Source organism: Vreelandella hamiltonii, from assembly GCF_014651775.1.
Lineage (GTDB): Bacteria > Pseudomonadota > Gammaproteobacteria > Pseudomonadales > Halomonadaceae > Vreelandella > Vreelandella hamiltonii.
The window spans coordinates 115,344-171,607 of the sequence record NZ_BMXN01000003.1; the positions used below are offsets into that span (position 1 = coordinate 115,344).

Consider the following 56,264-nt stretch of genomic DNA (forward strand, 5'->3'; position numbering starts at 1 on the left):
GGGACATAGTATAGAAACAATAGCCACAATACGACTAGCCCAAACCAACGATAATTGGCTTGGAAAGCATTTTAAACCCCATAAAAGGGTTTTTTAGCGGGCCGACCTGCCCATTTACCCGATTTTTTGCACATTGCGCCTTATAGTGACTCGCCCTCCTCCTCCGGAACCTCGGTTTCACCGTGCCACGCCACCGCCACACCATTGGGATAGCGCAAGTCGATATAGCGAATATGCTCGCCCAGGCTACCCAGCTCACGCTGCCAGGAGGCCGACAGCCGGGCAAGTCGTTCGCCATGGTGACGACGCCCCAACATTACCCAGGTGCCTTGATCAAGTTGAAGTCGCCAGGCACCACGAGGCTCCAGGCGGAGCTGAGCCAGCGTCAACGACAGTCCGGCAAAGTGCGGCGTCAAGCGCTGATAATAGGCCAGCACTTCCGCACTGCTTTCCTGAGGGCCCGCCAGATCGGGCAACCCAGGGGGCACGGCAAGAGGCGCATAGGAGAAGGGTTCGCCTCGCGGGTTAAGCAGGAAGTCGTCATTCCAGCGGGCTACCGGCGTCTGTTCTATCAATTCGAAGACCAGCGCATTGGGCCACTCTCTGGAGATTCGCACTTCATCCAGCCAACCAATCTCCAGCGCATTGCGGCGCAGCTCGCCCAAGTCCGCCGATAACCAGGTAATGTCCTGAACCAGCGGGGCCAGCTGTGAACGCAAATAGTCGGCGCTCACGTATTCCCACTCGCCTCGAATGGAGACGCGCTCGATAGGGCGATCCAACCAAAGCCATAGCGCTCGGCTCCCCGCCCCCAGCAGCAATGCCAGTAGAACGATACCGAGCCACGCATTGCGCTTCTTCATAAGGAACTCATGCCATGCCCCGTCACGAATCGCGCGCCAGTGCAGTGGTCAAAATACGCATCACCAGCTGGTCGAAATCGATACCGGCGTGGGCCGCCGCCTGAGGCACGAGGCTATGGTCGGTCATGCCGGGCACGGTATTCACTTCGATCAGCCAGAAATCGCCCGCGGCATCACGCATCACATCGATACGCCCCCAGCCCTCTCCGCCGACGGCCAGGAAGGCCTCTTTGCACAGCGCGGCCAACGCCTGCTCGTCTTGCGGCGATAAGCCACAGGGCAAATGGTACTGGGTGGTGTTGGTCAGATACTTGGCTTCATAATCATAAAACCCACCCGGCACCTCGACACGAATGGCAGGCAACACGTCATCGCCCAGCAGGCCGACGGTGTACTCGTCCCCCGTGATGAAGCGCTCTGCCATGACCCTGGCATCGAAAGTGGCAGCCTGGGCATAGGCCGCTTTCAGCTCATCGAGGCTGCGGACGATACTGATACCCAGAGTCGAGCCTTCGTGTACCGGCTTGACCATCATGGGTAGCCCTAGCTGAGCTACCACTGCCTCCCAGTCCGAAGCGGCATTCAGCATGATGCACTCCGGCGTGGGCAGGCCGACGGCTTGCCACACCTGTTTGGTACGCTGCTTGTCCATTCCCAGCGCCGAAGCCAGTACGCCACTGCCGGTGTAAGGCAAACCGAGCAGCTCCAATGCGCCCTGCAGCGCACCATCTTCACCGCCACGCCCATGCAGTGCGATGAACACCGCGGTGGGATCGAGGCGCTCGAGGCCCGCCAGCCCACCCTCTTTGAGATCGTAACCCTGCGCATTCACGCCTTGACGCTGCAAGGCGCTCAACACGGCGGCACCACTCTTGAGCGACACCTCCCGCTCGGCCGACATGCCGCCGTAGACCACGACGACACGCTCCAGGCCAGCCTGCTGCGTTTGCCCTGATGTCATAGCACCACCTCTTTCATGACCAGCTTGGCTTGGGCAAGGCGCAGTGAAATGCCGCCCACATCGCCCGCGCCCTGGGTAATCAGAATATCGCCTGGACGCAGCACGTTGTTGAGCAGGGCAGGCAGCTCGTGCTTGTGCTCCACGAACAGCGGATCGACATCGCCACGTTGACGGATGGAGCCTGCCAGGGTCTTGCCTTCAGCACCCGGCACCACCGCCTCGCCAGCGCTGTACACGTCGAGCAGCACCAGCGTATCCACCTGAGACAGTACGCGTACGAAGTCTTCGTAGAGATCGCGGGTACGGCTGTAACGGTGGGGCTGGTAGAGCATCACCAGGCGGCGCTCGGGCCAGCCGGCACGCACCGCCTGAATGACCATGTCCACTTCACGCGGATGGTGACCGTAATCGTCGACCAGCATGATCTCGCCTTCGCCGACCGGTGCCGGATAGTGGCCATGGACCTGAAAGCGCCGCCCTACGCCCGCAAACCCCATGAGACCGCGCTGAATGGCGTCATCACTGACCCCGGCGTCGGTCGCCACCACGATGGCCGCCATGGCGTTCAAGGCATTATGACGGCCAGGCATGGCCAGTCGAATGGCCAACGGAGGCGCGCCACCGGGCCGCAGTGCCGTAAAGGAGACTTCCCCGGCCTGCTGACTAAAATCCACGATGCGGTAATCGGCATCTTCATCGAAGCCGTAGGTCACGAACTGGCGCTTGATACGCTCGCACAGCCCGCGCACGTGGGGATCATCGATACACAGCACCGCCAGGCCGTAGAAAGGCAGATTGTGCAAGAACTCGATGAAGGTGTTTTTCAAACGCTCGAAGTCACCCCCATAAGTGGCCATGTGGTCAGCATCGATATTGGTGACGATGGACACCATGGGCTGAAGGTGAAGAAACGACGCATCGGATTCGTCGGCCTCGGCCACCAGATAATCGCCCTCCCCCAGGCGAGCATTGGCGCCTGCGCTGGTGAGTTTGCCACCGATCACGAAAGTTGGGTCCAGGCCGCCCTCTGCCAACAGGGTAGCCGTCAGGCTGGTCGTGGTGGTCTTGCCGTGAGTACCGGCCACGGCAATTCCGTGACGAAAGCGCATCAGCTCGGCGAGCATTTCCGCACGCCGCACCACCGGCACGCGGTGGTCATGTGCCCAGCGAATTTCAGGGTTGGCTTCATCGATGGCACTGGAGACAACGACCACATCCGCGCCTTCCACGTTTTCCTTGGCATGCCCAATGAATACATCGACGCCGCACTGACGCAAGCGCTCCACGACAGTGGAGGCTTTCATGTCACTACCGCTGACCTGGTACCCCTGATTGGCGAGCACCTCGGCAATGCCGCACATTCCGGCACCGCCAATACCGACGAAATGAAGCCGCTGGATACGGCGCATACCCGGGCCGCTCGGGCCACTCAGCTGCGGCGACGTATGATTGACTGACTCGGTCACGCAGTTTCTCCTTGCTTCACCAGCGAGAGACAGCCTTCGGCCAGGCGCTCGGTCGCGTTCAAAGACGCGGCTTGACGTGCCTTGACGGCCATCTCTGCCAGGGTCTCTGGGTAGAGTAATTGTTCCAAAAGGTTACTTAAATAATCAGGCGTCAGCTCGGCCTGAACGATACATAGGGCCGCGCCCGCCTGGACCAGCAAGTCGGCATTTACCCGTTGATGATCGTCCACGGCAAAAGGAAACGGCACCAGCAACGCGGGCTTGGCCGCCGCCGCCAGTTCGGCAATCGTCAGCGCACCGGCTCGGCAAACGACCAGATCCGCCCAGGCATAGGCAGCGGCCATATCATCGATGAACGGCGAAACCTCGGCGACTACCGCCTGTTGAGCATAGGCCTCTGCCGTGGCGAGATCGCGCTCCTTGCCAGCCTGGTGACGCACCTCGGGACGTCGCTCCGGCGGCAGCGCAGCCAAGGCCACAGGCAGGCGCTCGTTCAACGCTACCGCGCCCAGGGAGCCGCCTACCACCAACAGGCGCAGCGGCCTGCCCTGCATGTCGGCCACCTGGCGGGGCTGCTCGCCCAGCGCGGCGATATCATCACGTACCGGGTTGCCGATCACCTCGGCACGCGTGCCAAACGCATTTTCGAACGCGGCATACGTCCGCGTCGCCAGTCGCGACAACACCTTGTTGGTCAGCCCTGCCACGGCATTCTGTTCATGAATGACCAGCGGAATACCTGATAACCGGGCCGCCAGACCGCCAGGGCCGCTGGCGAATCCGCCCAGCCCCACCACGACATCCGGCTTGAAACGCTTGATGACACCACGTGCCTGGAGCACCGCGCGCGACAGGTTGAGCGGTGCCTTGAGCCAGCCAGCGGCGCCATTGCCGCGCAACCCACTGATCGCAATGGTATGCAGCAGAATGCCCGCCTCGGGCACCAGGCGGTTTTCAATTCCCCGTGGGCTACCCAACCACTCCACGGTCACCCCTTGGGCCTGGAGGGCACGCGCCAGCGAGAGCGCCGGAATGACGTGCCCTCCCGTTCCTCCCGCCATGACCAATACCCGTCGACCCGCATGTATCGCCACAAACAGCTCCTTGAATAATTACGTCAACCGCGGCTCTCGGCGAGCACGGTAAGGCGTCGACAATCGGCGCGGGCGATGCCGAGTTTCTGCATCCACCCGGAGCAACAGCCCCACCATCATCCCAGTGACCAGCAGACTGGACCCCCCGTAGCTGATCAGCGGCAGGGTCAGCCCTTTGGTCGGCAGCAAGCCAGCACTCACCGCCATATTGATAAACGCCTGAGCCGCCACGATAAAGCCGATTCCGTAACTCACGTAGGCACCGAACAGATGCCCGGCCAACTCTGCTCGCCGGCCCACCCACATGGCCCGCACGATGAACAGGGTGAACAGCAGCACCACGGCAATCGCTCCGATCATGCCCAGCTCTTCGGCCACCACCGCAAAAATGAAGTCCGTATGGGCTTCAGGGAGATAGTGCAGCTTCTGCACGCTGTTGCCCAATCCGGTGCCGGTCACATGACCACGCCCAAACGCGATCAATGCCTGCGTCAGCTGATACCCGGTGGCGAACTGGTCGGCCCACGGGTCCAGGAAGCTGGTCCAGCGCGCCAGTCGATACGGCTCCATGACGACCATCATCACGGCACCAAACCCCAGTACCCCCCCACTGCCCAGCAACAGCGTCAGCGAAGCGCCACTCATCATCAGCATGCCGATTACACAGACGGCATATACCACCATGCCGCCGAAATCCGGGGCAAGAAACAGCAGGAAGGCAGGAATAGCCAGTACTGCCAAGGGGCGCCACATGGTAAAAGCACGCTGGCGCAATTCGTAAGTGAAGCGCGACATGAACGCTGCCATGTAAAAGATCAGCCCCAGCTTGCCGAATTCCGAGACTTGCAGGCTGGGAAGCGGCCCCGGCAGGGCAATCCAGCGCTTGCTGCCGTTGACTTCTTGACCCACGGCCAGTACCACGACCAGCATGAAGATGCTGAACAGCAGCAGCAATGCCGCGTTCTGACGCCACAGCTCCAGCGGCACACACACCATGAACAGGCATGCCATGATGGCCAGCACCAGAAAAATGCCGTGCTGGCGGGCATAGTGATAGCTATTTTCCAGTAGCCCTATCGACGCGGAGCTGACCATGACCCAGCCCAGCCCCGCCAGCGCGACCGCCGCGACAATCAGCCAGACATCGCAAGGCAGGTGGCGGGTTGCCAGCGCTTCACGCAGTCGTTGCACCCTACTCATTGATTCGTCGCTCATGGGGCACTCTCACGCTGTTTCTGCTCGATCCAGTCGCGAAACAGGTCGCCCCGCGCCTGGTAGTTGGCGAATTGGTCCAGGCTGGCACACGCTGGCGAGAGCAACACACAATCCCCTGGCTCGGCCAGGTGCCATGCTGCTTCCATCGCCTGTGTCAGCGTTTCGACACGCTGAGTGTGAAGGCAAGGGCCAAGCACGCTGTCGAGACGCTCGGCGTCTGCGCCATAGAGTAGCGCGGCCTTTGCATAGCTCGCCAGCGGCGCGGCCAGCGGCGTAAAGTCGGCACCTTTGCCCACGCCACCGGCCAGCAGGATGATCTTGCCTGTGAGCGCGACGCCAATACCATTGATGGCTGCCAGGGTCGCGCCGACGTTGGTCCCTTTGGAATCGTTGACCCAGCGAACCCCGTTCACCTCAGCAACGGCTTCACTACGGTGCGGCAGCCCCTTGAACGTGGTCAACACCTCGCACATGGCCTGACGATCGAAGCCCAGCGCCTGGCCCATGGCCAGCGCTGCCAGCGCGTTCAACTGATTGTGCTGTCCGGTGATGGCCAGCTCATCCACCGCCAGCCACGGCGTCTCGCCGTGCATCAAATAGCGGCGTCCATCGATATCGGCCAACCCCCAGTCACTGCCGGACGGGACACCTACCCCGAAACGCTCGACACGCTCCAGGGCATCCAGAGGCCAGGTCATGGGGTCATCGGCGTTGACCACCGCGTGCTCCGCCCCGATGAAAATGCGCTGCTTCGCCTCACGGTAACCCGCAAGATCGCCATGACGGTCCAGATGATCATCGCATAGATTGAGAAACGCAGCCGACGCCGCCCCCAGGCGAGGCGTCGTTTCCAGTTGAAAGCTGGAGAGTTCGAGGATGAAAAGCTCGGCATCGGGGTGGTCGGCCAACAGATCCAGAGCCGCCGTGCCCAGGTTACCCCCCACGGCAGCGTACACTCCCGAGGCCTTGGCCATTTCGCCTAATAGCGTAGTCACCGTGGACTTGGCATTGGAACCCGTAATCGCCGCCACCGGGGCACGCACCAGACGCCTGAACAGCGCCGTTTCGCCCACCAGTATCGGCTCGCCGGTGGCAGGATTGACGCGCTCCAACAGCCCGTCGAGGCCTGCCGAATGCGGGTCGACGCCCGGACTGACCACCACCTCGTACGCATCGCTGAAATCCAGCTCGCTCAGCGGCCCACAGTGGCAATCAATCGCTGGATAACGCTGCTGGAACGCGGCGAGGCCAGGCGGCATCTCGCGGGTATCGGCCACCATGAAAGGCACTCCATGGCGGTCCAGGTGGCGACAGATCGCCTGACCGGAAATGCCCAGCCCGACAACAACGGTAACACCCTGAGGTACCTTCACCATGAACGACTCCTTGTGCCTGAATCAGAGCGGCCTTGTCCAACCTGACACGGCCACCCTGACACGACTACCCAATGACTAACGCACTTTCAGGGTGGCCAGTCCCAGCAGAACGAGGACAACGGTGATGATCCAGAAACGCACGATCACGCGCGGCTCAGGCCATCCCTTGAGTTCGTAATGGTGATGCAGCGGAGCCATGCGGAAGATACGTCGCCCCGTCAGCTTGTAGGAGCCGACCTGCAGAATGACCGACACGGTTTCCAGCACGAAAATACCGCCCATGATGAACAGCACGATCTCCTGGCGCACGATGACCGCCACCACGCCCAGGGCGGCCCCTAGCGCCAGCGCACCCACATCGCCCATGAACACCTGGGCGGGATAGGTGTTGAACCACAGAAAGCCGAGGCCAGCACCGGCAATCGTGGCACAGAAAATGGCCAGCTCGCCGGTTCCCTGAATGAAGGGAATATGCAGGTAGTTGGCAAATACGGCATTGCCGCTGGCATAGGCAAACACCGCCAGCCCCATGGCCACCAGCACGGTGGGCATGATGGCCAGACCGTCCAGGCCATCGGTCAGGTTGACGGCATTGGAGCTACCGACGATGACGAAGTAGCTCAATACGATGTAGAACAAGCCCAACGGCAGCGCAACATCCTTGAACAGCGGAATGAGCAGGCTGGTTTCGGCGGGCGTGGTGGCCGTGGCGTACAGAATGATGGCGGCTCCCAGGCCGACCACCGACTGCCAGAAATACTTCCAACGTGCAGGCAGGCCTCGCGGGTTCTTTTCGACCACTTTACGATAATCGTCGACCCACCCGATGGCGCCAAAGCCCAGCGTCACCAGCAGCACGATCCAGACGTAATAGTTGGTCAGGTCACCCCACAGCAAGGTGCTGATCGCAATCGCCAGCAGGATCATGGCGCCGCCCATGGTCGGCGTACCTGCCTTGGAAAGATGCGACTGTGGGCCGTCGTCTCGGACGGCCTGGCCAATCTGCCCTTCGACCAGGCGACGTATCACCCAAGGCCCCAGCCAAAGGCACAGCATCAGCGCGGTGAGCGCAGCGAGAATGACGCGCAGCGTCAAATAATTGAACACCTGAAACGCAGTTTGGAATTGAGCTAGAAAATTCGCCAAATGAAGTAACATGAACGGCGCTTACCTTGTGTCATCCGCACGCAGCGCAGCAATGACTCTTTCCATGCCGGCACTGCGCGATCCTTTCGCCAGCAGCGTGGCGTCAGGTGGCAGAGAATTAATAACATGACGCACTAGCGTCTCGTGGTCGTCGAAGTGCAGCCCGCGACCAAAGGCATCCGAGGCAGCCTTGGCTGCCTCGCCAACCGTCAACAGCATGTCCAGCCCCAGCGACGCAGCATACGCTCCTACGTCGGCATGCAGCCGTTCAGATTCATCTCCCAGCTCTCCCATCGCGCCCAGGGCGCACCAGCGAGGGGCAGGAAAGCTCGCCAAGGCATCCAGAGCCGCCTTGACCGCGCCAGGGTTGGCATTGTAGGTGTCGTCCAGCAGCGTCGTGCCGCGAATGCCGGGCACCACGCTCAAGCGGCCCTGCAATGCCGACAACCGATTCAGCCCAGCCACGACCTGCGAGGCAGGGACACTCAGCGCCAGGGCGGCGGCAGCGGCGGCCAAGGCGTTACTGACGTTATGCTTACCGATCAGGGGTAGCGTTACGCGCCCCAACGGCTCACCTCCGACAACGAGCGTGAAAGCATAACGCCCCTGTGAGTCGCAGGAAAGAGCCGAAGCGTTTACGTCCGCATTGCCCTGCACCCCGTAGCTGACCACTCGGCGGGGGGCCGCACAGGCCGCCCAGAAAGGGAAGTAGCGATCATCGGCATTGATGATGGCCACGCCATCCTGATCGAGCCCTGACAGAATTTCGCTCTTGGCCTGGGCAATCTGACCCATGCCACCAAACTCACCTACATGAGCGCCCGTCACGTTGGTGATGATGGCCACCCTGGGGGCCGCCAAACCAACGGTCCAGGCGATTTCACCCAAATGATTGGCCCCCAGTTCGATGACACCCGCCTGGTGCTGTGACCCAAGACGTAACAGTGTCAGCGGCGCCCCGATATCGTTATTGAGGTTGCCGATGGTCGCCAGCACCTCACCGAGTGGCGCCAACAGGGCTGCCACCATCTCCTTGACCGTGGTTTTTCCGCTATTCCCCGTGACCGCCACCAGCGGCAGCGTAAAGCGTCGCCGCCATGCGCCCGCCAACAGCCCCAGCCCCAAGCGCGTATCCGGGTAGCGCAATTGCGGCAGCGGACTCTCCACGGGATGCTCCACCAGTGCCGCCACGGCGCCCAGCTCTCGAGCCTGTTCGACGAAATCGTGACCATCGAAACGCGGGCCTTTCAGGGCAATGAACAGGCAACCCGGCACGATCTGGCGGGTATCCGTCACTACCTGGCTGATCGCAACGTCAGTCGCTTCGCTTGCCAACGGAATACTCAGCGCCGCAGCCACTCCGCCAAGGGTCCACATCAGCGGCCACCTCGCGCCCGAATGGCTTGCTGCACCTGCTCGTCATCCTGGTAGGCGTGTCGAACACCCTCGACTTCCTGATAAGCTTCATGACCCTTGCCAGCCACCAGCACCACATCCTGAGAACCTGCCTGAGCCACGGCATGCAGGATGGCCTGACGCCGATCGCCAATTTCTTCCACCCGCTGCGGCTCGTGAAAACCCGCCAAAATTTGCTGACGAATCTCGGCGGCAGATTCACGGCGAGGATTGTCGTCGGTCACCACCACACGGTCGGCCAGCCGCTCGGCTACCTTGGCCATTTCCGCGCGCTTTCCGGTATCGCGCTCACCACCACAGCCAAACAGGCACCAGAGCTTTCCTTGGCTGCCCAAGTGATCACGCAGTGCTTCCAGCGCATTTTGCAGCGCGTCAGGCGTGTGGGCATAATCCACCACGACACAAGGGGCTTCGCCCCCGCCAAAGCGCGTCATGCGACCCGGCACCGGGCTCAACTTGGTCGCCGCCTCGAATAGCGCGTCCAGCGACTCGCCCAGCCCGTACAACACGCTGATGGCCAGCAGCACGTTATCCAGGTTGAAGCGCCCCAGCAGCGGCAATTCGAGCGCTTTCTCGCCCTCGGGCGTGGCAATCAGAGCCTGCTGACCGGTTTCCAACGGATGCCAATCGAGGATACGCAGCGTTACCGCCTCATCACTGCCCGTCGCCAGCACACGCACATGGGATTCGCACCCTGCCAGCATCAGCCGAGCCAGGGAGTCGTCACCGTTGACCACCGCCAGGGTCAGCTCAGGACGACGGAACAGCTTGGCCTTGGCCGCAGCATAGGCCGCCATGCTGCCGTGATAGTCCAGATGATCCCGGGTCAGATTGGTGAACACGCCGACCGTCACGTTCACTGCTTCCAGACGGTGCTGGTCCAGCGCATGGGAAGAGGCCTCCAGCGCTACACGCTGGACCCCTTGGCGCCCTAGCTGACCCAGGGTGGCCTGCAACGCCAGCGGCCCGGGCGTCGTCAGCCCGGTATCCATTAGCTGCCCCGGGCGCCCAACGCCCAGGGTGCCTATCACTCCAGCCCGAGTGCCCAAGCGCTCACTCAATGCCGCGATATAATGCGTGACCGAGCTTTTGCCGTTGGTTCCCGTGACTGCGATCACCTCCAGGCCATCAGGCACTTGATAAAGCGAGCGCCCCAGCTCACCCAGCCGCAGTGCCAGATGAGGCAACGAAAGCACCTTGCCCTGCAGCATCAACTCGGCCTGCCGCGTATGCGTCAGCACCAGCGAGGCGCCTCTCTCCAGGGCTTGCTCGATATACTCGCGGCCATCCCCTTGACTACCGGGCACCGCCACGAAGACATCTCCTTGTGCCACCTTGCGCGAATCGGTCACCAGATCGAGCGACACGGGCAGCGGCGGCAGCTCCGGCAAGCCAGCGCCTGGCCACACCGCCTTGAGGGCGGCCCGAAACTGGTCGAGGCTCACAGTCATGCCTACTCCTTGAAAGCTATTCAACGTCATGATCAGGCGGCACATCCAGCAGCCGCAGCGCGTTGCCGGTGACGCTGGAAAATACGGGGGCCGCCACCGCCCCGCCATAAAACTGTCCCGCCCGAGGATTATCGATCATCACCACCGTGACGATGCGCGGATCAGAGATAGGTGCTATGCCAGCAAAGACGCTGCGATAGGCATCCGTGGCGTAACCCTGCTGGCTGGTCTTGCGCACCGTACCGGTCTTGCCGCCCACTCGGTAGCCCTCTACCCGAGCACGCCGCCCACCAGAGTAGGCCCCCACGGACGTTTCCAGCACGTCCAGAAGGTCATCGGCCACGCTAGGCGAGATGGCAGGAATGCCCTGTGGAGGCTCGGACAACCTCAACAGCGAGGGCGGCAGGCGCTCACCGCCGTTGGCCAATGCCGTGTAGGCACTGGCAATCTGCAGCGCAGAGGTCGACAGACCATAGCCATAGGAGAGCGCCGCACGCTCACTGCGCGACCACCGCACCGGTGCCGGGAGGCTACCCGTGGACTCGCCAGGAAAACCGGTACCCGGCCCCTGCCCGAAGCCCAACTGATTGTACTTTTCCCAGATCGCCGTATCGCTGAGCTGAAGCGCCAACCGCGACATACCGATGTTGGAAGATTTTTCCAGAATACCCGCCAGATCCAACTGCCCGTAATTACGGATATCACGAATGGTGAACTGGTCGATGCGCATCCAGCCCGGCGACGTATCGACGACCACATCGCGGTCAAATACGCCGCTTTCGAGAATCGCCGCCATGGCCAGCGGCTTCATGACCGACCCGGGTTCGAAGACATCCACCAGGGCCTGATTGCGCAGCCCTCGAGGATCGAGCCCTGCACGGTTGTTGGGGTTGTAGGAGGGCAGGTTGGCCATGGCCAGCACCTCGCCAGTGCGTGCATCCATCATGACCAGCACGCCGCCGTCCGCCTCGTGCTCGGCAACGGCGGCGCGCAGTTCACGATAGGCCATGTACTGAATGCGCTGATCGATGGAAAGCGTCAGCTCGCCCCCCGGCTGGGCATCACGGATCACTCCCAGTTCACGCACCAGACGCCCCCGCCGATCCTTGATGACGCGCCGCTGGCCGGGGTGACCAGCCAGATAAGGTTGATAAGCAAGCTCCAACCCCTCCTGCCCCACGTCATCGACGTTGGTGACGCCCAGCAGTTGGGCCACCACTTCCCCTGCCGGGTAATAGCGCTTGTACTCCCGCTGCGGATACACCCCGGGGGTGCGCAGATCCAGCACTCGCTGCGCAGCTTCCGGGGTCATATGGCGACGCAGATACATGAATTCTCGACTGGCAAAGCGCGCGACCCGGGCATCGAAATCATCCAGCGACATCCCCAGGGCCTGGGCCAGCATGACTCGCTGAATGGCGTCGCCAGGCAACTCTTGCGGGTTGGCCCACAGGGTAACCACAGGCGTCGAGATGGCCAATGGCTCACCATTGCGGTCGGTGATCATGCCGCGATGTGCCGGAATGGCCTCATGACGCAGGGTGCGCGCGTCCCCTTGGCTTTGCAAAAAGGGGCGGTCGATGACCTGGAGCAGCGTGATACGACCGATCAGAATGGCAGAGGCCAGCCCTACCACCAGCAAGATGAAAAAGAAACGACCGCCAGCCAAGGGCGGTGCAATGGGATATTGACGGGACTTCCCTCCCCGACCTTCGCGTCTCATGGACGAATAACCTCAACATCGTTGACGTCTGGAATACGCATTTCTAGCCGTTCCGTGGCGATTTGCTCGATGCGTGCCGGTGTCGACCAGGCACCCTCTTCCAATAACAGCTGCCCCCATTCGGTTTGCAGCTGATTCTTCTCCTGCTCCAGACGCTGCAGCTCGGCAAACTGGACCCGAGTCATGTGGGTGGTCATCACCACCGACAACGCCGTCAGCAGACATAAGGCAAACAGGGCGACCAACAGCAGCGGCCAGAGGCGCAGACGCACTTGAAATGGCCACTCGGCCTGCAACGTAGACAGCCATCGTTCGAAGCGATCAAGGCTCATGGTCACGCTCGCTTACGGGCGGCACGCATGACGGCACTGCGGGCCCGGGGATTGGCATCCACCTCTTCGTCGCTGGGACGGTTCCCCTTGCCCAAGGCCTCGAGGCGGCGATTCAACTGATCATCACGGATGGGAACGCCACGCGGCAGATGGGTATCTCCGCGTACATGGTGGCGAATGAAGCGCTTGACGCGGCGGTCTTCCAGCGAATGAAAGCTGATGACCACCAGATGCCCACCCGGCGCCAAGGCTTCCAGGGCCGCTTCCAAAGCGCCATCCAGCTGTTCCAGCTCGCCGTTGAGGTAAATACGCAGTCCCTGAAACGCCTTGGTCGCCGGGTGCTTGCCCTTTTCCCAGGCGGGATGGGCTGCCTTGAGGACGTCGGCCAGATCCACGGTGTGCGTGAAAGGTTGCTCGACGCGCCGCTTGACCACGGCATTGGCCAACCGCTTGGCGTAGCGCTCTTCGCCATAGGTCTTGAAGACGCTGGCTATCTCGGATTCGCTGGCACGGGCCAGAAAGCTTGCTGCACTCTCGCCTTGCGTGGGATCCATGCGCATGTCCAACGGGCCATTGCGCATGAAGCTGAAACCACGCTCGGGATCGTCCAACTGCGGCGACGACACGCCGATATCCAGCAGGATGCCCGACAACCGACCATGTACGCCCTGCTCTTGGGCGAATTCCGCCAGCCGCGCAAATTCACGACGAGTGATCTCAAAACGCGAGTCGGTGATTTCCGCAGCGGCGGCAATGGCCTGTGGGTCGCGGTCCATGGCCAACAAGCGGCCCTGTTCACTCAACCGCGACAGGATGAGACGCGAGTGCCCCCCACGGCCGAACGTGCCGTCCAGATAGACACCGTCGGGATCATGGATCAACGCATCGACGGCCCCGTCCAATAACACGCTGGTGTGACGAAAACGGGAAGCGACCTGATCGGCGTCGGCAGAAGGCATGTTACTCTCACACAAAATTTGGGAAGGCGTGCCCTGCACGCCTTTCATGGAAATGGGGAGTCGGCCGATAAGCCGGGTTCTGTCGTGGACAGTCATTCCTCTAGGCGCTGCGTCACCACAGCGCTCAAGCAACCTACCCGGACCCAGCGCGGGCCACGCCATTGGGTCCCTATTTGGTCTTGCTCCGAGTGGGGTTTACCATGCCACGCACTGTTGCCAGGCGCGCGGTGCGCTCTTACCGCACCCTTTCACCCTTACCGGTTCCTGAGGTTGATGTCAGAAACTTAGGCGGTCTACTCTCTGCTGCACTTTCCGTCGGCTCTCGCCGCCCAGGCGTTACCTGGCACTCTGCCCTGTGGAGCCCGGACTTTCCTCCCCTAACGGCTCTTGCGAGCATATTAGCGGCGACTGTCTGGCCAACTCCGGCGGCAAGCATACCAGCGCCCCGCCCTGGCCTCAATGCTCGCCTTTGATTGCCTGCAATCTGGCATACCACTGCTGCTTGCGCCCCCCCATCAATCGCGCCGCCACCGCCGCTCCCTGCTTGACCCCGACACCTTCGGCCAATAGCGCCGCCAGCAGCGCATCTGCCTCCACGGACTGCTCATCACCCTGCTCGACGGGCGCCGCTCCGGCAATGACGATCACGAACTCACCACGCGCCTGATTGGCATCTTGCTCCATCTGTTCCAGCAGCTGCGCAGGCGTTCCCTGCAAAAACGTCTCGAAAGTCTTGGTCAGTTCCCTGGCCAGCACCACGCTGCGCTCGGGCATCTGCTCTGCCAGCGCCTCCAGCGTCGCCAGGATACGATGAGGCGACTCGTAAAACACCAGCGTCTCCTCCCGGGCCACCCACCGTTCCAGCGCCTGCCGCCTGCCACTGGACTTGGCAGGCAAAAAACCGCCAAAAGTGAAGCGATCCGTGGGCAGGCCAGCTGCCGACAGCGCCGTGATCAAGGCACAAGGACCAGGCAAGGGCACCACATGACGCCCACGCGCACGCAGCTCGCGCACCAGCACGAATCCCGGATCACAGATCAGCGGCGTGCCGGCATCACTGATCAGAGCGATGTCTTCCCCTGCCACAAGATAACGATCCAGGCTATCCACGCGCTGCGCTTCGTTATGCTCATGCAGTGATATCATGGGGGTATTGACCCCCAGATGGGCCAACAAACGTCCGCTATGGCGCGTATCCTCGGCGGCGATGCGCGCCACACTGGCAAGTATCCGAGCGGCGCGAGGCGACAGATCGTCCAAATTCCCAATTGGCGTAGCAACCACGTACAATGTGCCCGGAGGTTGGTGTGTCATCGTGACTCCCGATTTATTAATAGCTTGCCCTGACGGTGCGCTATGCTTACTCAACGTGAGATCAACCTGCTCATAGGCCGCGACAGCGCAAATGGAAACTAAGGAAGGATACATGAAACAGTCACTTCGTGGCCTGTTGGCCACTGCCTTCATGGCACTTCTCATCACCGGCTGTGCCATGCAGCCGCCCAGCGTCGTTGACCGAGCCCCCGATCAGGACGCAGGACGACTGCTCAGCCAGGCAGAGCAGCAGGCTCCCGAACAGGCTGCCCAAACGCGCCTGGAAGCGGCCAACATCCTGGCCCGCCAGGGTCAGCGAGAGAGCGCTTTCGAGGCCGCCAGCAGCATCGATGAAGCCCAACTGGGCGATACCGATCGCTTGCGCTGGGCCATGCTGTTCTCGGAACTGGCCCGCGGCATGAACGACCCGCAAGCGGTCCTGCGCGCCACGCAAGTACTGGATGACGAACTGCCCATGCAGGCCAATCAGCAGCAAACGCTGGCAGAGCGTCGCCAATGGGCCCAGGAAGCGCTGGACCAACGCCCTGACGACGTGCAAGTCGCGCTGCCGGAGCTGGAAGGCACCGACGTGCGACGCATCGCCGTAGCCCTGCCGGAATCCGGCCCTCTGAGCAGCGTGGCCGGTACGCTGACCACGGCCATGCGCCGCCACAATGAGATCAGCAATGATGGCGTACAGCTGACCTTCATCGACGCCTCCCAGTACTCTCTGGATGAAATCTACAGCCGTGCCGAACAAATGAACGCACAGCTGTTGATCGGCCCGCTCGACAAGGATCAGGTGACCCAGCTGGAACAGCGCGACAGCGTTCCGCTGCCCACACTGGCGCTCAACTACGGCAACAATGCCAGCAATCAGGCCCAGCGCCTGCTGCAGTATGGCCTGTCAGCCGAAGACGAAGCACGCCAGGCAGCCCGCCGTGCTTATCAGGACGGGCACCGCCAGGTAGCCGTCATGGTGCCGGATAACGACTGGGGGCGCCGAGTGGGCGAAGCCTTCTGGAACGAGTACCAGCGCCTGGGCGGCGAAGTCACCAATGCCGTGCGCTACAACCCGAGCAGCCCGGTGTCCAATGCCGTCCAAACTGCACTGAACGTCAGCGGCGAACGGGCTCGCCTGGGCAACATCGACGCCCTGTTCCTGCTCGCCTTGCCCGACTACGCGCGCCAGGTGCCGCCCACCATGGATTACTATTACGCACCTGACCTGCCGATCTACGCCACCTCGCACCTGCATGAAGGCCGCCGACAGACTCGTCTGGACCAGGACCTCAACGACGTCATGTTCATGGACATCCCCTGGCAGATTCCTGACGCAGCCGTCGGTGGAGAGGAAGTTTTGCCCTTCTACGCTACCTACCAACAGCTGCGCGAAGAGTCCGACGCCTCCATGTTCCGCCTCATGGCCATGGGCGTCGATGCCTACGAGCTGGCCAAACGCATGTCGGACCTCTCGGACATCAATGGCCTGAACGGCAGCACCGGTCGCATGTCATTGGCCAGCGACGGCCGCATTCATCGCGAACTCCCGTGGGCAAAGTTCCAGAACGGTACGCCCGCGCCCATCCTGATCCCTGGCCTCTTGGGCAATGAGCCGTAGCCCGCAAAGCGCACGCTACCGAGGAGCAGCCATTGAGCGAATCGCCGCTCAATGGCTGCAGGAGAAAGGCCTTCGGCTAGTGGCCAGCAACCACCACGTGAAGGGAGGCGAACTGGACCTGATCATGTATGATCGGGATATTCTGGTGTTCATCGAGGTCAAACACCGCGCCACCACGGAGCACGGGCATCCACTGGAGACCGTGACGGCACAGAAACGTCGCCGTCTGGTAAAGGCTGCCACGCTTTATATTGCAAGGCATGGCCTCGACTGCCCCTGCCGCTTTGATATTCTAGCGATCACAGGTATGCCACCCGAGCTGACGTTCGAATGGGAACAAGCGGCTTTTGACGCTTATTAATACTCTATAACCGGGAAGCCCTGATGGACTTTCAATCTCGCATTCTCAATCACTTCAATGCCAGCATTGATACCAAGACCTATGCCAGCGAGGTGCTGCCACCGTTTATCGAAGTGGCCAGCCAAATGATGGTTCAGTGCCTGGTCAACGAAGGCAAGATCCTGGCCTGCGGCAATGGCGGCAGCGCAGGCGACAGCCAGCACTTCTCTTCGGAACTGCTCAACCGCTTCGAGCGCGAGCGCCCCAGCCTGCCTGCGCTGGCATTGACCACCGACACGTCGACGCTCACCTCCATCGCCAACGACTACAGCTACAACGAAGTATTTTCCAAACAGATTCGTGCGCTGGGTCAACCGGGCGATGTCCTGCTGGCCATCTCGACCAGCGGCAACTCCGCCAATATCGTTCAAGCCATCCAGGCAGCCCATGATCGCGACATGACGGTGGTGGCTCTCACAGGGCGTGACGGTGGCAACATGGCGTCGCTGCTTGGCCAGGATGACTGTGAAATACGCGTGCCCGCCACCTCGACGGCGCGCATACAGGAAGTCCATCTGCTGGTCATTCACTGTCTGTGTGATTTAATTGACGAACAGCTGTTTGGCGGCGCTGCCTGACAGCGCGCTCAGGTCAACGAATTATATCGATAAAGGAGTCATCTCAATGGCCCTACGTTTTTCTTCTCGCTCCCTCTTGGTCGCTACGCTGTGCGGCGCGGTTCTGCTCAGTGGCTGTGCCAACAACAGCGGTTCCAACCCCTCCAACTACGGCCAGCGCAGCAGCGATGTCCAAGCCGTCGATGCCACCATCGAACGCGAAGTGGAGCGCTCTCTGTCACGTTCCGATGCTCGGCTGGGCGACGCGCGGATTCGCGCCCATAGCTACAACGGCACCTTGCTGCTGGTCGGCCAAGTCCCTAGCGATGAACTGAAAACCATGGCAGGCAACGTGGCTTCCAACCTGCGCGGCGTCAATCAGCTGCACAACGAACTGACCATTGCAGCCAACCTGCCCGCCAGCCAACGTCTGGCCGACACCTGGTTGACCACCAATGTCATCAGCCACCTTGCCACCAATGATCAGATCGACTCTTCCAAGCTGAAAGTCACCACCGAGAATGCCACCGTGTACCTGATGGGCATGGTCACTCGTGAGGAAGCCGACCGAATCGTCAATGCGGCGTCCGGCGTGGCCGGCATTCAGCGCATCGTCAAGGTCTTCGATTACCTGAACTGAGCTTCGTCCTGGCAACAAAAAGCCTCGCCAGCGTGACTGGCGAGGCTTTTTTTAGTCATGACCATTTAGCCATGACCAGGCTAAAAGCCCGGCTACTTGACCACTCTGAGAGCCGGTTTCTTCTTGGGCTTTTCAGACGCAGTCGATGCATCCGACGCCTCTTTGGAAGGTGCTTCCGTCAAGGTCAGCTCGGGTCGTGCAGCTTCATCAGCTGAGGACTCCTCACCCCCCTCTAGCTCGTCGGCATCCAGTTCCGGCTCATGGCCAAAGACCATGCCTGCCCCGTTTTCACGAGCGTAGATAGCGATCAACGCAGGGATGGGGATCATCACCTGCATGGGCTGACCCCCAAAGCGAGCGCTGAAACCAATTGCCTGGTTCTCCATGAACAGGTCACGCACTGCCGTTGGCGCGGCATTGAGTACGATCTGACCGTTCTGAACGAACTGGCGCGGCACTTCTACGCCCGGCTGCGTAGCATCCACCACCAGGTAAGGCGTTAGGTCGTTATCCAGAAGCCATTCGTACAAGGCTCGGGCGAGATAGGGACGGCTCGACTTCATAAGTCTCCCTCCTCCTGACAAGTGAAGCCCCTGCCCATCAGGCTAGGGGCCATATGAATTCAGGCGCGCATCTCTTTTTCACGCTCGTTCAAGGAGGCCTTGAACGCTTCACGCTCGAATACGCGCGACATGTAGTTCAGCAGCGGCTTCACCTGCTTCTCCGGCAGCTCGATATTGAGCTCGGGCAGACGCCAAAGGATGGGCGCCAGACAGCAATCCACCAGCGTAAACTCTTCGCTCATGAAATACGGCATATCTTCGAAGATGGGCGAAATGCCGATCAAGCTTTCGCGCAGCTCTTTACGCGCCTTGTCTGCCTCTTTCTTGCCACCCGTGCGGATCAGCTCGAGCATCGGGCACCATTCGCGTTCGATACGGTGCATCCACAGCCGACTTTGAGCACGTGCCACTGGGTAGACGGGCAACAGCGGCGGATGAGGAAAGCGCTCATCCAGATACTCCATCATGACCTTGGACTCATAGAGCACCAGATCACGATCCAGCAGCGTGGGAACACTGTTGTACGGGTTGAGGTCCGCTAACTCTTCAGGTGGCTGTTCCTCAGCAACATCGACGATATCGACCGCCACTCCCTTTTCAGCCAGAACAATGCGTACACGATGACTGAAATGATCATCATTACCTGAGTAAAAGATCATTGACGACCGCTTGGCCACAACACCCATGAAAGCATCCTCGCATCAAAACAATAGACGATAGTAACACGCCCGCCGCCTTTTATGGTAAAGCGACGCAAAGCCCCTGGGGGCACATAAACAAACAAAGGGCGCACGGCTTTCGCCGTGCGCCCCGCCCACCAAGCATAGGCTAATGCTTAGTGAACATCCCGCCAGTACTCACGCTTGAGCAGGTAGGCGATCACACCAAAGATAAAGATGAAGATCAGCACCTTGGGCGCCAGTGCCTGAGCCTGCAGCTTGGAAGGCTCACCGACGTAGGCCAGGAAGTTGGTCAGGTCATAGACGGCTTCCTCGAACTCGGCAGGCTCCATGGAACCTGGCTGAGTGACTTGCAGCACTTCACAAGACTGGTACTTGCCAGACAGCGGGTCGGGCGACTGCCCTGCTACCGGCTGGTCGGTTTCCGAGCAGACCATCTCCTGAACACCCTGCAGCGGCTCCAGCACGTTGGGCATGGCCACCAGATCAAATACCGCGTTATTGACGCCCAGTGGACGGCTCGGGTCACGGTAGAAGCTCAGCAGGTAGGAGTAGATCCAGTCGGGACCGCGCAGACGACCATGCAGCGTCAGATCGGGCGGCGCAGCGCCGAACCAGCTTTCACCATCTTCCGGCAGCATGGCGATGTGCATCAGGTCGTTGTAACCCAGCGATGAAGAGAAAATCAGGTTCTCTTCGACCAGGTCCTGCGGCATGCCCAGATCATTTGCTGCACGGGAGAAGCGCTGATGCTCCAGCGAGTGACATCCCATGCAGTAGTTGACGTAGAGCTGCATACCACGCTGCAGAGACTCCTGATCACGCAGATCCGGCGTCATGGAGTAAGGCACATCGGGCCCTGGCGCTGCGACCGCCATAAAAGGCAGCAGCGCGAACAGCAGTGCGAACAGTTGCTTTTTCATTAGCCAGTCACCCTTTCAGGAACGGGTTTAGTCTTCTCGATACTGGTGTACACCGGCATCAGAATGAAGAAGGCGAAGTAGAGCACCGTACAGATCTGGGCAACCAGCGTACGCAGCGGAGTCGCCGGAATGGCACCCAGAACACCCAGGATCACAAAGCTGATCGCAAAGATGATGAGCGCAATACGCGACAACCAGCCTTTGTAACGCATGGACTTGACCGGACTACGATCCAACCAGGGCAGCACGAACAGAATGGCGATAGCGCCACCCATGGCCAGCACGCCCAGGAACTCGGCACGCAATCCCAGGAAGTCGAAGGTAATGGCCCGCAAGATGGCATAGAACGGCGTGAAGTACCACACCGGCGCAATGTGATCAGGCGTTACCATCGGGTTGGCAGGCTCGAAGTTGGGACGCTCGATGAAGTAACCACCCCCTTCCGGGAAGTAGAACAGCACCACCGCAAAAACGAACAGGAAGACCGCCACACCCACCAGATCCTTCACGGTGTAGTACGGATGGAAAGGAATGCCGTCCAGCGGTTTGCCGGTTTCGTCTTTCTTTTCCTTGATCTCGATGCCATCTGGGTTATTGGAGCCGACTTCGTGCAGTGCAATGATATGCAGCACCACCAGTGCCAGGATCACGATAGGCAGCGCCACCACGTGCAGGGCAAAGAAGCGGTTCAGCGTGATTCCGGAAATCAGGAAGTCACCACGAATCCACTGCGCCAGATCCGGGCCGATACCAGGGATGGTCGCGAACAGCGAGATGATGACCTGAGCACCCCAGTAGGACATCTGACCCCAGGGCAACAGATAGCCCATGAAAGCCTCTGCCATCAGCAGCAGATAGATGGCCATGCCGAAGATCCAGACCAGCTCGCGCGGGGCCTTGTATGATCCGTACATCAATGCACGGAACATATGCATGTAAATGACGACAAAGAAGGCAGAGGCGCCGGTCGAGTGCATATAGCGGATGATCCAGCCGTACTCGACGTCACGCATGATGTATTCCACAGAGCGGAAAGCGCCTTCCGACGTGGGGTTGTAGCTCATGGTCAGCCAGACACCGGTCAGAATCTGGTTGACCAGCACCAGCAACGCCAATACACCAAAGATGTAGAGGAAGTTGAAGTTCTTCGGTGCGTAGTACTTGGTGAGGTGGTCTTGCATCATTTGTGTTGCGGGGAAGCGGTCGTCCACCCAGCGCATGATGCCGCGTTCAGCCTTGACTCGATTAGGATTACCCATTACGCGGCCTCCTCGTCTTCACCAACGATGATGTCCTCACCCTCGAAACGATAGGGCGGCACTTCAAGGTTGGAGGGTGCAGGTACGTTATTGAAGACGCGTCCGGCGAGATCGAAGTACGAGCCATGGCAAGGACAGAAGAAACCGCCCGGCCAGTTGTCTGTGACTGCGGCCTCAGGCTCGGGACGGTACAACGGAGAGCAACCCAGGTGGGTGCACACGCCAACCATGACACCGACCTCGGGGCGCACAGAGCGCAACGGGCCAGTGATGTAGGCAGGCTGCTGCTGCTCCGTGGACTCTGGATCCCGCAAGCGAGACGGATCCAGGCTCTCTGTACGCTCGACCATCTCAGGCGTACGGTTGATGATCCATACCGGCCGCCCACGCCACTCGATGGTGACACGCTGCCCCGGTTCGAGCTTGGAAAAGTTAGCTCGAACCGGCGCACCGGCCGCCAACGCACTGGCACTAGGCTGCCAGGATGCCACAAAGGGGACCGCAACCCCGACAGCGCCCACCGCCCCCACAACGGAGGTGGCGCCCACGAGGAAACGGCGCCGGCCTTTGTTTACGCCGTTATCTGCCATTTCTGGTTTCTCCCATCAGCTTACCCGTTTCGCCGCAAAGGCGTCTTGCGGCGACGAATATCAAATACGCCCTATGTTAAAAAAACAAAGCGCTCTGCACAAGAACAACCGCCCCGGACCATGGTGGTACAGGTACTATAATTTTTTGATATTCCAATAAAAAACGCCCAGGTCTTGGACCTGGGCGTTTTTGCCGCATAGCGTAAAATTAACGCTTGGAGAACTGCGGACGACGACGCGCCTTGCGCAGGCCGACTTTCTTACGCTCTACCTGACGTGCGTCACGAGTGACGTAGCCAGCAGCGCGCAGAGTCGGGCGCAGGTCTTCGTTATAGTTCATCAGGGCACGCGTGATGCCGTGACGGATGGCGCCAGCCTGTGAAGAGCCACCACCACCTTCGACGGTCACATACACGTCGAACTGGTTCAGGGTCTCGGTCAGCTCGAGGGGCTGACGAACAACCATGCGGCCGGTAACGCGACCGAAGTACTCGTCGAGTTCACGGTTGTTGACAGTGATTTTGCCGGAGCCCGGCTTCAGGAACACACGAGCGGTGGAAGTCTTGCGGCGCCCGGTACCGTAATACTGCTGTGTCATGGCGAAGATTTCCTCAGATGTTCAGTTCAAGCGGCTGCTGGGCAGCATGCGGATGCTCGGCACCTGCGTACACTTTCAACTTGGAATACATGGCGCGACCCAGCGGGCCTTTCGGCAGCATGCCCTTGACAGCAGACTCGATGATGCGCTCGGGAGCGTGGTCCAGCATCTTGTCGAAGGTCATGGAGCGCAGACCGCCCGGGTAACCAGTATGGCGGTAGTAGGTCTTGGCCTTCGCCTTGTTACCGGTCACCTGGACTTTCTCGGCATTGATGACAACGATGTAGTCGCCGGTATCAACGTGAGGGGTAAATTCGGGCTTATGCTTGCCACGCAGGCGGCGAGCAATCTCGGTTGCCAGACGACCGAGCGTTTTGTCCGTAGCGTCGACAACATACCAGTCGCGCTGGACGGACTGCGGCTTAGCACTGAACGTCTTCATGGATGAAATCACCAGATTAAGTGTGTTGGGTAACTTGCGCCACTTGATAGCGAAGCACCATCCCTATTCTTTTTGGTTGCAGCCAGAAAAAGACTGCAACGTACAGCGAGGCGGCATTCTACAGCAAGTGAGTGGACAAGTTAAGTGCCATCTTCACTTTTCTCGCACGCCCTTGGCATCGCACTCAGGCAACAGAGGCGCTCAGGGTTTGTGCGGCAGCGCCAGATACTCCCGGGACTGCATCTCCTGCAGGCGAGACAGCGTCCGCTGAAATTCGAAGGTCAGCTTGCCGTCACTGTAAAGCGACTCGACGGGCACTTCTGCCGACATCAAGAGCTTGACGCCCCGATCATAAAACTCGTCCACCATATTGATGAAGCGGCGCGCCTGATCGTCGCGCTTGGCATCCATGCGCGGCACATTGGCCACCAGCACGGTATGAAACTCTCGAGCAAGCTCGATATAGTCGTTCTGGCTACGCGGCCCGTCACACAGTTCGGCAAATTCGAACCAGACGACATCCTCATGAAGTCGACGCGTTTTCAGCACACGGCGGTTGATTTCCAGCGGCGCGCCCTCTTCTCCCGCCTGACCGGCAATCTCCTTGAAGCTGCGCGCCAGCTCCTTGTCGGCAGCCTCATCCAGCGGCGCATGGAAAATTTCCGCACGCTCCAGCGCCCGCAACCGATAATCGATCCCCGAGTCCACATTCACGACGTCACAGTGGCGATTGACCAGCTCGATGGCAGGCAGGAACCGAGCGCGCTGCAGGCCATCCTTGTAGAGCTCATCAGGGATGATATTGGAGGTCGCCACCAGCACGACACCACGCTCGAACAGCGCCTCCATGAGATTGGCCAGAATCATGGCATCCGTGATGTCCTTGACGAAAAACTCGTCGAAACAGATCACCCGAGCCTCGGTTGCAAACTTGCCGGCAATCAGCGTCAGCGGGTTTTTCTCACCCTTGTAGTGCGTCAACTCGTTATGCACCCGCTGCATGAACCGATGAAAGTGCGTGCGCATTTTTTCAGGAAAGGGCAAGGCGTCATAAAACGTATCCACCAGGTAGGTCTTGCCGCGCCCGACCCCACCCCAGAAGTAGAGCCCCTTCACCTGGGGCACCGGGGGCTTGCCCGGCTCACTGCGCTTGCCCAGCAGACCTGCCATCTTCGCCTTCAACCCTTTGCTTGCGACCACAGCCTTGGGTACGGTCGTGGAAGCCGACAACAGATCATCGTAAAGGCGCTGGAGATGCTTGACCGCCTGCTCCTGAGCCGGGTCGTATTGAAAGTCACTGCGCGTCAAATCCTGTTGGTAACGCTCCAGTGGCGTCAGGCGACGGGGGTGTTCAGACGCCTGGCGTGCAGATACTGATGACATGAAGATACTCCCGCAGCCCGTAGTCAAGCACTTGCTTCGGCGCACAATGGCACGCACGCCGAGCACTGGCCTGACCGATAAAAAGAGCCTAATTATACGCGGGTTGAACGCTAAGCGCATGAGCGGATTGACCCGACCAGCCGTGACGCGCCTATAATGGGTCCGTCCATGCAGCTGTGCGATCGGCGACGCCATGCCATCGATGACATGGCGCGCATCATTATTAGGGAGAATACCGTGGAAGCAAGCTCGCCAATCACTTTTGCCGTTGTAGGTCTCATCGCTGGCTTTCTCATTGGCCTTGCCTGCTATCGCCTGTTCAGCAAGAGCGAGAGAGACACGGCTGCGCTGAAGCAAACGCTGCTGGAGCGCGAGCACAAGATTGCGGAACTGAAAAAAGCCATGGGCAGCAGCCTGACCGGCATTCAGCAACGCCTTGACAGCATCCGCCAAGAGACAAATCAGATCGAAGCGCAGATTGCCGACGAGGCAGCTCAATGGCAGCTCACCAGCGTCAAGACCTCCCATCACAAAGCAGCGGCCACGGCAGAAAACGATGCCGACCTTGCCATGCCCCGCGATTACGCGGCTGGCAAGAACGGCACGCTCTCCGAAGGGTTCGGATTGAAAGAGCATCAGAAATCGGACAACGATACGCTTGCGCAACCCCCACGCTACTGATCTACGCTCGCCAGGGCGCCCCTGAGCGCCCTGACAGCGCGCACTTTTCTCCGAGTCAGGCCGGGTTGTCGATATCCACGAAACGATGCTCGACATCGAACTGGCTGGCCAGCCAATCACCCAGCGCCTGCACCCCATAACGCTCGGTGGCATGGTGCCCAGCCGCGATGTAGTGAATACCCAGCTCGCGCGCCAGGTGCGTGGTACGCTCGGAAATCTCTCCTGACACGAATACTTGAGCACCTGCTTCGTGGGCAGCCGTGATCATGTCCTGCGCCCCACCGGTACACCAGGCAATTCGCTCCACTGGCCCCGCCAGCGGCGCCTCGACGACCAGCGCCTGACGCTGAAGGGTATGGCTCAACTGCTCCGCCAACGCGGCCAGAGGTTGAGGTGTCACCAATCGCCCCGACCACAGCAATCCTTCGCCCAGCTCGCCGTCCAGACATCCCTCTACCTTCCATCCCAGGCGCCGCGCCAATTCGGCGTTATTGCCCAACTCCGCATGGGCATCCAGAGGCAAGTGATACGCCAGCAAACTCATATCGTGGGCCATCAGCGTCTTGATGCGCTTCTGCTTCATCCCGGTAATCGCCACTGGCTCGTTCTTCCAGAAATAGCCGTGATGAACCAGCACCATATCTGCCTGCCAGGCCACCGCCTCATCGAGCAGCGCCTGGCACGCCGTCACGCCGGTCATGACCCGCCGCACTTCCTCTCGCCCTTCGACTTGCAGGCCATTGATGGTGTAATCCTTGAATTGGCCAGCGCGGAGCTGGTGGTCACAAGCAGCGACGAGTTGATCACGATGGTTCACGCGGACTCCTTAATAGTTGCCGCTGCCCCGTGGGGAAGCGCAGCGTAAAGTGTTACCATATCGTCTATTGTAAACTCGCTGCACGTTATCGCGAACCTCGCGACCTGCTGAAGACCGCCATCCGCTGAGGAATGCTTGCATGCACCGCTTTGTGCTGCCCTATCTCTGGCCCATTACCACGGGCCTTCTGCTGGCCGCAGTCATTCTGCTGGCCTTCCCCCAGCAGATTCCCAACCCGTTTCGTCAGGCGACGCCCACCACCGTCGAGCCACAGCCTGCACTGGTCGCGACTGGCAACCAACCAACGGCCAACCGCCCTGCCCCAGATATCCGTCAGGCAGCACCGCTCTCTCGCAGCCAGGGTCCGGCCAGCTACGCCAACGCTGTCAATCAGGCCGCGCCAGCAGTGGTCAACATCTACTCGTCGCGCATCGTGTCACGGGACCAGCACCCGCTGATGTCCGACCCATTCTTCCAGCAGTTCTTCAGCGGCGACGATGCGACGACCCATCAACGCATGCTCTCCAGCCTGGGCTCTGGCGTCATCGTCAGTGACGATGGTTACGTGCTCACCAACCACCACGTGATCAGCGGCGCCGACCAGATACAAGTGGCGCTGCGCGATGGCCGCGAAACCCTGGCCCAAGTGATTGGCACCGACCCGGAAAGCGATCTGGCAGTGTTGCGTATTCAACTGGACAACCTGCCCGTGATTGAGCTGGCCGATTCGAAGGAAGTGGCCGTGGGCGATGTGGCGCTGGCGATCGGCAACCCCTTCGGCGTGGGGCAGACGGTGACCATGGGGATCATCAGCGCCACGGGGCGCAGCCACCTGGGGCTGAATGCCTACGAAGATTTCATTCAAACCGACGCGGCCATCAACCCAGGCAACTCGGGCGGGGCGCTGGTCAATCCTGACGGCGCACTGGTGGGCATCAATACGGCGATCTTTTCACGCTCGGGCGGCTCACAGGGAATCGGTTTCGCCATTCCGGCCAACCTTGCCCACAGCATCCTCGACGAACTGGTCACCCGCGGCCGGGTGATTCGCGGCTGGCTGGGCATCGAGGCTCAGGCGTTATCGCGGGAACTGGCCGCCTCGTTTGGGTTACGCACTCCCCAAGGCGTCATCGTGGCTGGCGTGGTCAGCGGTGGGCCCGCAGCGGAGGCAGGGCTGCAGCCCGGCGATGTACTGCTTTCCATCGACGACCAGGTCATCATGGATGCTCGTGCCACCATGAGCGAGATTGCCTCTATCCCACCGGGTACCAAGCTTCCCCTGACCATCGTGCGCAGCGGTGAGCGCATGGAAGTCACCCTGGAAGTGGGCGAGCGCCCCGTGCCCACCAATGCGACGTCCGAAGATCGGCAGAGCGGCTCCTGAAGCCGCTCCACCCATACCTCACTTGCTGCGAATACGATACTCGGCCGAGCGTGCATGCGCCGTCAGGTATTCGCCTCGGGCGAGGACCGACGCCACTTTGCCCAGTTCGGACGCTCCTTCAGGAGAGCAGTGAATGATCGAAGAGCGCTTCTGGAAGTCATAAACCCCCAGCGGTGACGAGAAACGCGCCGTGCCGGACGTCGGCAGCACGTGATTGGGACCCGCGCAGTAGTCGCCCAAGGCCTCCGACGTATGACGCCCCATGAAGATGGCGCCTGCATGGCGGATCTCCTCTAGCCACGCCTCGGGCTCGGCCACGGAAAGCTCCAGGTGCTCCGGCGCTATGCGGTTGATCATCTCGACGGCGTCGGCCGGGTGCTGACAGAGAATCAGCGCCCCCCGGCGCTTGAGCGAAGCACGCGCAATCTCCTCGCGCTCCAGCGTAGGCAGCAGCCGTTCGATGGAAGCCGCGACGGCATCCAGATGCTCGGCGTCCCAACTGACCAGAATCGCCTGGGCATCTTCATCATGCTCGGCCTGGGAGAACAGATCCATGGCCAACCAATCAGGGTCGGTCTGCCCATCGGAGACCACCATGATTTCTGACGGCCCGGCAATCATGTCGATGCCTACCTGCCCGAATACCGCACGCTTGGCGGTGGCCACGTAAATGTTGCCAGGGCCCACGATCTTGTCGACACGAGGTACGCTCTGGGTGCCATAAGCCAATGCTGCAACGGCCTGCGCCCCACCGATGGTGAAAACATGATCGACACCGGCCAGATGTGCCGCCGCAAGCACCAGATCGTTCAGTACACCGTCAGGGGTCGGCACCACCATGACGATCTCACGAACACCAGCCACGTGGGCGGGTATCGCATTCATCAGCACCGAAGAAGGATAGGCCGCCTTGCCGCCCGGCACATAGATACCAGCGCGGTCCAGTGGCGTCACCTTTTGCCCCAGCACCGTGCCATCGGCCTCTTGATACTGCCAGGACTCCGGCTTCTGCCGCTCGTGGTAGCGACGAATGCGCTCCGCTGCCACGGCCAGCGCTTCACGCTGTTCCGACGGCAGCCCCTCATACGCCGTTTTCAACTGCTCGGGCGACAGGCGCAATTGCTCCATGGAGTCGACGGCCAGCCGATCGAAGCGATTGGTGGCATCGATGACGGCCCGATCACCGCGCTGTTTGACGTCCGCCAGTATTTCATCGACACGGGCCTGCACGGCGCTATCGGACACGCCCTCCCAGTCCAGCAGCGTATCCAGCTGACGATGGAAGCCCGGCTCAGTGGTAGAGAGCCGAGCAATGGTGGCAGTGGTTGTCTCACTCATGGCAAACCTCGTGTCATTCGGCAGGCTGCAATTGACGTTGCTTTACGGCACTTTCCAAACGCGCCAACAGCGGCTTGATACGATCATGCTTCATGGTCATGGCCGCCTTGTTGACCACCAGACGGGTACTGATATGGGCAATCAATTCCCTTGGCTCCATGCCATTGGCACGCAGCGTATTGCCGGTATCGACGATATCGACGATTTCATCGGCGAGGTTCATCAACGGCGCCAGCTCCATGGCACCGTACAGCTTGATCACCTCTGCCTGAATGCCCTGCTCGGCGTAGTAGCGGCGCGCCACGTTGACGAACTTGGTCGCCACCCGGCGACGAGCTCGTGCCGGTGGTTGCCCGGTCACGCCTGCCGTCATCAGCTTGCAGCGAGCAATGTCCAGATCCAGCGGCTCGTACAGCCCCTCGGCACCGTGCTCCAGCAGCACATCCTTGCCCGCCACGCCCACATCGGCGGCCCCTAACTGCACATAGGTAGGCACATCGGTGGCGCGAATGATGACCAGCTTCACATCCGGCAGGTTGGTATCGAACAGCAGCTTGCGACTCTTGCTCAAATCTTCTGCGGGCGTAATGCCCGCATCTGCCAACAGCGGCAGCGTTTCGTCCAGAATACGCCCTTTCGAAAGGGCCAGGATCAATTGCTTACTCATGATGTAAGGCCAATGGTTGGTCACATGGCTTAGCCGGGAATGCGACGAATCTTCGCCCCCAGCAGCTGAAGTTTTTCCTCGATACACTCATAACCGCGATCGATATGATAGATACGATCCACCAGCGTCTCGCCTTCGGCCATCATGGCCGCAATCACCAGAGACGCCGAGGCACGCAGGTCCGTCGCCATGACCGGTGCACCGGACAGCTTGTCGACGCCCTGGATGAGCGCAGCGTTACCTTCCAGCACGATATTGGCGCCCATGCGATTGAGCTCCTGCACATGCATGAAACGGTTCTCGAAGATCGTTTCCACGACACGCGAGTGCCCTTCCGCCACCGCATTCATGGCCACGAACTGCGCCTGCATGTCGGTGGGAAATGCCGGATACGGCGCCGTGCGAATGTTGACGGCCTTGGGGCGCTTGCCGTGCATGTCCAGCGCGATCCAGTCGTCACCACTGGTGATCTCGGCACCGGCCTCTTCCAGCTTGGCCAACACCGCTTCGAGGATATCGGCGCGAGTGCGCTTGACCTTGACACGCCCACCGGTCATGGCGGCCGCCACCAGAAACGTTCCGGTTTCGATACGGTCCGGCATCACATCGTGTTCACAGCCGTGCAGGGAAGGCACCCCATCGATGATGATGGTATCGGTGCCATGCCCCTTGATCTTCGCGCCCATCTTGATCAGGCACTCGGCAAGGTCCACGACTTCGGGCTCACGAGCAGCATTTTCAAGAATGGTACGGCCATCGGCCAGGGTAGCAGCCATCAGCAGGTTCTCGGTGCCTGTCACGGTCACCGTATCGAAGAAGATCGTGGCACCCTTGAGGCGTCCATCTACGCGCGCACGAATATAGCCCGCTTCCACGTGGATTTCGGCACCCATGGCCTCCAGACCACGCAGATGCAGATCCACCGGGCGCGAACCGATGGCACACCCGCCAGGCAGCGAGACGTCGGCCTTGCCGAAGTGCGCCAACAACGGGCCCAGCACCAGAATCGAGGCGCGCATTTTCTTGACCAGCTCGTAAGGCGCATGGCACTGAGTCACTTGAGAGCCATCCAACTGAATGCTCAGCTTCTCGCCCATGACGGGCTCGACGCCCATCCGGCCCAACAGCTCCAGCGTCGTGGTGATATCCTGCAAGTGCGGCAAATTGCCGATCACGACGGGGCCATCGGCCAACAGGCTGGCACACAGAATGGGCAGCGCCGCGTTCTTGGCGCCACTGGCCCACACTTCTCCGTCAACGCAACCGTTGCCGGTAATAATCAGCTTATCCATGGGCAGGCCGTTACTCAGCGCTTTGCGATGCAGTTTGCCACTGCGTCGGGGTAAACGTTTTGATGCTGATAGCGTGGAGGGCACCGGACGCGATTTCATCACTCAGCGCGGCGTAGACCAGTTGCTGGCGCTTTACAGGTGAAAGACCTTCAAAGGCTTCGCCAACCGCAATAACCTGAAAATTGCAGCCTTCTCCCTGGATGTGAAACTCACACCCATCGATGCGGGATTCAAGCAGTGCTTTGACCTCGTTGGGTTGCATAAGCCAGGAAACTCCTTTGGGGTCATGAAAAGAATGTGCGGAAAAGCCACATGATAAAGAAAAGCATCACGCTTGGCGATGTTGGCAGCATGACGGATAGAAGAAAGCAGCCCGCAGGCTGCTTTATGGAGAAGGATTACTGCACGGGGCTGTGCTGAGCTATCAAGGGCTCCAGCTCTGCCAGCGTCGCCAGACGCTGGAGCGGCGGCGATAGCACGATCGCGCTCACCGGCAACTGCCTGACCTGGCTCGCTCTCAGCCACTCGAACATCACGCTCAAGGCAGCACTACTGGCACCATCGACACCGCTGAAATCGAACTGAACCGACGTGGCGCGGGTGGTTCGCAGCCAGCTTACTCCTGCCGCCGCCACATCGGCGGCGGCGTTCATGCTCAAGTCACCGGACACCACCAGCCCATCCGGTTGCTCGGCCAGTGAGACATTCGGGCGGTCGAGCAGCGTGCTCACGCATCGCCCCCTTGCTCCAGCTCTTCGACGCCGATATCCGGCGACCAGCCGCGAATGACCGCATCGTAATCGCGATTGTTTTCACGCATGGCCTGATCGAACTGATTGCGGAACGTGAGGCCCAGGTTGATACCATTGACGATCACGTTGACCACGCGCCATTCACCATTGGCCAGGCGCAGGCTGTAGCTGACCGGGTAGACCTGACCATTGTTGGCCACCACTTCCATATCGACACTGGCCTGATCTTCGTGACGCTGGGCACGCTGTTGGCTCAACACACGCAGCTCGTCGTAGTCGAAGGTCACCAGACCACGCGTGTAGGTATCGATCAGCGTCTGGCGGAAGACATCCGCAAAACGGCTGCGCTGCTCTGGCGTGGCATTGCGGAAATAGCTGCCCATGACGCTGGCACCGATATAACGGAAATCGGCAATGTCATCCAGGCTATCGTTGACCAGCGCCTTCAGCTCATCGAGATTGTTGGCATAGTAGTCTTCACGCCCTTCGATTTGCGCCATGAACCCTTCGATGTTGTCGCGAATCATCTGTTCGGGCGACTGAGACTGCGCCTTGGCCAAGGCAGGCAAAGCCATCAGCAGCAGGGCCAGGGCAAACCAGCGGGAAAAAGTTGCTGTCATCTTTTGCATCGTTACACCTCTGTAATCACGCACCATCACCATGGATGCTTAGTTGCTGACCATATTGGACACGAACTGCTGAATAAGTTCTTCCAGCACCAGGGCCGATTGCGTGTCGCGAATCGTGTCACCGTCTTGTAGCACCTCAGGGGCACCGCCCACACTCAAACCAATGTACTGCTCACCCAGCAGCCCAGCCGTCAGAATGGCCGCCGTGGTATCCTGCGAAAGCTGGCCTTCCAGGTCACTGTTCAGGCTCAGCACCACGCGTGCGTCGTACCACTCCCGGTCCAGCTCGATGGCCTCGACACGTCCAACGGTCACGCCCGCCATGGTGACACGGGCACGCGGCTTGAGGCCGCCGATATTGGAGAAGTTGGCCTCCAGGCGGAACGTGTCAGACGCGCCCGAAAGCGTCAAACCGCTGACTCTCAGCCCCAGAAAGACCAGGCCGATGATCCCCGCCAACATGAATAGACCAACGCCAAACTCCATGGTTTTACTGCGCTTCATGACACCACCCCAGCTATTGAAGGCCGCCGAACATGACGGCGGTTAAAACGAAATCCAGCCCCAGCACCGCCAGCGATGAGTACACCACCGTACGGGTGGTCGCCCGAGAAATGCCTTCGGACGTGGGAATCAGATCATACCCTTGGAAAACGGCGATCCAGGTCACCACCAGGGCAAACACCAGACTCTTGATCATGCCGTTACCGACATCATTGATGAACGAGACGCTGGACTGCATGTTGCTCCAGTAAGAGCCTTCGAAAACGCCCAGCCACTCGACGCCGACCAGATAGCCGCCCCAGATACCGACCACACTGAACCCCACCGTGAGGATCGGCAGCGCCACGAATCCGGCCCAAAGCCTCGGGGCCACTACGCGACGCAGCGGGTCGACGCCAATCATTTCCATGCTGGTCAACTGTTCGGTGGCCTTCATCAAACCAATCTCGGCGGTCAACGCCGAGCCGGCCCGCCCTGCAAAAAGCAGCGCTGCCACCACCGGGGCCAGCTCTCGCAGCAACGACAGCGCCACCATCTGCCCCAATGCCTGCTCGGCACCAAAATCCACCAGAATGGTGTAGCCCTGAAGCGCCAGCACCATGCCGATGAACAGTCCGGACACCAGCACGATGGCCAGAGAAAGCACGCCGACAAAATGCATTTGACGAAGCCACAGAGCCCACCCCTCACGGGAAGGCACCCCGACCGCCGACTGCGCGAGAAACACTGCCGCGCGCCCCAGCGCTTCCACCATCTCGCATCCCTTGCGCCCCAATCGCGTGATGGGCGCTACCCACTGTAAGAGTCTTGACTGCATTTACCCTGCCCCGCTTGCTGGATCGTGACCGAGAATGTCTCGGTAAAGGGTGTTGCCAGGATAGTGAAACGGCACAGGGCCGTCCGGCTCACCATGCATGAACTGACTGACTCTGGGGTCCTCGTTGACATCCAGCGACGCCGGCGTGCCATGCGCCACCACCTGGCCATCGGCGATCAGGTAGAGGTAGTCGGCAATGCTCAGGGTTTCCTTGATGTCATGGGAAACCACCACGGAGGTCAGCGACATGGCCTGGTTCAAGCGCTTGATGAGCTGCACCAGTACGCCCATGGAAATGGGGTCTTGGCCCACGAACGGCTCATCGTAAAGAATCAGCTCCGGGTCCAGTGCCACGGCCCGCGCCAGCGCCACGCGGCGGGCCATGCCGCCCGAAAGCTCGGCAGGCGACAGGTGGCGCGCTCCGCGCAGGCCCACGGCCTGCAGCTTCATCAACACCAGGTCACGAATCATGGTATCGGGCAGGTCGGTATGCACGCGTAGTGGAAAAGCGACGTTCTCGAAGACATCCAGATCGGAAAACAGCGCGCCACTCTGAAACAGCATGCCCATTCGCTTGCGCAGCGCAAACAGCGCCTTGCGAGACAGCCGATGCACGTCCTGCCCATCGATCAGCACGCGCCCCCGATCAGGCACCAATTGCCCGCCGATCAATTTCAACAGGGTGGTCTTGCCGGTTCCGCTGGGCCCCATGATGGCAGTGACTTTCCCACGCGGAATGCTCATGCTCACGCCACGAAAGATATCGTGGTCGCCGTGGGAAAAGTACACATCCTCCACCTGGATAAAGGGCATATCCGTCATGGGCATCACACCCCTCGTTCGCTCGCCGACGCGGGCATGTCGAGCCCGGATCGGCGGTTTAAAAAACAGTGTTTTCGAAATATTATCGAACATCGTATCCTAACGCCACCCACAGGAACAGCCACGCGCACCTTGCCTGCTGGCCACGGCCTGCCAGTGGTTTGGCTAAAAGCCGCCGCAAGATGTTATTCTTGAAGGCTATCAACCGTGATGACGAGAACGAGACCGACCATGCCCCAGCCTCCCACCCCACCCAGCTCACTGCGTGAAAGCGCACTGCGGACACTGCAGATAGAGCAAGCCGCGATTGGCGGCCTGCAAGCCAAGCTGGACGAGAGCTTCGACCGCGCCTGCCAGCTGATCCTGGCTTGCAAGGGTCGTGTGGTGGTGACCGGCATGGGCAAATCCGGCCATATCGCCGGAAAACTGGCGGCCACCCTGGCCAGTACCGGCACGCCCGCCTTCTTTGTTCATCCCGGAGAAGCCAGCCACGGCGACCTCGGCATGATTACCCGGGGCGATGTGGTGCTGGCCCTGTCGAACTCGGGTGAAACCGGCGAAGTCACGGCTCTGCTGCCGCTGCTCAAGCGCTTGGGAACTCCCTTGATCAGCATGACGGGGCGCCCTGATTCGACCCTGGCACGTCACGCCGAGGCCCACCTGGACAGCGGCGTCGAACGTGAAGCCTGCCCACTGGATCTGGCCCCCACCAGCTCGACGACGGCAGCGCTTGCGCTAGGTGACGCGCTGGCCGTCGCACTGCTGGAAGCACGCGGTTTCACGGCCGAAGATTTCGCGCTCTCGCATCCTGGCGGCAGCCTGGGCAAGCGACTGCTGCTGCGCGTGCGTGATCTGATGCACGATGGCTCTCGGCTTCCTCGGGTTGCACTGGGCAGCCCACTGCGCGATGCCCTGCTGGAAATCACCCGCCAGGGGCTCGGCTTTACCTGCGTCATCGATAGCCAGGGCAGGTTGGCCGGTGTCTATACCGATGGCGACCTGCGGCGCACGCTGGACCAGTTTCACGACCTGCGCGACGTCAAGGTGGACGACGTCATGACACGGCCAGGCAAACGCATCGGCCCCGACGTTCTGGCGGCCGAAGCCGTGCGTATAATGGAAGATAGTCGTATCACGGCGCTGGCCGTGGTCGATGAACAGCAGCGCCCGATTGGCGCTCTGCATATGCATGACCTGCTGGCAAGCGGCGTTATCTGACCCATGATCCAATGATGGATGATACGGAGGCTCTATGGCCCTACCTGACGCACTTTTAGATCGTATACGCCGTGTAAAACTGCTGGCCCTGGACGTGGACGGCGTGCTGACCGACGGCCGCCTGTACTTCCAGGCCGATGGCATCGAAATCAAGGCCTTTCACACCCAGGATGGCCACGGGCTGAAGCTGCTCAAACGGGTCGGCATTCATGTCGCGCTGATTACCGGCCGTGACTCTCCCATGGTCAGTCAGCGTGCCGCAGCGCTGGGCATCAGCCATGTCTACCAAGGCTGTGAAGACAAGCTCGCCACCCTGCGCGGGCTATGCCAACGGTTAGACATTACCCTGGAACAGGTTGCGTTCTGTGGCGACGACCTCCCGGACCTCGCGCCGATCAAGCGCTCCGGCGTCGGCATCACTGTGCCCAACGCCCCCGACTACATGCACACCCACGCCGACTGGATTACCGATCGCCTGGGCGGGCATGGCGCCGTGCGCGAAATCTGTGACACGCTGCTCACCAGCCAGGGGCACTGGGACGCCGTACTCGACACTTATCTGCACGGTTCCGTCTGAATGGGCATCAGGGTGAGAAAACGCGTCTGGCTGTCGGGCCTGGTCATCACCCTGGGTGGGCTGTTGGTGTGGCTGGACCCACGCGCCCCTCAACAGCGTGAAGTAGACCCCGAGGCCCAGGCCCAAGAGCCCGGACACGTGCTGGAAAATGCCGAAATCACCCTGTTCGGTGAAGACGGCACGCTTCAGCAATCCTTGGTGGCACCGCGTCTGGTACATACCCCGCAGGCGGCCATGACCCACGTGACGTCACCACGCGCCACCCTGTTCGACAGCGAGCAGCGTGAATGGCTGGCCATTGCCGACACCGGCACCTTGAACATGGACTCCCAGGCGCTGACCCTGGCCGGATCCGCGCGCCTGCTGGCGCCGGACGAAGGCTGGCAGCTGGATACCGACCTGCTGCACTATGATGGACTGGAGCGTCATGCCTGGAGCGACACCCCTGTGGTACTGCAGCAGCCACCTCAACGCATCGAAGCCTCACGCATGGATGTCTGGCTGGACGACAGCCGTGTCAGTTTGATCGATAACGTGCGCGGCGTGCATCCGCCCGCCCCCCAATCTTCTCAGGAGTCGCCATGAACGCCCTGCTTCGTACGGCACTGTTCGCCCTTGCCGTTCCCATGGTGGTAGGCGTACTGCCTGCCGCTGCTCAACAACAGGCCCCCGTTGAAGTGGAAGCCGACCGCCTGGACCTGGACCAACGTGCGGGCACGGCGGTCTATACCGGCAACGTCGACATTCGCCAAGGTGAAATGCAGCTGCGCGGAGAGCGTGTCGAAATTCATCGCAACGAGGCGGGCGAGCTCTCCCGGGCCGTCGCCACGGGCGAGCGTGCCTACCTGCGCAACCAGCTGGAAGACCAGACGACGCCCATGGAAGGCTGGGCGCGGCGCATCGTCTACCATGTGTCCGAGCGGCGTGTAGAGCTGATCGACCAGGCCGAACTGACCCAGCAAGGGGATCGCTTCCAGGGTGGACGGCTCGAATACTTCATCGACCGCGGGGTGGTCCAAGCACGCTCCGATGTCAGCGGCAGCGCACCGCAACGCATCCGCATGACCTTACAGCCCGAGCAATAGAGAGAGCCCCTCGTGACAGCCATCAGCCCCGACACTGCAGCGGTCAAGACGCTCCATGCACAGCATCTGGCCAAGAGTTACAAGCGCCGCCGCGTGGTCAAGGATATCAACCTGGAAATTGCCCAAGGCAGTGTCGTTGGCCTGCTAGGCCCCAACGGCGCAGGCAAGACCACCTCGTTCTACATGATCGTCGGCCTGGTGAAGGCCGATGCTGGCAAAGTGGGCATCGACGATCTCGACCTGACCCGGGCGCCGATGCACGAGCGTGCCCTGGCAGGCATCGGCTACCTGCCTCAGGAAGCATCGATCTTTCGCAAACTGTCGGTGGCCGACAATATCATGGCCATTCTGGAAACGCGTCGTGAGCTCGACCGCAGCAGCCGAGAAGCCAAGCTCGAATCTCTGCTGGAAGATTTTCACATCACCCATATTCGCGACAACCTGGGCATGAGCCTCTCGGGCGGCGAGCGGCGGCGGGTGGAGATCGCTCGCTCGCTGGCCACCGAACCTGCCTTCATTCTGCTGGATGAACCATTTGCCGGCGTCGACCCCATTTCCGTGGGCGATATCAAATCGATCATACGTGCCCTCAAGAAGCGTCATATTGGCGTCCTCATCACCGACCACAACGTGCGTGAAACTCTGGATATCTGCGATATTGCCTACATTGTTGGCGACGGACACATCATCGCCAGTGGAAACCCCCAGGAAATCCTCAATAACCAGAAGGTACGCGACGTCTATCTGGGCGCCGACTTCCGACTTTAAACAATGGCCCACGAAGACATTTTATTTAGTGGCATGCTTATTGCACTTGCACCAAACGGAGAGTCGCTCTAGGGTGGAGCTTTCTGATTAACGAGTGGTTCTCAGATGGTCATGAAAGCTTCTCTTCAACTGCGCATCGGCACACAGCTGACCATGACACCTCAGCTGCAGCAGGCCATTGCGCTGCTTCAGCTATCGACGCTGGACCTTCGTCAAGAAATTCAGCAGGCGCTGGATGCCAACCCCATGCTCGAGCAGGAAGATGAGTTTGGCGAACAGGCCGTCAGCGAGCCTCAGGAAGCCGAGTGGGCAGACAGCATCCCCAGCGAGCTTTCCGTAGACAGCGACTGGTCCGACACGTACCAGGACATGGGGAGCATGGGCGGCAGCAGCGAAGGCCCGGACTTCGAGCGTCAGGCGGCGGGGCAGAGCCTGCACGGTCACCTGCTTTGGCAATTGGCCATGACCGACTTCTCCTCCCGTGAACATGCCATCGCCGAAAGCCTCATCGATGCGCTGGATGCCAACGGCTACCTGACCCAGCCTCTCAACGACATTCGCGAGGGGCTCAAGGCACAAGGCCACGACGGCCTGAGCCAGCGCGAGGTCGAAAACACCCTGCTGCGCCTTCAGCAGTTCGAACCCACCGGAGTATTTGCCCGTGACCTGCGGGAGTGCCTGATGCTGCAGCTGGCCTCGCTGCCCGAAGACACCCCGCTGCTGATGCCTGCCAAACGCCTGGTACGCCAGTTTCTCGAAGCTCTCGGCAAGGACGACATGCGCTTGCTGAAGCGACGCCTGAGCCTCGACGACGAGCAGTTGGACGATGTCATCCGTTTAATTCGCAGCCTTGACCCCAGGCCTGGAAGCGCCTACGGCATCACCGACGACAGCTATGTCACGCCAGATCTGGTGGTACGCCACGATCACGAGGGCTGGCACCTGGAACTCAATCCGGAAGCGCTGCCTCGACTGCGTATTCAGCCCGACTACGCCAGCCTGATCAAACGCGCCGACAAGAGCCAGGACAACCAGTTTCTGAAAGAGCATCTCCAGGAGGCTCGCTGGCTGATCAAAAGCCTTTCGAGCCGCAACGACACCCTGCTGCGCGTGGGGCGCGAGATCATTGCTCGGCAGATCGGCTTTCTGGAGCATGGCGAAGAAGCCATGAAACCGCTGATTCTGGCCGATATCGCCGAAGCGGTGGAGATGCATGAATCGACCATCTCGCGGGTCACTACCCAGAAATACATTCATACCCCGCGCGGGGTGTTCGAGCTCAAGTACTTCTTCTCCAGCCAAGTCAGCGGCCAGGAAGGTGGCGACAGCCATTCCAGCACGGCCATTCGAGCACGCATCAAGAAACTGATTCAGGACGAGCCTCCGGGCAAGCCACTCTCCGACAGCCGTCTGGTCACCCTGCTGGAAGCGGGCGGCATTACCGTGGCCCGCCGCACCGTGGCCAAGTACCGTGAGTCGATGGGTATACCTTCGTCGAGTGAGCGCCGTCGTTTACGCTAGTTAAACGCTCTCGCCCAACAAACTCTCGACGAGGGCTTTGCAATGGCCCAAAAAGGGTTACAATCGAAGTACAGTCCGATGGATAAGGAGCACGTCAATGCAAGTAAACATCACTGGTCATCACGTTGAACTGACTGACGCCTTGCGTGACTACGTAAACGAAAAGCTGGAACGCGTTGAACGTCACTACGACAACATCACGACCGTCCAGGTCACCTTATCTGTTGAAAAGGAGCGCCAGCAAGCCGCCTGCACCCTGCACGCAGCAGGAGCCGACCTTCATGCCGAAGCGCTGGACAACGACATGTACGCAGCCATTGACGCCCTGGCGGACAAAATCGACCGTCAGCTCGTAAAACACAAGGAAAAAGCACAAGCCCGCGCCCAAGGCGCTGGCGTGCGTTAACCCGATGACGTTGGAAACCATTCTCCCCCCGGAGCGCGTGCTGTACGACGTGCCCGGGGGCAGCAAAAAAAGGGTGCTGGAGTTTTTCAGCACCTTTATCGCTCAAAACACGCCCAGCCTGGATAGCCAGGAAGTCTTCAGTCGATTGATTGGCCGTGAACGGCTGGGCAGTACCGGCATCGGCAATGGCGTGGCCATTCCCCACGCACGCAGTCCTCACTGCAGCACGCCCATTGCCGGGTTTCTCAAGCTGGCCGAACCCGTCGACTTCGATGCCATCGATGGTGACCCCGTCGATCTGGTGTTCGTGCTGCTGGTACCCGAAGAAGCCGATGATACGCATTTGGCGCTATTGGGTCAGGTCGCCACGATCATGAACGACGCAGCCACACGCCAGCAATTGCGCAATGTCAGCAGCCAGCGTGAACTGCTGACGCTGTTGACCGACAAGATTCGCGAGCAGGCTGCCTAGCGCAGCCTTTGCCGGGCAGCAACGCCGTCGATAACCCCCTATTCCTTCTCAAGCCAAGAGAGATGCGCTATGCAGCTGGTGATCATTAGCGGCCGTTCAGGGTCCGGTAAGTCCATCGCCCTACAGGCGCTGGAAGATCTTGGCTATTACGCCATCGACAACCTGCCTGCCATGCTGCTGGGCTCGCTGGTCGATGAACTGCGTCAACAGGGGGGACGTACTCATTTGGCCGTCAGCATCGATGCGCGCAACTTGCCTACTGCACTGGAACAGTTGCCCGCTCTGCTGGAAGAACTACGCCAGCGTCAGATCCGTTTTCAGGTCATCTACCTGACCACGGACGCTCGCATTCTGCTGGAGCGCTACTCGGCCACCCGTCGGCGCCACCCGCTGACGCGCGATAGCGACATGACCCTGGAAGAGGCCATCAACAAGGAAGAAGAAACCCTGCTCGAGATTCGGGACCTGGCTGACCTGCTGATCGACACGTCGCGTCTTTCGGTACACGACCTACGCCGCCGCATCACCGATCAGGTTGCTCATCAGCGGCGTGACCAGTTGACCCTGACGTTCGAATCTTTCGGCTACAAACGGGGCGTACCCATGGATGCCGATATCGTGTTCGACGTGCGCTGCCTGCCCAACCCCTATTGGGACCCCAGCTTGCGGCAGTTCACCGGACGCGACGCCAACATCAAGGCCTTCTTGAGCGGCTACCCCATCGTCGATGACATGCGTGACGATATTCATGCCTGGCTGGAGAAATGGCTACCTGCTTACCAAAGCAGTCAACGCAGCTATATGACCGTGGCCATTGGCTGTACCGGCGGACAGCATCGCTCTGTCTACATGGTCGAGCAACTGGCGCAATCGCTGGTCAAGCGCACTGGCGCTATTCAGCTCAGACACCGGGAATTGGGCTTGCAGTACACGCTGAGCGAATTACCCGCTACCGTCGATGCCGCTTCTTCCACCCCTCCCAGCGACACGACGTCGCCCTGATATCACTCGGCAAAAAGGAACCAGAGTGCCTGAAAGAACCTTAACGCTGACCAACCAACGCGGCCTTCATGCCCGCGCCGCCACCAAACTGGTCAAGTGCGGCCAGCAGTTTTCAGCCCGCATTCACGTGTACAAACAGCAGCAAAAGGCCGATGCGGCCAACATCATGTCGCTGCTGATGCTGGCGGCCCCCTGCGGTACGTCACTCACCATTACCGCAGAAGGTGAAGACGCCGACCAGGCCCTCGATGCCATCCAGGCCCTGTTCGACGCCCGCTTCGACGAGGATCAGTAACCCTCGTCAGCTGCCCGCCACCGTCATGGCGTCCACCAGCCAGCTGCCGGTATGAATGCTGCCACGCGTATCGGTATCGTCGCCAATCCCCATCAGGCCAGCGAACATGGTGTTGAGATTGCTGGCAATGGTGAACTCTTCGATGGGGTACTGTACCTCGCCATTCTCCACCCAGAAACCGGCCGCACCGCGAGAGTAGTCACCCGTCACAGCATTGACCCCCTGCCCCATCAGCTCGGTGACCCAAATACCCCGCCCCATCTGCTGCAACAGCTCGTGACGCGGTGCCAGCGGGGCCAACAGACGCAGGTTACGTGCTCCGCCAGCGTTCCCCGTCGACTGCATACCCAGGCGACGCGCGCTGTAGGCAGACAGCATGTAGCTGGCGATCCTGCCCTGCTCGATGAAACGGTTATCTCGGGTCTGCACACCCTCGGCGTCGAAGGGCGAGCTGGCCGTGGCGCCGACTTCCATGGGGCGCTCCTCCAGCCCCATCCACTCCGGGAAAAGCGGGCTGCCCAGACGATCACACAAGAACGATGCTTCACGATATAACGCCCCGCCCGCCAAGGCGCCCATCAGGTGGCCTACCAGGCCTGCGGCCAGGGTTGGGTCGAACAGCACGGGAAACGTACCGGTGGGCGGCTTGCGCGCACCCAGCCGCCGCAGGGTGCGTGCGGCCGCTTCGCGCCCGACGTCCTCCGGGTCACGCAGCTGTACGGGATTGCGTGCCGACGTGTAGTCATAGTCGCGCTGCATACCCTTGTCATCCTGGGCGATCAGCATGCAGGACAGCGAATGGCTGCTGCCCTTTTGGGTACCTAGAAAGCCATGGCTATTGGCGTAGACCCGCACGCCCTCGCCACTGGACAACGAGGCACCTTCGGACTGGTGAATACCGTACACGCTGCGCCCCGCCTGTTCACAGCGCAGCGCCAGCTCGATGGCCTGCTCGGTCGAGAGCGCCCACGGGTGGTGCACCTTGAGATCCGGCAGCCGGGTCGCCATCAGCGCAGCGTCTGCCAACCCGGCAGCAGGGTCTTCGCCGGTATAGCGCGCAATTGCCAGGGCCTTTTCCACCGTGGCGCGCAGCGAGGCGCTGCTGGCATCCGTGGAGGAGGCGCTCCCCTTGCGCTGGCCAACGTAGACCGTAATGGCGATTCCCTGGTCACGGGAAAGCTCGACGGTCTCGACCTCGCCGAGCCGTACGCTGACGCCCACCCCCTGGTCGACACTGGCGCCTACTTCAGCGGCATCGGCGCCCAGCGTTTTCGCCAGGCCAAGGGCTTCTTCCGCCCGCTGCGCCAGTAGCGCCTGTTGCGCTGCTGCATCAAATGCCTGTGCCATGTGGTCTCCTTTTCGCCTCAATTGCATTGGCGAATCAATGTTATGGTCGCAGCCTGATATAATGCTGCCGACGAATCCAAATCAGTGAGTGTCTGTATGCCTAAGCAACGCCCCGAGCCCCTCGATATTGACGAGCAGGAAGAGCGTCCCAGTAAATCCCAGCTCAAGCGTGAAATGCATGCTCTTCAGGCGCTTGGCGAAACCTTGATTGCCATGAAACCCGCCGAACGAGCCCGCTTTCCGCTGTCTGACGATATGTTGCGGGCCATCGAGGAAACCTCGCGCATCCGCTCCCATGAAGGCCGCCGCCGCCACATGCAGTACGTGGGCAAGTTGATCCGCAAGGAGGATCTAGCCGCCATCCAGGGGGTATTCGATGCCATCGAGCAAGAGAAAGAGCAGCGCGACCATGCCTTTCATCGACTGGAAAAATGGCGTGATCGGCTGGTCGACGAGGGTGACGACGCCGTCGACCTGTTCCTTGCCGACTACCCCGATGCCGACCGCCAGACCCTGCGTCAGCTGGTGCGTAACGCCCGCAAGGAGCGTGAGCAAGGTAAACCGCCGACCAGCGCGCGCAAGCTGTTCAAGCACTTGCGCGATACGCTGGCGCTCTGACCCCCACACCAACGATGACGAGCTGCGCTGTCTGACTAGCCGGATTGCGTGCCACCGACGGTCAGCTCGTCCAGCTTGAGGGTGGGCTGCCCAACGCCTACCGGCACGCCCTGGCCCTCCTTGCCGCATACACCAATCCCGGTATCCATGGCCAGGTCATGGCCAATCATGGACACTCGTCCCATCGCCTCAGGGCCATTGCCGATCAGCGTGGCGCCCTTGACTGGCGAGGTGATGCGGCCATCTTCGATCAGGTAGGCTTCGCTGGCTGAAAACACGAACTTGCCCGACGTGATATCTACCTGCCCGCCACCGAAGCTGACCGCGTAAAGGCCGCGCTTGACGCTCTTGATGATGTCTTCCGGCGCATCTTGCCCGGCCAGCATCACCGTGTTGGTCATACGTGGCATCGGCAAGTGGGCAAAGGACTCACGCCGCGCGTTCCCGGTTGGCGCCATGTTCATCAATCGCGCGTTCAGCTTGTCCTGCATGTAGCCGGTGAGAATGCCATCCTCGATCAGAGGGGTGTACTGGCCCGGCGTGCCCTCGTCATCGACGCTGAGCGCCCCGCGGCTATCCATGACCGTGGCATCGTCTACCACGGTGACGCCCTTGGCCGCCACGCGCTGGCCCATTCGCCCGGCGAAAGCCGAGCTGCCCTTGCGATTGAAGTCACCCTCCAGGCCGTGCCCGACCGCCTCGTGCAAGAGGATGCCGGGCCATCCAGCGCCAAGCACCACGGGCATCTGTCCAGCGGGTGCATCCACCGCTTCCAGGTTGACCAGCGCCTGACGCACGGCCTCCTGGGCATAGCGCTCGGCCACCCCCTCATCGCGCAGGCGAGCCATGGAGTAGCGCCCACCGCCACCGGCGCTACCCCGCTCCCGACGGCCATTCTTGGCCGCGATCACGCTGACATTGAAACGTACCAGCGGTCGCACGTCCGCCGCCAGGGTACCGTCGCTAGCGCGTACCAGCACGACTTCGTAGGTGCCGGACAGCGAGGCACTGACCTGGCTGATACTGGGGTCGGCAGCGCGCGCGACGCGGTCGGCCTGCTTCAGCATGGCCACCTTCTCCTCGGCACTCAGCCCTGCCAGCGGGTCGATACCTGCATAGCGCGCCGCTGCGCTTACCGGCACGACACGCTGGCCAGGCAACTGCTTGCCACTGCGCACGATGCCCGACGCGGTGCGTCCGGTATCCATCAGAGCATCGGCAGTAATCTGGTTGGAGTAGGCAAAGCCGGTTTTTTCGCCGGCCAGCGCCCGCACACCGACCCCGCCATCGATGTTGTAACTCGCTTCCTTGACCTCTCCGTCTTCCAGCACCCACCCCTCCTGCCAGGTGCGCTGAAAGTAAAGGTCAGCATAATCGATGCCTGCCCCCATGGCGTAGCCAAGGCCCGTATCCAGGGCTTCCAGATCGAGACCACCCGGCGTTAGCAAAATGGAAATTGCAGACTCTATATCGCTTGTGTGTGCGGTCATTGAGGGCCTTCTAAAGTAACCTGCGGCGAGGTCCAGGGACCTCGCACGCGATAATGAATGGTGGTGGCCTGGGCCAGTGCGTCACCAAAGAGCCGGTCGGCAATAAAGAGCGCCCCACCGACGATGGGAGCACCCACCGCGATTGCAGCGATAGGCAGACTTTGGCTCACTGGCAGTGTGACGCCAAGACGCTGATCGAGTTCGCGCTGCAAGAGATTAACATTTCCTGTCAGCGTAAAGGTCGTGGCGGGGGCATCAATTTGTAGGGGGCCACGCAGCAACAGCTGCCCTTGGGCCACATCTGCCGTGCCATGCACCCGATCGAACGCCGTCCCCTGCCCGGTCACATCCGAAAAATCAAAGCGCAGTCTGCGCAGAATGTTATCGAAGTTGAGCAGCCCCACCAGCCGAGCAGGTGCCGAGTCGAGCATCACGAAGCGCCCGTCACGAATATCCGTGCTCAGCTCCCCACCTGCGCGGGCCAGCGCAAACTGCCAGGGTGCCCCCGCCCAGGCAAGCTCGGCGGCCACGTTGGTGGTGCGGCTGCGCATGGCAACGGGCTGCCCCAGACGCTCCAGGGCAGTGCCCAGATCTCCCCCCTGGATCGTCAGGTCAGCGCGCGTGCGGCTGGTCACCGGATTACCTTCCCAGTGCAGCTCGCCACGCGCCGAGAGCTGCCCCAACGTCAGCCCCACCGGCGCAATCGAGAGACGCTGATCGTTCGTTTGCCAATACGCCGTCAGAGGACCGTAAAAGCCATTGCCAACACTCAGTTCGGCAAGTCGCAGTCGCCCATCGGGCACGGAGGCCAGCCATTCGGGGATAGGGGCTGGAGCCGCGTATTCGGTGGTGATCTCATCCAGCCAGGAGTCTGGTGCAGAGACGGCGTTGGCCTGCTCCTCACCGGGCAAGTCAAGCAGACGGTCAGCGGCTAGATAGCTCACCACCACATCCAGCGGACGAGCCTCGCGAGGCTGATAGCTCACTCGCCCCGACAGCAACTCACCATTGATTTGCAGCTGCGCTCGGTCCGCCTCGGCACTGCCGGACGCCGTCATGGCGCCCAGGCACTCGTCTCGATAACGTAAACAGGACGTCCTCAGCACGGCTTCGAGGGTCGGCAACTCCCCTGGCGTCGTCAGCCCATCCGCACCACTGTCGAAAAGCGGCGACACGGCCTGCTGCCAAGCCAGAGGGTCGATATGCTCCAGCGATGCATCTATTTTCCAGCCAGACTGCTGGGGCCAGTCTACCAGGGGTGCCACGCTACCCAGCGCGACCGCTCCCGCCAACCCCTCTGGCTCTCTGAGCGCCAGACGCATGGCCAGCAGATCGGCAATCCGCACTTCTCCTCTGGACCTGGAAACGTCGGCACGCACCCGCAACGGCCAAGGCTGCTCGGCACGTTTGTCGAACGGCTCGGGCAACTGGCTAGTCAGCCCGACCAGCTGGCTTTGCAGGGTCAAGGTGGGGCTGTCCCCCCAATCCACCACGCCTTCCCAGGTCGTTCGCCCACGCAGTACTTCACGCGCCGTGTCCGGCATGCCTGCCAATGCCCAGAGCGCTGCGCTGTCCACATCGCCGCTGAGCTGCACCCGCTGCTGATCTTCATCAAAGTCGGCCCGGATTCCCCCACCTTGCCAACGCCCCTGCAGGTTACCCAGCAGCGCACGCTGCTCGCCCGACTGCTGCCAGTTCACCTCGCCTTCGACCTGACGCAGTGACAAGGGTAGCGGTTGGTAGCGCACGACCTCCAGAGAAGGCACCACGTTGATATCCAGCGACAGTCCTTCTGGATGCTCCAAAGGCACGACCGCCGCCAAGGAGCCTTCTACCACGCCTTCGGCACTGAGCTCGTCGAGCGGTAACCCGCCCGCCTCTGGTGTGGCCTTGAGAAAGCGCAGCAGCGAGGCGCCATCACTGTGCAAGTGTCCCGACAGACGCAGCACGTTGTCTTCATCCATCCGGACGGCCCCTCCGGATAGCTGGACACCCTGGCTCTGTGCACTCGCCACTTGTGCCTTCAGCTCTCCACCTTGCCATATCAGGCGACCATCGACGTCTTCCAGCAGCGGCCAACCATCGGCAATCGGCAAGTACCCCTCTCGCACCAGCAGCGCCAGCGTGGCGGAAAATGGCGGTGCGCTACCGCGCTCTCCAAACGGCAGACTCATCCTGAGCGCCCCCTGCGGCACTCGGCCACCGATGTCTTTTTGCAACCATTCACGCAACTCCGGCCCCAGCACACCCAGCGGCAACCATTGCCCTAACGGGCGCTCCACGGCATCGACATTCTCGAAGGCGAGGTCGAGACCAAACTGACCACGCTGCTGCCCCGTGATCAGGCCAAAGCCACCCTCGATGCGGGCGCCATCCCAATCGACTTTCAGCTCACGCCCGCTGATCATGGTACGTGGGCCATCGTAGACCCACTCCACCACGCCCTCGGCATGCCCCAGCTGCATGGGCGCTTCGAAGAGCTGCGGGAAGTAGAGTTCGCTGTTGCCCGCACTGCTGAAGGTCACCCGGCCACGCAGGTCACGCGCCTGCACCCAGGCATCCAGCGGGCCTCCACCGGGTGCCTGCTGCCACGGGTCGACCGCAACGTTGGTCAGCGCGGCATCGACCCCCCAGCGCCCTTCACGCTGTCCTAGCCGCAGCCCCTGCACCTGCCCTCTGGGGGCCAGGGTTTGCAGCACCCGAGTCAGCGACTCGGGTAACAGGGCGTACTCGCGCCAGGCGGCCAGCGAGGCCAGTTCGAAGGCGCTGGTGCGCAGTTCCCAACGGCCGGGCTCGTGGGCCAGATACCAGTGGTAAGGTAGGGCAGGACCGTCACTGATGCCCTCTGGCTGTGCCCATTCGACGCTTTCTGCGTTGCCGCTCAGCCAGGCTTCACCGCCCTCCCCGTTGCGCTGCCACTGCCCGGAGGCCTGGATGTTGCGCAGCACGGCATACTCCACATCTCGGCGCAGGGTCAGCTCGGGCATATCGACCGCAAGTCGGGCATCCTCAAGGCGCCCTTCTCGCCAGCGTCCCCATAGCTGCACCTGACCGCCCGCCTGCTCCAGATACGGCATCTGCTCGGGTCGAAACAGCGCTGCCAGCACCACCAGATGATCCAGCTGCATATTCATCTGCAGCGCGGCCGAAAAATCACTCAAGCCACGCGCACCTGGCTGCATCTCGGCGCCCATGGTGATGGCAGGCAGCGCCGCGGCTTGCTGGTCGGGGTCTTCCACGACATTCAGCTCGCCAGAGAGCCGCGTCCGGCGCTCATCGCCATCCAGCACCAGCGACGGTGCATGCAACAGCACCGTCTGCTCACGCCCATGCAGCAGCACGCGGCTGTTGTCTACCCACAGACGCTGCCGGAGCAACAACCCAGCCCAGGCGTCGATCAACGCCAGATCGATATCCGGCTGCGGGGCCATGCCCAAGGGAAGCCTGGCGGGCGCCGGCCATCCCCAGGTGGTTCCAGGGGTTTGATAGAGGTGGAACTCGAGGCCCGCCATGCGGGCATCACTGAAAATGGGTGCCCAATGGCGCAGGCTCGCCAAACCATCCAGGCGTAAATGCACGCGCTCGACGGCAGCCAGCGGGTCGCCTTGAGGGGTATCGATACGCAGGTCTTCGAGCAGGAAACGCAGATCATTGCGCGCCAACGAGAGCGATACTTGCCCGATACTCACCGGCGCACCGATTCTGGCTTCCAGCACGGCTTCGATACGTGGCGCGAGTGCCTCGCTCTGGCTGAGGGCCACGCGCAGCGTCACCAGCAGTAACGCCAGCAGGCCCAGCAATACTGCCAGCGTCACCAGTACGACGCGAAGCAAGAGGCGGAGTAAGGAGCTTGACGCAGCCATCACATGAGTACGATATCGTACTGCTCTTGGGAGTAGTGCTGCTCGACCTGAAAGCGAATGGTCTTGTTGATGAAGGTTTCCAGGTCAGCCACGGCCGCCGACTCTTCATCCAACAAACGATCCACCACCGGCTGAGAGGCCAGCACCATGTAGGTTTCTGCGCTGTAGGCACGCTCTTCACGCAGGATTTCGCGGAAGATTTCGTAGCAGATGGTTTCGGGGGTCTTCAAAGTGCCGCGGCCGGCGCAGGTGGGACAGGCCTCGCACAGGGTTTGTTCGAGACTTTCCCGCGTACGCTTGCGGGTCAGCTGCACCAGCCCCAGCTCGGTTACCCCGGTACATTTGGTTTTTGCATGGTCACGCTCCAGCGCCTTTTCCAATACGCGAAGCACCTGACGCTGATGCTCGACATCCACCATGTCGATGAAGTCGATAATGATGATACCGCCCAGGTTGCGCAGCCGTAACTGACGGGCAATGGCCGTCGCGGCTTCCAGGTTGGTCTTGAAAATGGTCTCTTCCAGATTGCGATGACCGACGTACCCACCGGTGTTGACGTCGATGGTCGTCATGGCTTCGGTAGGATCGATGACCAGATACCCACCGGATTTGAGCTGCACCTTGCGCCCCAAGGCTTTCTGAATCTCGTCTTCGACGCTGTAGAGGTCAAAAATCGGTCGCTCGCCCGGGTAGTACTCGATACGGTCCACCGCGTCGGGCATGAACTCTTCGGCAAACTCGACCAGCTTGACGAAGTTTTCCCGGGAGTCGATGCGCACTTTTTCGATGTCATCGCGCATGACGTCACGTAGAGTGCGCATGAACAGCGGCAAGTCGTCATAGATCACGCTAGGCGGGGAAGCGGTGATCTTGCGCTCGCTGACCTTGCGCCAGATACGCAGCAGAAAATACATGTCGCTGGCCAGCTCTTCATCGCCCACGCCTTCTGCCGCCGTCCGCACGATGAAGCCACCCGTCACGTCGATGGTCTGTTCTGCGATGCTCTTGTCCAGCAGCGCTTTCAGCCGCTCACGCTCGCGTTCGTCTTCGATGCGCTGGGAAACACCATGGTGAGGCGAGTCCGGCATGTAGACCAGGTAACGCGAAGGAATCGAGAGATGGGTAGTCAGCCGCGCCCCTTTCGTGCCGATAGGGTCCTTGGTGACCTGCACGACCAGGGCCTGGCCTTCGTGCAGCAACTGCCCGATGGTCTGCTGCTCATCGCTGGGGGTGCCGGGCGGCATCACTTCATGGGCATGAATGAAAGCGGCGCGCTCAAGGCCAATATCGACAAAGGCAGCCTGCATGCCAGGCAGTACGCGAACCACTTTGCCTTTGTAGATATTACCCACGATCCCACGGCGACGAGAACGCTCGATGAGCGCCTCCTGCAACACGCCATTTTCCACCAGCGCGACGCGGGTCTCCATGGGCGTCAAATTGATAAGGACTTCACCGCTCATGCACAATTCCTTATTGAATATCCGGTTCCTTGCCAGCGCAGCGGTCGTCGCCAGGTGCCAGTGCGGGCCCAATCGCTACGTTGGATATCGGCCCGCCCAAACGGGCACTCCCTGCTGGACAAGCAAGCGCGTGGTTTCAAATAGCGGCAGCCCCACGACGGCAGAGTGACTGCCCTGAATTTCTTCGACGAACACCGAAGCAAGCCCTTGTATGGCATAGCCACCGGCTTTGTCCACGGGCTCACCGGTCTGCCAGTAGCAGGCGATTTCCTCGCGGCTCAATGAGCGCATGGTGACATGAGTCGTGACACAACATGAGAGTATACCCAGCGGCCCACTCACTGCCACCGCGGTCAGTACTTGATGCGTGCCCCCCGAGAGCCGTTTCAACATCTCGGCGGCATGTTGCTGGTCTCGGGGCTTGCCAAGAATATCCCCCGCCACCACGACTGCCGTATCCGACCCGAGCACCGGCAAGTGCGTTCGGCCCATGGCCGTGCTGGCCTTGGCGATGGCCAGCCGCTCCACATACGCCAAGGCCGACTCATCGGCCAGCGGCGTTTCATCGATATCGCTGGGCAGCACGCTGACAGGCACGCCAATCGACGCCAGCAGCGCCTTGCGACGCGGCGACGCAGACGCCAGGCAGAGCACCGGCGGGGAGGATGCGCCGGAAATCACCTCGCTCATGTTCCACTGCTCATCATGCGCCGCTCCAGAGCCACCAGCATGGTGGCCAGCCAAGGCCACAACAGCGCACTCATCAGCGAGGGAATCAGGAAGGAGAGGTGGATCGAAAACTCGCCGGTCAAGGTACGCAACCACTGCTCGACCAGCTGCACCAGCCCCAGCAGCACCAGCACCAGCACGGCCTGCTGCACCAGCGAATAAGCGCGAAAACGTGGATAGACCATAGCAGCCAGAAACGCCAACAGCGACAAGATGAGCGCGTGTTGGCCCAGCGCGGTCCCTTCGATCAGGTCCAGCAGCAGGCCCACCACGAAGCCGTGAAAGACCCCGACTCGGTCCGGTGAGCGCATGCTCCAGTAGATGAGCATGAGGCCCACCCATTCGGGGCGAAACACCTGCCAGCCATCCGCCACCGGCATGACCTGCAAGCACAGCGCCAGCAGCAGGCTCAGCCAAACGGCGAACAGCGGCACAACGGGAGCCCTAGCCATCAAGGCGCCTCCTGTGAATGAGACTCGGCCAGACGCTGAGCGGCATGCACGGCCTGCGCCGAGATATCCATGGACTCATCCCAGTTAGACGCGTCGAACTCTTCGCGGGGCGGTGGAAAGAGCATCAGAAAATGCCGTGAGCGTTGCAGCTGGGCGGCAGGCTCGGCCATGACACGTGCAAACGGTTGGCCGGGGTCATGGTACACCTCGGTGACACGGGCCACGGGATACCCAGGAGGAAAGCGACCCGCCAACCCGGAGGTGGTCAACAAGTCTCCTTCGCGAATGTCGGCAGTATCCGGTACGTGCAGCACGCTGACGCTGCCATAACGGCCGGTGCCCTGCACAATGAAACGCAGGCCGTTTCGATTGACCTGAACCGGCAAGGCATGACTTGCATCCGCCAGCAACAGCACGCGGCTGGAGTAGGCAGACACAGCGGTCACCTGACCGACCAACCCAGACGCATCGATCACTGGCTGTCCGACATAGGCGCCGTTACGATGCCCTCGGTCGACGACCATTTGATGGGTAAAGGGGTCGTTGTCCAGCGACAGCAATTCGGCCGTGATGTAGGGAATCTCACGACGCTCGCCCGCCTTGAGCAGCGTGCGCAGCTCGGCGTTTTCGGCGGTCAGGTTGGCAAGCCGCTGCCCACGATGGGACAGCGTCAGGATCTGCTCTCGCAGGCGGCGATTCTCATCCACCAGCGCTTGCTGGTCAGAGAGCGCCAGCGCCCCCCAGTTCAAGACGTCGCTGGGCACGCTCACCACCCACTGAATGGGGGCAACGACCATGGTCATCTGGGCGCGAATATCTTCCATGCGCGTGAAACGCTGGTCGACAAACATCAGCACGCTTGCCGCCAGCACACAGAAGAAAAGCCGGTAACCGGGTAACGGCCCGTGTGAAAACAGCGGTTTAATAGGCAATCCCCCGCGTCAAACCGCTGCGATCAATCGCTCGACAGTAACTCAAAGGTATGCTGGTCAATCATCTCCAGCGCCTTGCCACCGCCACGCGCCACGCAGGTCAGCGGATCTTCGGCCACGATGACCGGCAGGCCCGTCTCTTCGGCGATCAGCTTGTCGAGGTCACGCAGCAGCGCGCCACCGCCGGTCAGCACCAGGCCGCGTTCAGCGATGTCCGAGGCAAGCTCGGGGGGCGACTGCTCCAGCGCGCTCTTGACGGCAGATACGATAGAGCCCAGCGTTTCCTGGAGCGCCTCGAGAATCTCGTGGGAGTTGAGCGTGAAGCTTCGCGGGATGCCCTCTGCCAGGTTACGGCCGCGCACGTCGATCTCGCGCAGCTCGCCACCCGGGTAGGCACACCCGATCTCTTCCTTGATGCGCTCGGCCGTGGCTTCGCCGATCAGGCTACCGTAATGGCGGCGCACGTACGCGGTGATCGCCTCGTCAAAACGGTCACCGCCTACGCGGATCGATTCGGAATAGACTACCCCGTTGAGTGAGATGATGGCGATCTCGGTGGTACCGCCACCAATGTCCACCACCATCGACCCCTGCGCTTCTTCTACCGGCAAGCCTGCACCGATGGCCGCAGCCATGGGCTCTTCGATCAGGAAGACTTCGCGGGCACCCGCCCCTTCGGCGGACTCGCGGATGGCACGGCGCTCTACCTGAGTCGACATGCAGGGCACGCAGACCAGGACACGCGGGCTGGGCGTCAGAAACGTACTCTGATGCACCTTGCGAATGAAGTGCTGGAGCATCTGCTCGGTAACGGTAAAGTCGGCAATGACGCCGTCCTTCATGGGTCGAATGGCCGTGATATTGCCAGGCGTGCGACCGAGCATACGCTTCGCGTCGGCGCCGACCGAAGCCACGCTGCGCATGCTACCGGATTGGCGGATGGCGACTACGGACGGTTCATCGAGCACGATGCCACGACCGCGTACATAAATCAGTGTGTTGGCCGTACCCAAGTCGATCGACAGATCGCTGGAAAACAGCCCCCTCAAACGTTTGAACATGGATGTTGTTACCTAGTGCAGACCGGGAACCCTGTGCGGATGCAAACGGTATCACCGCAACCCCTTGGCAGCAAGCACGAGTCGTGCCCAATAGTGCCCGAGGGGGGCAATATGTGGTACCTTTTGCGGCTATTTTCCACGTCTGCTCCACAAGACGAATTTAAGATGACCGTATGTATACCGCTGAAAGCGGAATATGTTCCATCACGTTTGCGAGGAAACCTCGATCATGGCGCTTGAAGAATCTCATGTGCGCCGGGCCGCACATCTGGCCCGACTCGCCGTCAGCGATGACCAAGCCAGTGGCTTCGTCGACGATCTCAGCCGCATTCTGGACATGGTCGACCAGCTCCAGAGCGTGGATACCGAAGGCGTGGCGCCACTGGCCCACCCGCTGGATGCCACGCAGCGCCTGCGCGCCGACGAAGTCACCGAAACCAATCAGCGCGACGCTTTCCAGCGCTGTGCTCCGGCAGTGGAAAACGGCCTGTATCTGGTGCCTCGCGTGGTTGAATAACCGCCGCACCCCGCTCGTTTCTGCTTATTTCATTCGCCCCCGAACGGAGCTTCCGGGTCATGCACGATAAAACCGTAACGCAGCTCGCCGCCGCCCTGGATAGCGGTGAACTCTCCAGCCGAGAGCTGACCTCCCACTTTTTGCAGCGCATCGAAAAAGCCGATGGCAAGCTCAACAGCTTCATCACGGTGACCGCCGAGCAGGCGCTGAACCAGGCCGAAGCCGCCGACCAGGCACGCGCGGCAGGCAAGGCGAGCAAGCTGGCTGGTATCCCCTTGGCGCTGAAAGACATTTTCTGCACCCAGGGCGTCAAGACCACCTGCGGCTCCAAAATGCTCGATAATTTCATCGCGCCTTACGATGCCACCGTGGTGGAAAAGCTGGCGGCCGCAGGCACAATCAGCCTCGGCAAGACCAACATGGACGAGTTCGCCATGGGCTCGTCCAACGAAAACAGCCACTATGGCGCGGTCAAGAACCCCTGGGACCTGACGGCAGTCCCCGGCGGCAGCTCCGGCGGTAGCGCGGCGGCGGTAGCGGCAGGGCTAGTACCCGCGGCCATGGGCACCGACACCGGCGGCTCCATTCGTCAGCCGGCCGCGTTCTGTGGCATCACCGGATTGAAGCCCACCTATGGGCGCGTCTCTCGTTACGGCATGATTGCCTACGCCTCCAGCCTCGACCAGGCAGGCCCGATGGCACGCACGGCTGAAGATTGTGCCCTGCTGCTCAACGTGATTGCCGGGCACGACCTGCGCGACTCCACCAGCGTCGCCCGTGGCGTGCCTGACTACACCGAAACCCTCAACGCGCCGCTGTCAGGCCTGAAAATCGGCCTGCCCAAGGAGTATTTTGGCGACGGCCTCGACCCGGAAGTCGAGCAAGCCGTGCGTGAGGCCGTCAAGGTTTACGAGTCGCTGGGTGCCACGGTGCGGGAGGTCAGCCTGCCGCACACGCACTACGCCATTCCGGCCTACTACGTGATTGCCCCCGCTGAAGCTTCCTCCAACCTGTCGCGCTTCGACGGCGTGCGCTTCGGTCACCGCTGCAAGGCGCCTGCCGACCTGATCGACCTTTACACCCGCTCGCGGGCCGAAGGGTTTGGTGAAGAGGTCAAGCGGCGTATCCTGATTGGCACCCACACCCTGTCGGAAGGCTTCTTCGACGCTTATTACACCAAGGCCCAGAAGGTGCGTCGCCTGATTCGTCAGGACTTCCTCGACGCCTTCGAAGATGTCGATGTACTGATGGGCCCCGCATCGCCCACGCCCGCTTTCGACCTGGGCGCGAAGAAAGACCCGGTGTCGATGTACCTGCAGGATATCTACACCATTGCCGTGAACCTGGCGGGCATTCCCGGCATCAGCGTTCCGGCCGGATTTGCGGGCGGCCGCCCGGTGGGCCTGCAAATTCTCGGCACGCACTTTGCCGAAGCGCAGCTGCTCAACGTCGCTCACCAGTTCCAGCAAGCCACCGACTGGCATCTCAAACTGCCTGCCTTTGCCGAGGAGAACGCCTGATGCAATGGGAAACCGTGATTGGGCTCGAGGTCCACGTTCAGCTCGCAACGCGTTCCAAGATATTTTCCGGCGCCTCGACGGCGTTTGGCGCCGAGCCGAACACCCAGGCCTGCGCCGTTGATCTGGGCCTACCTGGTGTACTGCCCGTCTTGAACGAACAGGCGGTCGCCATGGCCGTTCAGTTCGGCCTGGCCGTCCATGCCGAGATCCCGGAAGTATCGGTCTTCGACCGCAAGAACTACTTCTACCCCGA

The 56,264-nt window shown here is 61.0% G+C and carries 59 protein-coding genes and 1 other RNA gene (1 of these 60 only partly in view); 20 read left to right on the plus strand and 40 right to left on the minus strand.

Annotation, left to right across the window (positions count from 1 at the left end; translation table 11 throughout):
* Positions 1-140: 140 nt before the first annotated feature.
* The 14 genes from IE091_RS03785 to rsmI form a co-directional block, all read right to left on the minus strand.
* Positions 141-863 (minus strand): cell division protein FtsQ/DivIB, encoded by a 723-nt coding sequence (locus tag IE091_RS03785; RefSeq protein WP_039177373.1) that lies wholly within the window; start codon positions 861-863, stop codon positions 141-143.
* Between the two features lie 22 nt (positions 864-885).
* On the minus strand, positions 886-1,824 hold the full coding sequence (locus IE091_RS03790) for a D-alanine--D-alanine ligase (RefSeq protein WP_096923162.1): 939 nt from the start codon (positions 1,822-1,824) through the stop codon (positions 886-888).
* Positions 1,821-3,233 carry a UDP-N-acetylmuramate--L-alanine ligase gene (gene murC, locus IE091_RS03795; protein WP_096923454.1) on the minus strand — a complete coding sequence of 471 codons (1,413 nt, stop codon included), beginning with the start codon at positions 3,231-3,233 and terminating at the stop codon, positions 1,821-1,823. The genes IE091_RS03790 and murC overlap by 4 nt, the downstream gene beginning before the upstream one ends.
* Positions 3,234-3,286: 53 nt before the next feature.
* A complete protein-coding gene (gene murG, locus IE091_RS03800; protein WP_268246854.1) occupies positions 3,287-4,384 on the minus strand; it encodes an undecaprenyldiphospho-muramoylpentapeptide beta-N-acetylglucosaminyltransferase in 1,098 nt (365 codons plus the stop codon).
* A gap of 18 nt (positions 4,385-4,402) precedes the next feature.
* A complete protein-coding gene (gene ftsW / locus IE091_RS03805) occupies positions 4,403-5,584 on the minus strand; it encodes a putative lipid II flippase FtsW (protein WP_039177381.1) in 1,182 nt (393 codons plus the stop codon).
* A gap of 11 nt (positions 5,585-5,595) precedes the next feature.
* The gene (murD, locus tag IE091_RS03810) at positions 5,596-6,975 is read right to left on the minus strand and encodes a UDP-N-acetylmuramoyl-L-alanine--D-glutamate ligase (protein ID WP_039177384.1); all 1,380 of its coding nucleotides are present in this window, start codon (positions 6,973-6,975) and stop codon (positions 5,596-5,598) included.
* A 75-nt stretch (positions 6,976-7,050) separates the two neighbouring features.
* The gene (gene mraY, locus IE091_RS03815) at positions 7,051-8,133 is read right to left on the minus strand and encodes a phospho-N-acetylmuramoyl-pentapeptide-transferase (protein ID WP_039177387.1); all 1,083 of its coding nucleotides are present in this window, start codon (positions 8,131-8,133) and stop codon (positions 7,051-7,053) included.
* 9 nt (positions 8,134-8,142) lie between these two features.
* On the minus strand, positions 8,143-9,501 hold the full coding sequence (locus IE091_RS03820) for a UDP-N-acetylmuramoyl-tripeptide--D-alanyl-D-alanine ligase (RefSeq protein WP_189462928.1): 1,359 nt from the start codon (positions 9,499-9,501) through the stop codon (positions 8,143-8,145).
* On the minus strand, positions 9,498-10,988 hold the full coding sequence (locus IE091_RS03825; protein WP_189462880.1) for a UDP-N-acetylmuramoyl-L-alanyl-D-glutamate--2,6-diaminopimelate ligase: 1,491 nt from the start codon (positions 10,986-10,988) through the stop codon (positions 9,498-9,500). The genes IE091_RS03820 and IE091_RS03825 overlap by 4 nt, the downstream gene beginning before the upstream one ends.
* Positions 10,989-11,004: 16 nt before the next feature.
* Complete coding sequence (locus IE091_RS03830) at positions 11,005-12,711, minus strand: peptidoglycan D,D-transpeptidase FtsI family protein (protein ID WP_039177394.1); 1,707 nt, start codon at positions 12,709-12,711, stop codon at positions 11,005-11,007.
* Positions 12,708-13,043 (minus strand): cell division protein FtsL, encoded by a 336-nt coding sequence (gene ftsL, locus IE091_RS03835; protein WP_039177396.1) that lies wholly within the window; start codon positions 13,041-13,043, stop codon positions 12,708-12,710. Before ftsL ends, IE091_RS03830 begins: the two co-directional genes overlap by 4 nt.
* A gap of 2 nt (positions 13,044-13,045) precedes the next feature.
* Entirely contained in the window at positions 13,046-14,002 is a 957-nt protein-coding gene (gene rsmH / locus IE091_RS03840) for a 16S rRNA (cytosine(1402)-N(4))-methyltransferase RsmH (RefSeq protein WP_186299145.1), read from the minus strand.
* Positions 14,003-14,054: 52 nt separating this feature from the next.
* An RNA gene (gene rnpB, locus IE091_RS03845) (RNase P RNA component class A) lies at positions 14,055-14,426 on the minus strand.
* A gap of 32 nt (positions 14,427-14,458) precedes the next feature.
* Positions 14,459-15,316, minus strand: coding sequence for a 16S rRNA (cytidine(1402)-2'-O)-methyltransferase (gene rsmI, locus IE091_RS03850; RefSeq protein WP_039177401.1), 858 nt, complete (start codon positions 15,314-15,316; stop codon positions 14,459-14,461).
* Between the two features lie 112 nt (positions 15,317-15,428).
* Here rsmI and IE091_RS03855 point away from each other — a divergent pair, with 112 nt between their 5' ends.
* From IE091_RS03855 to IE091_RS03870, 4 genes are read left to right on the plus strand one after another with little or no spacing between them, the layout of a single operon-like run.
* A complete protein-coding gene (locus IE091_RS03855) occupies positions 15,429-16,937 on the plus strand; it encodes a penicillin-binding protein activator (protein WP_039177404.1) in 1,509 nt (502 codons plus the stop codon).
* Complete coding sequence (locus IE091_RS03860; protein WP_039177406.1) at positions 16,927-17,298, plus strand: YraN family protein; 372 nt, start codon at positions 16,927-16,929, stop codon at positions 17,296-17,298. Before IE091_RS03855 ends, IE091_RS03860 begins: the two co-directional genes overlap by 11 nt.
* 23 nt (positions 17,299-17,321) lie before the next feature.
* On the plus strand, positions 17,322-17,915 hold the full coding sequence (locus tag IE091_RS03865; protein WP_016913507.1) for a phosphoheptose isomerase: 594 nt from the start codon (positions 17,322-17,324) through the stop codon (positions 17,913-17,915).
* A 46-nt stretch (positions 17,916-17,961) separates the two neighbouring features.
* A complete protein-coding gene (locus IE091_RS03870) occupies positions 17,962-18,534 on the plus strand; it encodes a BON domain-containing protein (protein WP_039177412.1) in 573 nt (190 codons plus the stop codon).
* Between the two features lie 92 nt (positions 18,535-18,626).
* On the opposite strand, the gene IE091_RS03875 is transcribed toward IE091_RS03870, so the two are convergent.
* The 8 genes from IE091_RS03875 to zapE all read right to left on the minus strand — a co-directional run bounded on the left by IE091_RS03875 (position 18,627) and on the right by zapE (position 24,972).
* The gene (locus tag IE091_RS03875) at positions 18,627-19,097 is read right to left on the minus strand and encodes a ClpXP protease specificity-enhancing factor (protein ID WP_039177413.1); all 471 of its coding nucleotides are present in this window, start codon (positions 19,095-19,097) and stop codon (positions 18,627-18,629) included.
* Between the two features lie 59 nt (positions 19,098-19,156).
* On the minus strand, positions 19,157-19,783 hold the full coding sequence (gene sspA / locus IE091_RS03880; protein WP_026001643.1) for a stringent starvation protein SspA: 627 nt from the start codon (positions 19,781-19,783) through the stop codon (positions 19,157-19,159).
* A 149-nt stretch (positions 19,784-19,932) separates the two neighbouring features.
* A complete protein-coding gene (locus tag IE091_RS03885; RefSeq protein WP_096923167.1) occupies positions 19,933-20,700 on the minus strand; it encodes a cytochrome c1 in 768 nt (255 codons plus the stop codon).
* Positions 20,700-21,959: a cytochrome b gene (locus IE091_RS03890; protein WP_039177421.1), complete on the minus strand. Its 1,260-nt coding sequence runs from the start codon at positions 21,957-21,959 to the stop codon at positions 20,700-20,702. Before IE091_RS03890 ends, IE091_RS03885 begins: the two co-directional genes overlap by 1 nt.
* Positions 21,959-22,549: a ubiquinol-cytochrome c reductase iron-sulfur subunit gene (petA, locus tag IE091_RS03895; RefSeq protein ID WP_039177424.1), complete on the minus strand. Its 591-nt coding sequence runs from the start codon at positions 22,547-22,549 to the stop codon at positions 21,959-21,961. Before petA ends, IE091_RS03890 begins: the two co-directional genes overlap by 1 nt.
* 208 nt (positions 22,550-22,757) lie before the next feature.
* A complete protein-coding gene (gene rpsI, locus IE091_RS03900) occupies positions 22,758-23,147 on the minus strand; it encodes a 30S ribosomal protein S9 (protein WP_016913500.1) in 390 nt (129 codons plus the stop codon).
* A gap of 13 nt (positions 23,148-23,160) precedes the next feature.
* Positions 23,161-23,589 carry a 50S ribosomal protein L13 gene (rplM, locus tag IE091_RS03905; RefSeq protein WP_016913499.1) on the minus strand — a complete coding sequence of 143 codons (429 nt, stop codon included), beginning with the start codon at positions 23,587-23,589 and terminating at the stop codon, positions 23,161-23,163.
* 201 nt (positions 23,590-23,790) lie between these two features.
* Positions 23,791-24,972: a cell division protein ZapE gene (gene zapE, locus IE091_RS03910; protein ID WP_039177429.1), complete on the minus strand. Its 1,182-nt coding sequence runs from the start codon at positions 24,970-24,972 to the stop codon at positions 23,791-23,793.
* A 168-nt stretch (positions 24,973-25,140) separates the two neighbouring features.
* Here zapE and IE091_RS03915 point away from each other — a divergent pair, with 168 nt between their 5' ends.
* The gene (locus IE091_RS03915) at positions 25,141-25,653 is read left to right on the plus strand and encodes a ZapG family protein (RefSeq protein ID WP_229800745.1); all 513 of its coding nucleotides are present in this window, start codon (positions 25,141-25,143) and stop codon (positions 25,651-25,653) included.
* A gap of 55 nt (positions 25,654-25,708) precedes the next feature.
* Here IE091_RS03915 and IE091_RS03920 read toward each other — a convergent pair whose 3' ends face one another.
* Positions 25,709-26,470, minus strand: coding sequence for a Nif3-like dinuclear metal center hexameric protein (locus tag IE091_RS03920; RefSeq protein WP_144983548.1), 762 nt, complete (start codon positions 26,468-26,470; stop codon positions 25,709-25,711).
* Positions 26,471-26,609: 139 nt separating this feature from the next.
* On the opposite strand from IE091_RS03920, the gene IE091_RS03925 reads away from it, so the two are divergent.
* Positions 26,610-27,854, plus strand: coding sequence for a S1C family serine protease (locus tag IE091_RS03925; RefSeq protein ID WP_096923169.1), 1,245 nt, complete (start codon positions 26,610-26,612; stop codon positions 27,852-27,854).
* Between the two features lie 18 nt (positions 27,855-27,872).
* Here the strand turns inward: IE091_RS03925 and hisD are convergent, their stop codons facing one another.
* The 9 genes from hisD to IE091_RS03970 all read right to left on the minus strand — a co-directional run bounded on the left by hisD (position 27,873) and on the right by IE091_RS03970 (position 34,675).
* Positions 27,873-29,192, minus strand: a complete 1,320-nt coding sequence (hisD, locus tag IE091_RS03930; RefSeq protein WP_144983546.1) for a histidinol dehydrogenase — start codon at positions 29,190-29,192, stop codon at positions 27,873-27,875.
* 13 nt (positions 29,193-29,205) lie between these two features.
* Positions 29,206-29,859: an ATP phosphoribosyltransferase gene (gene hisG, locus IE091_RS03935; protein WP_039177782.1), complete on the minus strand. Its 654-nt coding sequence runs from the start codon at positions 29,857-29,859 to the stop codon at positions 29,206-29,208.
* 29 nt (positions 29,860-29,888) lie between these two features.
* A complete protein-coding gene (gene murA, locus IE091_RS03940; RefSeq protein ID WP_039177440.1) occupies positions 29,889-31,151 on the minus strand; it encodes a UDP-N-acetylglucosamine 1-carboxyvinyltransferase in 1,263 nt (420 codons plus the stop codon).
* Between the two features lie 10 nt (positions 31,152-31,161).
* Positions 31,162-31,413 (minus strand): BolA family protein, encoded by a 252-nt coding sequence (locus IE091_RS03945; RefSeq protein ID WP_016913491.1) that lies wholly within the window; start codon positions 31,411-31,413, stop codon positions 31,162-31,164.
* 136 nt (positions 31,414-31,549) lie between these two features.
* The gene (locus IE091_RS03950) at positions 31,550-31,882 is read right to left on the minus strand and encodes an STAS domain-containing protein (RefSeq protein ID WP_039177443.1); all 333 of its coding nucleotides are present in this window, start codon (positions 31,880-31,882) and stop codon (positions 31,550-31,552) included.
* Positions 31,879-32,532 (minus strand): MlaC/ttg2D family ABC transporter substrate-binding protein, encoded by a 654-nt coding sequence (locus tag IE091_RS03955; protein WP_039177446.1) that lies wholly within the window; start codon positions 32,530-32,532, stop codon positions 31,879-31,881. Before IE091_RS03955 ends, IE091_RS03950 begins: the two co-directional genes overlap by 4 nt.
* Before the next feature lie 39 nt (positions 32,533-32,571).
* Positions 32,572-33,036: an outer membrane lipid asymmetry maintenance protein MlaD gene (gene mlaD / locus IE091_RS03960; RefSeq protein ID WP_016913488.1), complete on the minus strand. Its 465-nt coding sequence runs from the start codon at positions 33,034-33,036 to the stop codon at positions 32,572-32,574.
* A 13-nt stretch (positions 33,037-33,049) separates the two neighbouring features.
* On the minus strand, positions 33,050-33,853 hold the full coding sequence (gene mlaE, locus IE091_RS03965; RefSeq protein ID WP_039177449.1) for a lipid asymmetry maintenance ABC transporter permease subunit MlaE: 804 nt from the start codon (positions 33,851-33,853) through the stop codon (positions 33,050-33,052).
* Entirely contained in the window at positions 33,854-34,675 is an 822-nt protein-coding gene (locus tag IE091_RS03970) for an ABC transporter ATP-binding protein (protein ID WP_039177784.1), read from the minus strand.
* A 231-nt stretch (positions 34,676-34,906) separates the two neighbouring features.
* On the opposite strand from IE091_RS03970, the gene IE091_RS03975 reads away from it, so the two are divergent.
* The 10 genes from IE091_RS03975 (at position 34,907) to IE091_RS04020 (ending at position 42,019) form a co-directional block, all read left to right on the plus strand.
* Entirely contained in the window at positions 34,907-35,893 is a 987-nt protein-coding gene (locus tag IE091_RS03975; protein ID WP_039177452.1) for a KpsF/GutQ family sugar-phosphate isomerase, read from the plus strand.
* Between the two features lie 34 nt (positions 35,894-35,927).
* Positions 35,928-36,470: a KdsC family phosphatase gene (locus IE091_RS03980; RefSeq protein WP_039177455.1), complete on the plus strand. Its 543-nt coding sequence runs from the start codon at positions 35,928-35,930 to the stop codon at positions 36,468-36,470.
* Positions 36,471-37,055, plus strand: a complete 585-nt coding sequence (lptC, locus tag IE091_RS03985; RefSeq protein WP_039177459.1) for an LPS export ABC transporter periplasmic protein LptC — start codon at positions 36,471-36,473, stop codon at positions 37,053-37,055.
* Positions 37,052-37,555: a lipopolysaccharide transport periplasmic protein LptA gene (gene lptA, locus IE091_RS03990; protein ID WP_039177461.1), complete on the plus strand. Its 504-nt coding sequence runs from the start codon at positions 37,052-37,054 to the stop codon at positions 37,553-37,555. Before lptC ends, lptA begins: the two co-directional genes overlap by 4 nt.
* A 21-nt stretch (positions 37,556-37,576) precedes the next feature.
* Positions 37,577-38,323, plus strand: coding sequence for an LPS export ABC transporter ATP-binding protein (gene lptB, locus IE091_RS03995; RefSeq protein ID WP_039177787.1), 747 nt, complete (start codon positions 37,577-37,579; stop codon positions 38,321-38,323).
* A 105-nt stretch (positions 38,324-38,428) separates the two neighbouring features.
* Positions 38,429-39,844: an RNA polymerase factor sigma-54 gene (locus IE091_RS04000; protein WP_081137013.1), complete on the plus strand. Its 1,416-nt coding sequence runs from the start codon at positions 38,429-38,431 to the stop codon at positions 39,842-39,844.
* Between the two features lie 97 nt (positions 39,845-39,941).
* Positions 39,942-40,250, plus strand: a complete 309-nt coding sequence (gene hpf / locus IE091_RS04005; protein ID WP_027335376.1) for a ribosome hibernation-promoting factor, HPF/YfiA family — start codon at positions 39,942-39,944, stop codon at positions 40,248-40,250.
* A gap of 4 nt (positions 40,251-40,254) precedes the next feature.
* Positions 40,255-40,722, plus strand: a complete 468-nt coding sequence (ptsN, locus tag IE091_RS04010) for a PTS IIA-like nitrogen regulatory protein PtsN (RefSeq protein ID WP_039177474.1) — start codon at positions 40,255-40,257, stop codon at positions 40,720-40,722.
* A 69-nt stretch (positions 40,723-40,791) separates the two neighbouring features.
* Positions 40,792-41,724 carry an RNase adapter RapZ gene (rapZ, locus tag IE091_RS04015; RefSeq protein WP_039177477.1) on the plus strand — a complete coding sequence of 311 codons (933 nt, stop codon included), beginning with the start codon at positions 40,792-40,794 and terminating at the stop codon, positions 41,722-41,724.
* 25 nt (positions 41,725-41,749) lie between these two features.
* Positions 41,750-42,019, plus strand: a complete 270-nt coding sequence (locus IE091_RS04020; RefSeq protein ID WP_039177479.1) for an HPr family phosphocarrier protein — start codon at positions 41,750-41,752, stop codon at positions 42,017-42,019.
* Between the two features lie 6 nt (positions 42,020-42,025).
* Here IE091_RS04020 and pmbA read toward each other — a convergent pair whose 3' ends face one another.
* Positions 42,026-43,366: a metalloprotease PmbA gene (gene pmbA / locus IE091_RS04025; RefSeq protein WP_189462881.1), complete on the minus strand. Its 1,341-nt coding sequence runs from the start codon at positions 43,364-43,366 to the stop codon at positions 42,026-42,028.
* A 96-nt stretch (positions 43,367-43,462) separates the two neighbouring features.
* On the opposite strand from pmbA, the gene yjgA reads away from it, so the two are divergent.
* Positions 43,463-43,984 carry a ribosome biogenesis factor YjgA gene (yjgA, locus tag IE091_RS04030; RefSeq protein WP_016913474.1) on the plus strand — a complete coding sequence of 174 codons (522 nt, stop codon included), beginning with the start codon at positions 43,463-43,465 and terminating at the stop codon, positions 43,982-43,984.
* Positions 43,985-44,019: 35 nt separating this feature from the next.
* Here yjgA and tldD read toward each other — a convergent pair whose 3' ends face one another.
* From tldD to IE091_RS04065, 7 genes are all read right to left on the minus strand, one after another.
* Positions 44,020-45,474: a metalloprotease TldD gene (tldD, locus tag IE091_RS04035; protein WP_039177484.1), complete on the minus strand. Its 1,455-nt coding sequence runs from the start codon at positions 45,472-45,474 to the stop codon at positions 44,020-44,022.
* The gene (locus IE091_RS04040) at positions 45,471-49,337 is read right to left on the minus strand and encodes a YhdP family phospholipid transporter (protein ID WP_189462882.1); all 3,867 of its coding nucleotides are present in this window, start codon (positions 49,335-49,337) and stop codon (positions 45,471-45,473) included. Before IE091_RS04040 ends, tldD begins: the two co-directional genes overlap by 4 nt.
* Entirely contained in the window at positions 49,337-50,800 is a 1,464-nt protein-coding gene (rng, locus tag IE091_RS04045; RefSeq protein ID WP_039177490.1) for a ribonuclease G, read from the minus strand. The genes IE091_RS04040 and rng overlap by 1 nt, the downstream gene beginning before the upstream one ends.
* 75 nt (positions 50,801-50,875) lie before the next feature.
* A complete protein-coding gene (locus IE091_RS04050; RefSeq protein WP_189462883.1) occupies positions 50,876-51,490 on the minus strand; it encodes a Maf family protein in 615 nt (204 codons plus the stop codon).
* Positions 51,487-51,981, minus strand: a complete 495-nt coding sequence (gene mreD / locus IE091_RS04055) for a rod shape-determining protein MreD (protein WP_144983537.1) — start codon at positions 51,979-51,981, stop codon at positions 51,487-51,489. The genes IE091_RS04050 and mreD overlap by 4 nt, the downstream gene beginning before the upstream one ends.
* On the minus strand, positions 51,981-52,913 hold the full coding sequence (gene mreC / locus IE091_RS04060) for a rod shape-determining protein MreC (RefSeq protein WP_039177498.1): 933 nt from the start codon (positions 52,911-52,913) through the stop codon (positions 51,981-51,983). The genes mreD and mreC overlap by 1 nt, the downstream gene beginning before the upstream one ends.
* Positions 52,914-52,936: 23 nt before the next feature.
* Complete coding sequence (locus IE091_RS04065; protein ID WP_039177500.1) at positions 52,937-53,974, minus strand: rod shape-determining protein; 1,038 nt, start codon at positions 53,972-53,974, stop codon at positions 52,937-52,939.
* 229 nt (positions 53,975-54,203) lie between these two features.
* Here IE091_RS04065 and gatC point away from each other — a divergent pair, with 229 nt between their 5' ends.
* The 3 genes in view from gatC to gatB are tightly spaced (at most 59 nt apart) and all read left to right on the plus strand, a layout consistent with a single transcriptional unit that may run on beyond the window.
* Entirely contained in the window at positions 54,204-54,491 is a 288-nt protein-coding gene (gene gatC, locus IE091_RS04070; protein WP_016913466.1) for an Asp-tRNA(Asn)/Glu-tRNA(Gln) amidotransferase subunit GatC, read from the plus strand.
* Positions 54,492-54,550: 59 nt separating this feature from the next.
* Entirely contained in the window at positions 54,551-56,011 is a 1,461-nt protein-coding gene (gatA, locus tag IE091_RS04075) for an Asp-tRNA(Asn)/Glu-tRNA(Gln) amidotransferase subunit GatA (protein WP_189462884.1), read from the plus strand.
* Positions 56,011-56,264, plus strand: the 5' end (the start) of a protein-coding gene (gatB, locus tag IE091_RS04080) for an Asp-tRNA(Asn)/Glu-tRNA(Gln) amidotransferase subunit GatB (RefSeq protein ID WP_016913464.1). The gene runs 1,201 nt beyond the window's last position; the window shows 254 of its 1,455 coding nt (coding positions 1-254); its start codon is at positions 56,011-56,013; the stop codon falls past the right edge of the window. Before gatA ends, gatB begins: the two co-directional genes overlap by 1 nt.

Excerpts from the sequence above, each read along its gene's own strand:
- ftsL (WP_039177396.1), bottom strand. The coding sequence starts at position 13,043 with ATGAGCCTTGATCGCTTCGAACGATGGCTGTCTACGTTGCAGGCCGAG.
- gatC (WP_016913466.1), top strand. The coding sequence starts at position 54,204 with ATGGCGCTTGAAGAATCTCATGTGCGCCGGGCCGCACATCTGGCCCGA.
- IE091_RS03890 (WP_039177421.1), bottom strand. The coding sequence starts at position 21,959 with ATGGGTAATCCTAATCGAGTCAAGGCTGAACGCGGCATCATGCGCTGG.
- murA (WP_039177440.1), bottom strand. The coding sequence starts at position 31,151 with ATGGATAAGCTGATTATTACCGGCAACGGTTGCGTTGACGGAGAAGTG.
- IE091_RS03955 (WP_039177446.1), bottom strand. The coding sequence starts at position 32,532 with ATGCAAAAGATGACAGCAACTTTTTCCCGCTGGTTTGCCCTGGCCCTG.
- IE091_RS03980 (WP_039177455.1), top strand. The coding sequence starts at position 35,928 with ATGGCCCTACCTGACGCACTTTTAGATCGTATACGCCGTGTAAAACTG.
- IE091_RS04065 (WP_039177500.1), bottom strand. The coding sequence starts at position 53,974 with ATGTTCAAACGTTTGAGGGGGCTGTTTTCCAGCGATCTGTCGATCGAC.
- IE091_RS03875 (WP_039177413.1), bottom strand. The coding sequence starts at position 19,097 with ATGAAGTCGAGCCGTCCCTATCTCGCCCGAGCCTTGTACGAATGGCTT.
- rapZ (WP_039177477.1), top strand. The coding sequence starts at position 40,792 with ATGCAGCTGGTGATCATTAGCGGCCGTTCAGGGTCCGGTAAGTCCATC.
- tldD (WP_039177484.1), bottom strand. The coding sequence starts at position 45,474 with ATGACCGCACACACAAGCGATATAGAGTCTGCAATTTCCATTTTGCTA.
- rng (WP_039177490.1), bottom strand. The coding sequence starts at position 50,800 with ATGAGCGGTGAAGTCCTTATCAATTTGACGCCCATGGAGACCCGCGTC.
- IE091_RS04040 (WP_189462882.1), bottom strand. The coding sequence starts at position 49,337 with ATGGCTGCGTCAAGCTCCTTACTCCGCCTCTTGCTTCGCGTCGTACTG.
- hpf (WP_027335376.1), top strand. The coding sequence starts at position 39,942 with ATGCAAGTAAACATCACTGGTCATCACGTTGAACTGACTGACGCCTTG.
- rsmH (WP_186299145.1), bottom strand. The coding sequence starts at position 14,002 with ATGCCTTCTGCCGACGCCGATCAGGTCGCTTCCCGTTTTCGTCACACC.
- gatA (WP_189462884.1), top strand. The coding sequence starts at position 54,551 with ATGCACGATAAAACCGTAACGCAGCTCGCCGCCGCCCTGGATAGCGGT.
- pmbA (WP_189462881.1), bottom strand. The coding sequence starts at position 43,366 with ATGGCACAGGCATTTGATGCAGCAGCGCAACAGGCGCTACTGGCGCAG.
- IE091_RS03860 (WP_039177406.1), top strand. The coding sequence starts at position 16,927 with ATGAGCCGTAGCCCGCAAAGCGCACGCTACCGAGGAGCAGCCATTGAG.
- IE091_RS04050 (WP_189462883.1), bottom strand. The coding sequence starts at position 51,490 with ATGAGCGAGGTGATTTCCGGCGCATCCTCCCCGCCGGTGCTCTGCCTG.
- sspA (WP_026001643.1), bottom strand. The coding sequence starts at position 19,783 with ATGGGTGTTGTGGCCAAGCGGTCGTCAATGATCTTTTACTCAGGTAAT.
- IE091_RS03830 (WP_039177394.1), bottom strand. The coding sequence starts at position 12,711 with ATGAGACGCGAAGGTCGGGGAGGGAAGTCCCGTCAATATCCCATTGCA.
- IE091_RS03975 (WP_039177452.1), top strand. The coding sequence starts at position 34,907 with ATGCCCCAGCCTCCCACCCCACCCAGCTCACTGCGTGAAAGCGCACTG.
- IE091_RS03885 (WP_096923167.1), bottom strand. The coding sequence starts at position 20,700 with ATGAAAAAGCAACTGTTCGCACTGCTGTTCGCGCTGCTGCCTTTTATG.
- yjgA (WP_016913474.1), top strand. The coding sequence starts at position 43,463 with ATGCCTAAGCAACGCCCCGAGCCCCTCGATATTGACGAGCAGGAAGAG.
- IE091_RS03970 (WP_039177784.1), bottom strand. The coding sequence starts at position 34,675 with ATGACGGATATGCCCTTTATCCAGGTGGAGGATGTGTACTTTTCCCAC.
- IE091_RS03790 (WP_096923162.1), bottom strand. The coding sequence starts at position 1,824 with ATGACATCAGGGCAAACGCAGCAGGCTGGCCTGGAGCGTGTCGTCGTG.
- rsmI (WP_039177401.1), bottom strand. The coding sequence starts at position 15,316 with ATGACACACCAACCTCCGGGCACATTGTACGTGGTTGCTACGCCAATT.
- IE091_RS04000 (WP_081137013.1), top strand. The coding sequence starts at position 38,429 with ATGGTCATGAAAGCTTCTCTTCAACTGCGCATCGGCACACAGCTGACC.
- IE091_RS03915 (WP_229800745.1), top strand. The coding sequence starts at position 25,141 with ATGCAGCTGTGCGATCGGCGACGCCATGCCATCGATGACATGGCGCGC.
- IE091_RS03825 (WP_189462880.1), bottom strand. The coding sequence starts at position 10,988 with ATGACTGTGAGCCTCGACCAGTTTCGGGCCGCCCTCAAGGCGGTGTGG.
- IE091_RS03945 (WP_016913491.1), bottom strand. The coding sequence starts at position 31,413 with ATGCAACCCAACGAGGTCAAAGCACTGCTTGAATCCCGCATCGATGGG.
- IE091_RS03865 (WP_016913507.1), top strand. The coding sequence starts at position 17,322 with ATGGACTTTCAATCTCGCATTCTCAATCACTTCAATGCCAGCATTGAT.
- hisD (WP_144983546.1), bottom strand. The coding sequence starts at position 29,192 with ATGAGTGAGACAACCACTGCCACCATTGCTCGGCTCTCTACCACTGAG.
- mlaD (WP_016913488.1), bottom strand. The coding sequence starts at position 33,036 with ATGAAGCGCAGTAAAACCATGGAGTTTGGCGTTGGTCTATTCATGTTG.
- ftsW (WP_039177381.1), bottom strand. The coding sequence starts at position 5,584 with ATGAGTAGGGTGCAACGACTGCGTGAAGCGCTGGCAACCCGCCACCTG.
- mlaE (WP_039177449.1), bottom strand. The coding sequence starts at position 33,853 with ATGCAGTCAAGACTCTTACAGTGGGTAGCGCCCATCACGCGATTGGGG.
- IE091_RS03855 (WP_039177404.1), top strand. The coding sequence starts at position 15,429 with ATGAAACAGTCACTTCGTGGCCTGTTGGCCACTGCCTTCATGGCACTT.
- murC (WP_096923454.1), bottom strand. The coding sequence starts at position 3,233 with ATGCGCCGTATCCAGCGGCTTCATTTCGTCGGTATTGGCGGTGCCGGA.
- mreD (WP_144983537.1), bottom strand. The coding sequence starts at position 51,981 with ATGGCTAGGGCTCCCGTTGTGCCGCTGTTCGCCGTTTGGCTGAGCCTG.
- lptA (WP_039177461.1), top strand. The coding sequence starts at position 37,052 with ATGAACGCCCTGCTTCGTACGGCACTGTTCGCCCTTGCCGTTCCCATG.
- hisG (WP_039177782.1), bottom strand. The coding sequence starts at position 29,859 with ATGAGTAAGCAATTGATCCTGGCCCTTTCGAAAGGGCGTATTCTGGAC.
- rplM (WP_016913499.1), bottom strand. The coding sequence starts at position 23,589 with ATGAAGACGTTCAGTGCTAAGCCGCAGTCCGTCCAGCGCGACTGGTAT.
- rpsI (WP_016913500.1), bottom strand. The coding sequence starts at position 23,147 with ATGACACAGCAGTATTACGGTACCGGGCGCCGCAAGACTTCCACCGCT.
- IE091_RS03870 (WP_039177412.1), top strand. The coding sequence starts at position 17,962 with ATGGCCCTACGTTTTTCTTCTCGCTCCCTCTTGGTCGCTACGCTGTGC.
- zapE (WP_039177429.1), bottom strand. The coding sequence starts at position 24,972 with ATGTCATCAGTATCTGCACGCCAGGCGTCTGAACACCCCCGTCGCCTG.
- lptC (WP_039177459.1), top strand. The coding sequence starts at position 36,471 with ATGGGCATCAGGGTGAGAAAACGCGTCTGGCTGTCGGGCCTGGTCATC.
- ptsN (WP_039177474.1), top strand. The coding sequence starts at position 40,255 with ATGACGTTGGAAACCATTCTCCCCCCGGAGCGCGTGCTGTACGACGTG.
- IE091_RS03785 (WP_039177373.1), bottom strand. The coding sequence starts at position 863 with ATGAAGAAGCGCAATGCGTGGCTCGGTATCGTTCTACTGGCATTGCTG.
- petA (WP_039177424.1), bottom strand. The coding sequence starts at position 22,549 with ATGGCAGATAACGGCGTAAACAAAGGCCGGCGCCGTTTCCTCGTGGGC.
- IE091_RS03925 (WP_096923169.1), top strand. The coding sequence starts at position 26,610 with ATGCACCGCTTTGTGCTGCCCTATCTCTGGCCCATTACCACGGGCCTT.
- mraY (WP_039177387.1), bottom strand. The coding sequence starts at position 8,133 with ATGTTACTTCATTTGGCGAATTTTCTAGCTCAATTCCAAACTGCGTTT.
- murD (WP_039177384.1), bottom strand. The coding sequence starts at position 6,975 with ATGGTGAAGGTACCTCAGGGTGTTACCGTTGTTGTCGGGCTGGGCATT.